Consider the following 56,218-nt stretch of genomic DNA (forward strand, 5'->3'; position numbering starts at 1 on the left):
TGCCATCCACAAGAAGCACGGCAAGGTCGGCCTGGTGCACATCGATGCCCACGCTGATGTGAACGATCACATGTTCGGCGAGAAAATCGCCCACGGCACCACCTTCCGTCGCGCTGTCGAAGAAGGCCTGATCGATCCGGACCGCGTTGTGCAAATCGGTCTGCGTGCCCAGGGCTACACCGCTGACGACTTCAACTGGAGCCGCAACCAGGGCTTCCGCGTTGTGCAGGCCGAAGAGTGCTGGCACAAATCCCTGGAGCCGCTGATGGCCGAGGTTCGCGAGAAAGTCGGCGGCGGTCCGGTTTACCTGAGCTTCGACATCGACGGCATCGACCCGGCATGGGCTCCTGGTACCGGCACCCCGGAAATCGGCGGCCTGACCACCATCCAGGCAATCGAGATCGTTCGCGGCTGCCAAGGCCTCGACCTGATCGGTTGCGATCTGGTAGAAGTCTCGCCCGCTTACGACACCACGGGTAACACCTCGCTGCTGGCCGCCAACCTGCTGTACGAAATGCTCTGCGTACTGCCTGGCGTAGTCCACCGCTGAGGATTGCTCATGACCGAACGCGATCAGGTTCTGAAAGCGGCCGCCGACCTGGTGTCCGCCTTCGCCCGTAATGATCGCGAAGCCTACTTCGGCGCGTTCAGCGCCGATGCGAGCTTCGTGTTCTACACCCTCGAACAACCCCTCCTGTCTCGCGATTCCTATCAGGCGTTGTGGGACAGCTGGCGTTCGCAGGATGGCTTCGAAGTGCTGTCATGCACGTCGAGCAACGCTTTTGTCAGCCTGCAGGGTGACGTGGCGATTTTCATCCATGACGTGGCCACCGAGCTGCGCATGCAAGGGGAGCAACACTTCAGCCAGGAGCGCGAGACGATTGTTTTCAAGAAACAAGCGTCTGGCCAAGAACAACAAGGCCTATGGCTGGCCTGTCATGAACATTTATCCGCAATGCCGGAAGGGCTGCCAACCCCTTAGCCAACACAGGTGACGCCCACGCACGATGGGCGCGCCTTTATGATCGGAGCAGATCATGAATAACAAAAACAACGACCAAAGCCTTACGCAAATTGAAACCCACGGGGTAGAGCAAATCCCGGACAACGAACGCACCGCAGGCCCGACGGACTTGTTCCGGATGATCTTCGGCGGTTCGAACACCTTTGCCACCGCCGTTCTCGGCAGTTTCCCGGTGCTGTTCGGCCTGTCATTCCAGGCCGGGGCCTGGGCGATTGTGCTGGGCGTGTTGCTCGGTTCGCTGATCCTGGCGCCGATGGGCCTGTTCGGCCCGATCAACGGCACCAACAATGCCGTGTCTTCCGGTGCACACTTCGGCGTGCACGGGCGGATCGTCGGCTCGTTCCTGTCGCTGTTGACCGCCATCGCCTTCTTCTCGCTCTCGGTGTGGAGTTCGGGTGATGCGTTGATCGGTGGTGCGAAACGCCTGATCGGCCTGCCGGAAACCGACCTGACCCTGGGCCTGGCCTACGGCCTGTTCGCGATTCTGGTGCTTACTGTATGCATCTATGGCTTCCGTTTCTTGCTGTGGGTGAACAAGATCGCCGTATGGAGCGCCAGCCTGTTGTTCCTGCTGGGGGCTTTCGCTTTCGCAGGTCCCTTCGATGTGAACTACGCCGGCACCGTGAACATGGGCCAGCCGGGTTTCTGGGCTGCGTTTATCGGCGCTGCGCTGGTGGCCATGAGCAACCCGATTTCCTTCGGGGCGTTCCTGGGTGACTGGTCGCGCTACATTCCTCGTGACACCTCCAAGCGCCGGATCATGGCGGCGGTGGTGATTTCGCAGATCGCAACCTTCATCCCGTTCCTGTTCGGCCTGGTCACCGCCACCATCGTAGCGGTCAAGGCACCGGACTACATCGCGGCCAACAACTATGTCGGCGGCCTGCTGGCGGTATCGCCAAGCTGGTTCTTCCTGCCGGTGTGCCTGATTGCAGTGATCGGTGGCATGTCCACCGGTACCACTTCGCTGTATGGCACCGGGCTGGACATGTCCAGCGTGTTCCCGCGTGTGCTGTCGCGTGTAAAGGCCACGTTGCTGATCGGTGTGATGTCGATTGCCTTCATCTTCATCGGTCGCTTCGCGGCGAACCTGGTGCAGAGCGTGTCGACCTTCGCCGTACTGATCATCACCTGCACCACTCCGTGGATGGTGATCATGATCATCGGCCTGCTGGTGCGCCGTGGCTTCTACTGCCCGGATGACCTGCAAGTGTTCACCCGCGGCGAGAAAGGTGGCCGCTACTGGTTCAACCACGGCTGGAACTGGCGTGGCCTGGGTGCCTGGATCCCGAGCGCGGCCGTCGGCCTGTGCTTCGTGAACCTGCCGGGGCAGTTTGTCGGTCCGTTGGGCGAAATGGCCGGCGGTATCGACATCAGCCTGCCCGTCACCCTGGGCCTGGCCTCGGTCGTGTACCTGGTATTGCTGAGCCTGTTCCCGGAACCGGCCGCGGTGTTTGGTCCTAAAGATTCACGCAACACGAGCAAGGATTCGCTCACTAAACCGGCGATGCGACAAGTCGCCTGATAAACGCACAAGGTGGTGAGTGGTACCACTGTGGCGAGGGAGCTCGCTCCCGCTCGGCTGCGCAGCAGTCGCAAAAAAATCTGATGAGTTTCTCCTGAAGAAACCCGACAGCAGGTATTGGGGCCGCTTTGCAGCCCAGCGGGAGCAAGCTCCCTCGCCACAGATGTAATCCCCCAGCCACATTGCTTTTTAGTTCCACATAAAAAAGACAATCGGAGACACGCCATAATGGCTTTGGATTTATTCGTCGTACTCATCTACGCAGCCGCGATGCTGATACTCGGCTACTACGGCATGCGCAAGGCCAAGACCAACGAAGAGTTTCTGGTCGCTGGTCGTAACCTGGGCCCGACGCTCTACATGGGTACCATGGCAGCCACCGTCCTGGGCGGTGCGTCCACCGTGGGCACCGTACGTCTGGGCTACGTGCATGGCATCTCCGGTTTCTGGCTCTGTGCCGCGCTGGGTTGCGGGATCGTGGCGCTGAACCTGTTCCTCGCCAAACCGCTGCTCAAGCTCAAGATCTACACCGTTACCCAAGTGCTGGAAAAGCGCTACAACCCGATGGCCCGCTCCGCGAGCGCAGTCATCATGCTGGCTTATGCCCTGATGATCGGCGTGGTTTCGATCCTGGCGATCGGCACCGTCCTGCAAGTGCTGTTCGGCCTGCCATTCTGGATTTCGGTACTGCTCGGCGGTGGCGTGGTAGTGATCTACTCGGCGATCGGTGGCATGTGGTCCCTGACCCTGACCGACATCGTCCAGTTCGTCATCAAGACTGTGGGCCTGATGTTCATCCTGTTGCCAATCTGCCTGTACCGCGTCGGCGGCTGGGATGAGCTGGTGGCCAAACTGCCGGCGGCGAGCTTCAGCTTCACCACCATCGGCTGGGACACCATCATCACCTACTTCGTGATCTACTTCTTCGGCATCCTGATCGGTCAGGACATCTGGCAACGGGTGTTCACCGTCAAGACCGCAAAAGTCGCTCAATACGCCGGTACCGCTGCCGGTATCTACTGCATCATCTACGGTCTGGCCTGCGCCCTGATCGGCATGGCGGCTCACGTACTGATCCCGGATCTGGACAACGTCAACAACGCTTTCGCCGCTATCGTGAAGCTGTCCCTGCCGGACGGTATCCGTGGCCTGGTAATCGCCGCAGCCCTGGCTGCCATGATGTCCACCGCCAGCGCCGGCCTGTTGGCCGCTGCTACCACCCTGAGCGAAGACCTGCTGCCCAAGCTGCGTGGCGGCAAGCAGTCGAGCCTGGGTCTGAATCGCCTGGTGACCCTGCTGACCGGTCTTGTCGTACTGGGTATCGCCCTGGTCGTGAACGACGTGATCAGCGCCCTGACCCTGGCCTACAACCTGTTGGTCGGCGGCATGCTGGTTCCACTGATCGGTGCGATTTTCTGGAAACGCGCAACTACCGCCGGCGCCATCGCCAGCATGGGCCTGGGCTTCGCCACTGCCCTGCTGTTCATGGTCAAGGACGGTCTGGACGCCAACACCCCGATCTACTACAGCCTGGTAGCCGGTCTGGTGAGCTTCATTGTGGTGAGCCTGATGTCTCGCCGCCCGGTTGCGGTGGCAAGCGCCATCTAAGCTGAATATAACGACTTGATGCTTTCTTCGACGGGTGTGGCGTCGGTTGCCACACCCGTTTTTTTTCGTCTGGAGAAAACCCTTGATGAAGATTGTTTCTCGCGATCAGTGGTTCGAGGTCAAGCAACTGAGCGACGGCATCCGCCTGATCCACGAGCCGTACATCCGCCCCTTTTACCGCTGCAATCTCTGGCACGTACAGGGGCGTGACAAGGATCTGCTGCTGGACAGCGGCTCCGGGCTGGTCAGCCTGCGCGAGCAATTGCCGTGGATCACCGAGCGGCCTCTGGTGGCGGTGGCCAGCCATTGCCACTTCGACCACATCGCCGGCCATCACGAGTTCGCCGAACGCCTGGTGCACCCGGCCGAAGCGCAGATCCTTGCCGCACCGGACGGTGAAAACGATTTGAGTCGGGCCTTCGTCGGTGACGACATGTTCGAAGCACACCCCGATTGCCCGTTGTGCTATGCGGAATATCGGGTCAAGGCCGCACCGGCCACCGGCATGATCGAAGAAGGCGATGTGCTGGATCTTGGCGACCGCGTGCTGCAAGTGCTGCACACGCCTGGGCATTCGCCGGGCGGCATCAGTCTGTATGAAGCGGCGACCGAAACGCTGTTCAGCGGTGACATCATCTACGACGGCCCGCTGATCGAAGATGCCTACCACTCCAACCTCGACGACTACGCCCGCAGCCTGCAACGCTTGCGCGCGTTGCCGATCCGCACGGTGCATGGCGGGCATTTCGGCAGCTTTTCCGGGGAGCATCTGCGCAACATGATTGACGAGTGGCAGCGCTCACACAGCTGAAGCCTGCTGTACTCATCTCCAGGAGCCATTTCAGGAACCCTCGCAGGGACGACAAAACCCTAACGCCCCCGAAGGCCCATCATGAAAAGAGCCGCCGTTCGCGCCGCCGTGCATCGCTTCATCAGCCGTCTCCTGGAGGGGCAGGAAGACTTCGACGACAACGCCAGCCTGATGCAGTTGGGATTGGATAAAACGGACATCGAAGAACTGATCTTCCACCTGGAGGACGAGTTCGGTTTGACGGCGTTTACTGCCGAGGAAGACCGGATGCTCAAGTCAGCCAGGACGGCGAATGACTTGAGTCGGTTCTTGATGGAGATTGGGCGGCACTGAAACTTGATTTCAACTGCGCCCTGATTCGCAAACAGGATGTTGTGATGTACACGCTGTCTGTGGCGAGGGGATCGATCCCCTTGCCACAACAACCCAACGCCTGGCTCTTCGTGCTTACCGGCGGCGCTGCTGGCGTCGGCGTTGTTCGTCGTCGGTGCGAATAGGCACAGGTTGCAGAGGCGGTTCGATCAAACCGAGCGCGACACCCAGGTCATGCAGCCAGTTTTGGATTTTCTCTTTCATGATGCCCCCTTCAGGGTAGTGCCGAGCGACCGGAATTCTGTAGCCGCTTCGAACTGATAATAGTCCGAAGTGCAGCGCAATGCTCGCCGAAAGTGGCAATGATCTGTTACTAAATCGATCACAATCGAGCGCATTAAATCACGCAATCGCCCGGGCCTGGTGCTGTGCCGACGGATAGAGCGCCTGCTGCTCCTCGATCCATGCATTCAGGTTGGCCCCGACCATGCCCTTGCGCCACATCAGCCAGGTCGTGGCGCTGGCAAAGGCTTCAGGCAGCGGATGGACCGCCACGCTTTCCCGGCCCGGCAGACTGGCCAGCATCGACTCCGACATCAGCGCCACGCCCGACCCGGCGATCACGCAGGCCAGCATCCCCGGATAGGACTCGATCTCGATCGCCCGGCCCATGGCCGCCTGGTCGTGGGAAAACCAGGACTCCAGGCGCATCCGATAGGAACAGCCCTGGCGGAAGGTGAACACCGAACGACCCTCCACGTCCCGTGCACTCTGTACCGGTGGATGATCGGCCTCGCTGATCAGCACCATGCGCTCCTCGCACAACAGCACGCCATCGAGCACCGCCAGCCCCGGCGGGCCGTCCACCAGTGCCGCGTCGAGCCGGCCGGTGAGCAGTCCTTCGAACAACTCGCCGCTGGGGCCGGACTGCACCTGCAGATTCACCGCCGGATAGCGTCGGTGATAACGCGCCAACAGCGCGGGCAGATGAATGGCAGCGGTGCTGTACATGGTGCCGAGCACGAAGTCGCCGGCGGGTTGGCCGCCCTGCACTGCGGCGTGGGCTTCATCGTGCAGGGCGAACAGTTTCGCGGTGTAGTCCAGCAGGACTTTTCCCGCAGGCGAAAGCTGCAAACGCTGACGCTCACGGACGAACAGTTCGACACCGAGCTGCTCTTCCAGCTGTTTGAGTCGGGTCGACAGGTTCGACGGCACCCGATGCAGGCGCTCGGCAGCACGGGTAATGGATTCTTCCTGCGCCACGGCCTGGAAGATGCGCAATTGGCTGAACTCCACGCCATTCTCCAAATAAGAACAAGTCACCCACTATTGTTCTTTTACAAAGAATGTCAATCGGTTCAGCCCAGTGGCCATTCAGGACTGCCCCAGCGCCTTGCGCAGACGCCGGCGCAGCCACTGTTCGGCACTGACAAAGGTGATGCCCAGCAGCACCAGCACCGCACCGATGACGAAATTCAGGCTCAGTTTTTCACCCAGCAACACCACGCCAAAGGTGACGCCGAACAGCGGTGTCATGAACGAAAACACCGCCAGGTTCGCGGCCAGGTAACGGCGCAGCAGCCAGAACCACACCAGGTAGCTGAAGAACGACACCACGACCCCTTGAAACAGCACGCTGGTCAGGGTCACGCCGGTCAGGCTGACGTGGGTGATCTGGCCGCTGAACAAGGCAATCACCAAGAGGCCGACGAAGCCGACGATCAGTTGGTAGAACAATGTCAGGGTCACCGGTGCCTCGGACAAACGCGAAGCCCGCACCACCACCGTGGTCGCGCCCCAGGCGGCACCGGCGAGCACGCCCAGCGCATCGCCCATCAACATGCGCGGATCAAGGTTGTCCCAGGACACGCCACCGGCAAACGCAATGGCGATACCGACGAACGCAAGAAGGATCCCCAGCCATTGCAACGGCCGCAAGCGCTCGCTCGGCAACAGCCAGTGCACGCCAAGTGCGGTGAATATCGGCGCGGTGTAAAGGAATACCGACATGTGCGCGGCCGTGGTCAATTGCAGGCCTTCGGAAATGAAGAAGAACTCCAGGCCAAACAGCGCGCCGGCCAACAGGCCACCACGCCAGGTGCCGCCCACCTGGTCCCAACCGCCTTTCCAGCAGATCAACAAGCCCACCAGCAACGCGGATATGCCCGACCGTCCGGCGGCCTGCATGACCGGAGCAATGTCCGTTGCCGCCCACTTGATCAGCACCTGCTGGATACCCCAGACCAGGCACAAACCCAGCATGACCTGCAGGGCAAATCCATCGGCGCTGCGCCGGGTGGCGCTCATTGGGAAACCTCGTTCGAACTATCCATGGCAGAGACTCGACAATAAAAAAGCAAAACCCCGACACGGGGTCGGGGTGAGAAATTGTGCTGTCGATTATCAACCAGTTGTACAAAAATTTCCCCCTGTAGGAGCTGCCGCAGGCTGCGATCTTTTGATTTTGCTTTTTGAAAGATCAAGATCAAAAGATCGCAGCCTGCGGCAGCTCCTACATGGGTCAGGCTTTAACTCAGGTCAGTTCAATGCGGTCGGCATGAATGACAATCTGGCCGTTTTTGTACAACGCACCGATGGCCTTCTTGAAGTTGCCCTTGCTGACGCCAAACATCTCGCTGATCACTGTCGGATCGCTCTTGTCGCTGACCGCCAGGGTGCCGTTGTTCTCGCGCAACTTGGCAAGGATCTTCGAGTTGAGGCTGGTCGCCGCTTCCTGGCCGACCGGTTGCAGGCTCAGGCTGATCTTGCCGTCGGCACGCACTTCCTTGATAAAGCCCTTCTCCTGCTTGCCCGCGCGCATGAACTTGAAGATTTCGTTCTTGTGGATCAAGCCCCAGTGCTTGTTGTTGATGATCGCCTTGAAGCCCATGTCGGTGGCTTCGGCGACCAGCAGGTCGACTTCCTGGCCTTGGCTATAGCTGGCCGGGGTCTTGTCCAGGTAGCGATCCAGGCGTGTCGTCGCGGTGATGCGACGGGTGTGCTTGTCGAGATAAACGTGCACCACGGCATATTCGCCAGCCTTCATCTGACGCTTCTCTTCCGAGAACGGCAGCAACAGATCCTTTGGCAGCCCCCAGTCGAGGAACACGCCAATACTGTTGACTTCAACAACTTTCAAACTTGCAAATTCACCGACCTGAACTTTCGGTTTTTCAGTCGTCGCGATAAGTTTGTCATCGCTGTCCAGATATACAAAAACGTTTAGCCAGTCTTCATCTTCGCTGGGAATATCTTTTGGGATATAGCGATTCGGCAAAAGAATTTCGCCATCCGCGCCACCGTCCAGATATAAACCGAAGTTAGTGTGTTTAACCACTTGCAAACTGTTGTAACGCCCGACTAAAGCCATTTCAAATACCCTCATTACGTGGGCGGCATTCTACCCGGTTTTGCAGGTCGCGTTTGGCGGCCGAAGCGGTGACACGAGAAATTCCTTCGCGAGCCTTGATTTTCCCGGGCTTTGCTCGGGCAACCCGCCGCTCGTCAGGCCGCCTCCACGGTTTTCGTCACTCGCCACCACGCAGAAATTGCAATTTCCATCCGCCATGTTTTTATTTAAAACAGCGACTTAGGCAAGTCTTCAAAATAATAATCCACGTTTTAGCCACCGCACGGCTGAATATCCCGGGGATATTAACCAAGCAAATTGCGGGTTATTGCTGTACGATGGCTGGCTATTTTAGTTTCCTGAAGGTGAATGGTCGTCATGCGCGTAAAAGCATCCAACAGCAAAGTAAAACCAGCCCCAGCCGTGGAAACCAGCGAATCGCTTAACAGCCAGATCGCAGCGTTCCTCAAGTCCGGTGGCGAAATCCAGCAAATTGCCAAGGGCGTCAGCGGCCAGACGTTCGCCCCGTCCAAGCAGATCAGCCTGGGCAAAAAGTAATCACTCGCGCTTCACCTGGTCCACGGGCGCTTTGACTCTCGAAGCGCTTGGACTGGCTCCCTCCCCTGCGGCAAATCCCGCCTCCCCTGTAAAACCCGCTCTGTAACAAGCAACGACAGCTCGCCTGTTGATCGGCTGAACTGCCAGGCTCATTCTGCGTTCACATAAGAATCAGACCCCTAAGCCAGGCTTTCGCAAGGATTCGATCATGTCGCGCTGGTTAACACACACTGCCTTGGTACTGGCCGTCACCCTCGCCCTCGGTGCATGCAGTCGCATGGGCCTGGCCTACCGCAACCTCGACGTCATCATTCCCTGGACCCTCAGCGACTACCTGGACATGAACGGCGAGCAGAAAAGCTGGCTCAACGTACGGCTCAAGGAACACCTGAGCTGGCACTGCACCACGCAAATGCCGGGTTACCTCGATTGGCTGGACCGCTTGCAAACCATGGTGGCGACCAACCAGGTCACCGATGCCGCCCTGCAGGCGCGCACAGAGGAAGCCGAACAGGCCATCGCCGAGACCGCCCGGGAGATCACGCCCTCGGCCGTCGAGCTGCTGCAAGGCCTGGATGACCAGCAGGTCGCGGAAATGAACGCGGCCTTCACCAAGGATCAGCGCAAACGCCAGGCGCAATACCTCAAGCCATCCCTCGACCAGCAGATCAAGGAACGCGGCGAGCGCATGGAGAAACGCCTGGATGACTGGATCGGACCTCTCAACGCTTCGCAGCAACAGCGCGTCGTCGCATGGTCCAACGCCCTGGGCGACCAGAATACGCAGTGGCTGGCCAATCGAGTCCACTGGCAGAAGCAGTTCAGTGCGGCGGTGGCGCAACGACATGGTCCGGAATTTCCACAGCGAATGGAAACCCTGCTGGTCAATCGTGAGCGCTTGTGGACACCGGAATACAAACAGGCCTTCGCCCGGACCGAAGCCCAGGCCCGTTCGCTGTTCGTGGACTTGATGGCGCAGAGCACGCCGGTGCAACGCCAGCGGTTGCTGACGAAAATCGAAGGTGTGAAGAAGGACTTCAGTGATTTGAAATGTCTGAAGGCTGCCAAACAGGGTTGAACCCAACACGAACCCTTGTAGGAGCGAGCCTGCTCGCGATTGCGCAGTGCCAGTCGACATTGATGCTGACTGACACACTGCAATCGCGAGCAGGCTCGCTCCTAAAAGGGGTCATCGAAAGTCAGGCGATCTGCGCCCTCGAAGCCACCTGATCAAACGTCACTTCATTCAGCGCATCTTCCTGCTCATCGAGCACCTGCCGCGGATGGTCGTTGCCCGGAATGCTGCTGTCGATCAGGCTCAACAACCTGGAACCACGCATCGTCAGAATGTAATTGGAGCCCGTACCGCCCTGCTCTTGGGGCCGAGGCTCGATGTAGCCTCGCTCCAGCAGTAGTTTTTCGTACTCCCCGGCCACGGCCTTGAGATGGTCGAGGTTTTCGGGTTCCTCGCCCTCGGCAGCCTTTTGCGCCGCGTACTGCTCGGCATAGGGCCGTGGCGTGAAACTGGCTTCACCGTTCTGCACTTCGTGCAGCAAGCGTTCAATCAAATCCCAGTTATAAGTCGTCATCCTGAATCAACCTCCGGTACCCGTGATTGATGGGGCCTTCATAGGTTGTGACCGGCATGGGCGATAGCCGTTCAGCCGAGGTTTTGGCCACGACCGACCGGCGGTATGTCGATTTACCCACAGGTCAAACGACTAGGCTGTGTAAGTCGCCTCATCAACCCACGCCTCCCTGTCCCATGCAGGAGAAATCGTCATGAACATTCAGAATCATCCCGTCGTGTCCCGGGAAGAATGGCTTGCTGCACGCAAGCAGCACCTGGCTCACGAAAAAGCCTTCACCAAGGAACGGGACAGACTCAGCGCCGAACGCCGCGCCTTGCCCTGGGTGAAGATCGACAAGGACTACCACTTCCAGGGCCCGCGGGGCGAGCTGAAACTCGCCGACCTGTTTGGCGGCCGCAGCCAGTTGATCGTTTACCACTTCATGTTCGCCGAAGGCTGGGAGGAAGGCTGCCCCGGCTGCTCGTTCCTTTCCGACCACATCGATGGCGCCAACCAGCACCTGGCCCATCACGACGTGGCGGTGGTGGCGGTTTCCCACGCCCCGTTCGGCGAATTCCAGGCCTTCAAACGGCGCATGGGCTGGACATTCGATTGGGTGTCCTCCGTCGGTTGCGATTTCAACTATGACTTCGGCGTCACCGCCCGGTCCGAAGACGTGGCTGCAGGCACGGCCACCTACAACTACGAAAAAACCGACGGCTCAGAAGAAGAACTCCCGGGCCTTAGCGTGTTTTATCGCAATGACGCGGGGGAGATTTTCCACACCTATTCCACCTACGCCCGGGGCCTGGACATGCTGGTCGGCGCCTACAACTACCTCGACCTGACGCCCAAGGGGCGCAATGAAGAGGAAATCATGGAATGGGTGAGGCACCACGACAAATATGAGCAGGCGCAGAAATCGAGTTGCTGTCACAGCGGATAAACCGAACACGCCGCAGCACCTTTTTTTGTGGGAGCGAGCCTGCTCGCGATTGCAGGATGTCAGGCAACATCAATGTCGGCTGACATTCCGCTATCGCGAGCAGGCTCGCTCCCACAAGGCTGTCTGAACTTTTCCCACCCTCCAGCCCTCAACCGGTTAACCCGCCCTAACCGGAACCGAGGCCTGAACGATGAAAACCTTGCTCAAGCTCACCCTCGCCGCCACCTTCGCCTGCGCCCTGCCCGCCTGGGCCTGCACGCCGGAGGAAGCCACCGCCAAGCGCGAACAACTGGCCAAGGAAGTCAGCCGCCTGACCGAGCAGAACCCGGCCAAGGCCAAGGAGATCAACGATGAGTTGCAGAAGATGGACCTGGGCACTGCCGCGAAAGATCTGCCGGACAAGTGCCAGCTGATCGATCAGCGTCTGAAAGAGTTGGCAGTGGCCGAGAAGAAAGCCGAAAGCTGACACGCCCCACTTGTGGGAACGAGTCCGCTCGCGATCGCAATGAGGCTTAAACCTTCAGACCCAATTCCGCCGACAACCTGGCCGTCACGCCTTTGATCAGCGGAATCAGCTCGGCCATTTTTTCCAATGGCATGTACGGCACGGTGCTGGCGATGCTGATGCCTGCGACGATGCGTTTGCTGGCATCGCGAACGGGCGCTGCCACACAGCGGATCGACGGCTCGTTGTCTTCCAGGTCGAAGGCATAACCACCGGCCACGTATTCCAGCATGCGTTGCTGGAACTGTTCCCAGGATTGCTCCGGGTGCTGCGGCCAGAATTGATTTTTCCCACCCACCGGAAGGCTGATTTCGTACAGCCGCTGCCACTCTTGCGGCGTGTCATCCAGCATCAGCGCCTTGCCGATCCCGGTGCGCGCCAGCGGCATGCGATGGCCAACCCGCGAACGCATTTCCGGGCCGTTGCGCCCCGGGTTCTTGTGCAAGTACAGCACCTCATCGCCCTCGCGGATCGCCAGGTGAACGGTATCGCCGGTCAAGGCCGACAATTCATCCAGGTACGGACCGGCCAGGGTCACCAGCGGCAACTCTTCCCGCGCCTGAAACCCCAGCTCGATCAGCTTCGGCCCCAACAGGTAGCCGACTTGCGGCACCACGCGCAAATAACGCTCGTCCACCAGGCAGCTGGCCAGACGATGGGTGGTGCTGCGCGTGGTGCCGATCAGCCGGGCGATCTCCTTCAGATCGCGGGCGCCGCTGGCCACCGCCTGGACCACACCCAGACCGCGAAGCAGGGTCTGGGTGCCGGTTGGCGCGGCGTCCTTGGCGATTTTTGGGGCGTCTTCCTGCATATCCAGCCTTAGCGTTGAGCGAGTGAACGGGCGGCATTATGGTCGCCCGCATGCCTGGACTACAACTTGATACGCTCGACCTTGCCCACCAGCAAGATGTAGGAAAGTGCACCGATCAACGCCAGAACCGAGATGTAGGTAATGGCCGGGGCAAAAGAGTCGCCCGTGGCGAGGAAACCGATGACGATTGGCGTGGCGATCGCCGACAGATTGCCGATGAAGTTGAACACCCCACCTGTCAGCCCCAGCAAGCGTGCCGGCGCCAGGGTCGACACCAGCGACCAGGTGATCGACGCCAGCCCGTTGCCGAAGAAGGCCAGCGCGAGGAAGGCAATCACCAGCGGCGTCGACTCGACGAAGTTGGCTCCGATGATCGACGTCGAAATCAGCAGGCCGCTGATGATCGGCAGCTTGCGGGCGAACCCTACCGAGTAACCGCGACGGATCAGGAAGTCGGAGAAGAACCCCGAGCACAGCACGCCGATGAAGGCTGCGAGGAACGGCAGCGACGCCAGCAGGCCGGACTTGATGAAATCCATGCCACGGTATTTGACCAGGTAGGTCGGGAACCACGTCAGGAAAAACCACAGCGTCGAGTTGAGGCAGAACTGGCCGAGGTAGATGCCCCAGAGTTTGCGTTTGGTCAGGACAATGCCCAGGTCGGTCCAGCTGAATTTGGCTTTGACCTTGGCCTGCTCCGACTGAATGTCCACCAGCCCGCCACCTTCGCGGATCAGCTCGATTTCGGCGTCGTTGGCGCCTTTGAAATCCCGCGGTTCGCGATACACCGCGTACCAGATCACCGCCCAGAGAATGCCCACCGCACCGGTGGTGACGAAGACCATGTGCCAGCCGTACTGATGCTGCAGCCAGGCCAGGACCGGCGTAAGGAACGCCAGGCCGACAAACTGCCCGGAGGTGTAGAAACCAATGGCCGTGGCGCGTTCACGCTCGGGAAACCAGGTGGTGACCACGCGGCTGTTGATCGGATACGCCGGCGCTTCCAGGGCACCGACCGCCATGCGCAGCACGAACAGCGCGATGAAGCTGGCGGCAAAACCGAGCATTACCGTGGCAATCGACCACAGCAGCAGTGCAGCGGTGTACAGGATGCGCGGCGGCACCCGGTCCACCAGCCAGCCCCCGGGGATCTGCATGGCCGCATAGGTCCAGCCGAAGGCGGAGAAGATCAGGCCGACGTGAATCGGATCGATGCCCAGGTCGCTGGTCAGCGCCGGAGCGGCAATCGACAGGTTGCTGCGGTCCAGATAGTTGATCACCACGGTGATGAACAGCAGGACCATGATGAAAAAACGCTTGCGACTGGGCGTCACCAACGACGCCTGCCCGGTGAGGGTTTGCGGTTGCATGGGGGTGCCTCTTCTTATGGTTATTGAGGTCGATTTGAAATGTGGCGCCGATCCCTTGTAGGAGCGAGCCTGCTCGCGATAGCGGTGTGTCATTCAGCATGGTGTCGACTGATAGACCATCGCGAGCAGGCTCGCTCCTACAGGGGTTGGGTGGTGGGTCAGGGAGTGATCACCACTCGGCAAAACTGCCATCGGCATGGCGCCAGATCGGGTTGCGCCAGCGGTGGCCGACGGCGGCGCGTTCGATCACGTATTCCTCGTTGATCTCGATGCCCAGGCCCGGACCGTTCGGGATCTTCACGAAGCCCTGGTCGTAGTCGAACACCCGTGGATCCTTGACGTAGTCGAGCAGGTCATTGCTCTCGTTGTAATGGATGCCCAGGCTCTGCTCCTGGATGAACGCGTTGTAGCAGGCCGCGTCCAGTTGCAGGCACGCCGCCAGGGCAATCGGGCCCAGCGGGCAATGCAGGGCCAGCGCCACGTCGTAGGCTTCGGCCATGTTGGCGATCTTGCGGGTTTCGGTGATACCGCCGGCGTGGGAGGCGTCGGGCTGGATGATGTCGACGTAGCCTTCGCTGAGCACACGCTTGAAATCCCAGCGCGAGAACAGGCGCTCACCCAGGGCGATCGGCGTGCTGGTCAGCGGCGCCAGCTCCTTGAGCGCTTCGTAGTTTTCGCTGAGCACCGGCTCTTCGATGAACATCAGTTTGTATGGGTCGAGTTCCTTCATCAGCACCTTGGCCATGGGCTTGTGCACCCGGCCATGGAAGTCGACGCCGATGCCGACGTTCGGCCCCACCGCGTCACGCACGGCGGCGACGTTGGCCAGGGCCAGGTCGACTTTTTCGAAGGTATCGAGGAACTGCAATTCCTCGGTGCCGTTCATCTTCACCGCGGTGAAACCACGGCTGACCGCTTCTTTCGCCGCCCGAGCGGTGTCGGCCGGACGGTCGCCACCGATCCACGAATAGACGCGGATCTTGTCCCGCACCTGGCCGCCCAGCAGATCGCTGACCGACACACCCAGCGCCTTGCCCTTGATGTCCCACAGTGCCTGGTCGATACCCGCCAGGGCGCTCATGTGGATCGCGCCGCCGCGATAGAAACCGCCACGGTAGAGCACGGTCCAGATGTCTTCGATATTGCGTGGGTCCTTGCCGATCAGGTAGTCGGACAATTCCTCGACGGCAGCAGCAACAGTGTGGGCGCGGCCTTCGACCACGGGTTCGCCCCAGCCGGTGACGCCCTCGTCGGTTTCAACTTTGAGGAAGCACCAGCGCGGCGGAACGATGAAGGTGGTCAGCTTGGTGATTTTCATTAGTCGGTCTCTCTTATTGGATGCAGCGCTTGCAGCGCCAAAAAGTCTTAGCGAAGGGCTTTCCAGGCAGCGACGTAGGCCTTGGCATTGGCCGCCACTTGCTCAGGTGTCATGCCCGGTTTGAACAGGCCGGAACCGAGGCCGAAACCCTTGACGCCTGCGTCGATGAACACCTGCATGTTGTCCGGGGTGATCCCACCGACCGGGGCCAGGATCGTCCCCGCCGGCAACACCGCCAGCCAGGCTTTGACGACCGCCGGGCCCATCTGCTCGGCCGGGAACATCTTCAGGATGTCCGCGCCTTCGGCCAGTGCCGCGAAAGCCTCGGTGGGCGTAGCGACACCTGGCGACAGCGAAAGACCCGCCGCCTTTGCCGCGCGCAGTACCTTGGGATCGCTGTGGGGCATGACGATCACTTGGCCGCCTGCCGCCTTCACCAGCTCGACCTGCTCCGGCGTCAGCACCGTGCCCGCGCCGATCAGGCAATCGGCGGGCAAGGTATCGCGCAGGATGCGGATGCTGTCGTAGGGCTCGGGGGAATTGAGCGGCACTTCGATGACGCGAAATCCGGCGGCGTACAGGACTTCGCCGATGGCGGCGGCCTCTTGCGGGCGCAGGCCGCGCAGGATGGCGATCAGGCCGTTTTGCGCCAGTGCTTGCTTGAGCATCTCAGGACTCCAGTCAGGGTTAACGGGAAGAGGTGGAGGCGACCAGCCCGGCGGCGAGTGCCAGCTGCCACAGGCCGCGTTCGGTGGCCTGTTCGGCCAGGGTCACCCGGGCAAAACCGCAGGCATCGAGCGCCCGGCTGTAGCGCCCGCATAGCTGGGCGTTGCCGATCAGGATGATCGATGGCAGGTGCACGCTGTTGCGCCGCTGGCGCTGGACGTTGGCCAGGGCTGACAGTTCGTGACCGATCAGCAGGCCGGAGAGGTAATCGGTTTGCGCGGCGCCACTGAGTTCACCGGTCAGCCCCAGGCTGCGGGCACTGAACAGGGTCGACAGCACGCCGATGTCGCCCTCTGCCGAGAGCGCCACTTGCACGCCGCGATCAAAGGCCTGGCCGTCGAACGCGCCGCCGCGCTGCTGGGTGCGCCCCAGAATGCTGTGTTCACTGAGAACGGCGAAGACTTCGCCGGTCATGAAGGTATCGAAGTGCACGATGCAACCATCGACCACTTCCACCCACTTCGAATGGCTGCCCGGCAGACCGATCAACAGATCGGCGCCCGCCTCCTGCGACAGGCTTTGCAGCACGCCGAGCACCTGGGTTTCTTCGCCGCGCATGACGTTGGGCAGACGCGAGCGTTGAATCACCCCGGGCACGATGTGCACGTCGACACCGCGCAGGCTGCGCACGGTTTGCAGGGAGGTTCCGAGACTGGCGACGTTCGCCGGGGTATCGCGGTAGGCCGCTTCGCGCCAGCCCTGGGCGCTGCCGACCATGCCGCAGGCGATCACCGGCAAGTCCGGCTGGGCGTCGAGCCAGTCACCGCAGGCCTCATCGAAAGCCAGTTCAAAACCATCGGCGCATTCCAGGCCCTTGATGATTCGCGGCGCCTTGGGCAACTGCATGATCCCCGACGACAGCGAACGCTGTTCGAGCACCTGGCCGCCTTCGGCGAGTTTGTAAGCACGTAATGAGGTTGTCCCCCAATCGAGCGCGATCAATTGCGCCTGCATCGCTTCACCTGTTCTGGTTTTTGGCAGTGAGTGAGCGGGACTATAAACCCTGGCGCAGAAAAATCTCAATATATAAATATCAATCCCATATATTGAGACAAAGACAAAAAAGATCGCAGCCTTCGGCAGCTCCTACAATTGGAACGCGTTCCCCTGTAGGAGCTGCCGAAGGCTGCGATCTTTTAAGGCCGATCAGTTTCCTTCGGCGAACTCGCGCAACACCTTGCCGTCCATGCGATAGCGCACCCACTCCTCCTGCGGCTGCGCACCCAGGGACTTGTAGAAGTCGATGGCCGGGGTATTCCACTCCAGCACGCTCCACTCGAAGCGCCCGCAGTCGTTGGCACAGGCGATTTTCGCCAGGTGCCGCAGCAGGGTCTTGCCCGCCCCGCCGCCGCGCTGTTCGGGGGTGATGTAGAGGTCTTCGAGGTACAGGCAGTTGCTGCCCAGCCAGGTGGAGTAGCTGAAGAAGAACACGGCGAAACCGATGGCCACGCCGTCACGCAGGCAGATCAGGCCATGGGCGGTGGCGCCTTCGCTGAAGAGGCTGCGCTCGATGTCGGCGACACTGGCGATGACTTCATGGCGGGCACGTTCATAGTCGGCCAGTTCAGTGATGAACGCGAGAATTTGCGGAGCATCGCTGGGAGTCGCCGGGCGGATTTCGATCGTCATGGACGTGCCTTGTCTGAAAATGGAAAACGCCATACTAAGTCGGCGATGTGTCGGTGGCGAGTGGCTTTGCCCCTGTGGGAGCGAGCCTGCTCGCGAAGAACCCGGAGCCACTGCGTTCATTCTGGTTGCCCGCGTTATCGTTGACGACCATCGCGAGCAAGCTCGCTCCCACAGGGTCGATTCGGCTTTACTCCGGCCTGCACTAACCCTGAAATCGTGAACCTCGGACCTAACATAAGTGCGTTGCGTGATAGATAGATGACCTGCGTATTTATCAGGTCAAGGAACCGCTTCATGCCTACCGCAACACCACCCGTTTCCGGCAAGTTATTCGGCCTGTTTTGCCTGGCCAGTTACCTGCTGTCGCTGTCCTACGGATCGACCTTTCTGCTTTCACTGCTGATCGGCTCGCGCGGCGGCAATGAGCACGATGCCGGCAGCGTGATTTCCGCGGCGATGCTCAGCACCTTTGTGGCGGTGATTGTCTCCGGCCACCTGTGCGACCTGTTGGGCGCGGCGCGTTCGGTGGCGTTGTTCGGCGTGCTGCTGGTGGCGGCCAGCCTGGGCTTTGCCCTGACGCCCGGTTTCGGCAACCTGTTGCTATTCTTCGGCCTGTTGCTGGGGCTGGGTTGGGGGGTGTTCTACACCCTCGGGCCGATCATCGTCGCGAGCCTGGTCACACCTGCGCAGCGCGCCAAATACTTCGCCCTGCTCTCAGGCAGCATGATGACCGGGATCGGCAGCGGTCCGTTGCTTGGGCGCGCGGCGAGCGCCCTGGGCTATCCGGTGACTGCGGCGTTCTACCTCGCCGCCATTGCCAGCCTGATCGGCGTGCTGCTGTTCTGGCGGCTGGATCGCCAGCTGAAAAACGCCTCGGTGCAATCGACCACAATCTCGCGGATTTCCTGGCAGGCGACGGCTCAGGTGCTGAGCTCCAGGGCCGTGCTGCCGATCATCATGGTCGGCCTCGGCGGTTGCGTGTTCGGCGGCCTGTCGAGTTTCCAGACCAGCTACGCGGCAGCACGCTCGCTGGACTATTCGCTGTTCTTCCTCGGTTTCATGAGCGCCGCGATCAGCAGCCGCATGTTGATCGCCGGCTTCGTGGTCAAGCGCGATCCACTGCGTGCGTCGTGCCTGCTGTCGGGGCTGATGATGGGCTCGATCCTGATGTTCGGCTTCGTGGTCGATGACGGCTTCAGCTACGTGCTCGCGGCGGTGATGCTCGGGGTCGGTTACGGGCTGACGTACTCGGTGATCAACGGCCTGGCCGCCAACGAAGCACCGAGCGGCACCACCGCGCAATCCTTGCTGCTGTTCAGCCTGTCGTACTTCATCGGCGTCTTCGGCTTTCCGCTGCTGGCCGGGAAAATCATCGTCGAACACGGCATGGCAACGCTGTTGCTCACGGTGCTGGCAGTGGCTGCGTTCAACTGGCTGATCACCGTGGGGCGCCTGATCTGGCGCCGACTGGCCACGGATCGGGCATTGCAACAGGCCTGAACCGTTCGTCGTTCATCCGGCACCATTTCCAGGCGGGGGCGGACCAACGTCAGGTAAGGACTCTAAATCAATGGAGATTCCACCATGATCACGTCCCGACTGAGCGCCCTCGCCTTCGCTGCCCTGCTGTCGCCGCTCGCCCTTGCGGCGACCACCGCTTCCGGCACCGGCCCGACCGACCCGATCAAAAGCCCCAGGGCCCCCGCCATCCAGAGCGCCCCCGGCATCAACACCGACGGCACCGGAATCGAGAACAGCCTGCCGCCGTCCACCGGCACCGATCCACGGACTCAGGGCAACGATACCGGTCGCCAGGGCGGGCTCAACCTGCCGGACGCTCGCACCCCCGATAACGCCGGCCCCGGCATGGGCTCGAAGAGCACCACCGGTGGCTCGGGCTCTGAAGGGGGCGTGAGCCAGTGACGACCTTTGCCGCAAGACCTGCCCATCGCCATGAAGAGGTAACCATGAACGTCGATAAAAACCTGGAGAAAGAAGTCCTGACCCGCCTGCTGCACGCCCACCCCAACGGCCTGGGCAAGGAGGTCCTGGACAATTACCGGGGGGAGAAAGTCGTGGCCAGCACCCTCGCCACCCTGCAGGACCGCGGACTGATCCAGCACGGCCATGTGCGGTGCAACGAGGCTGGGGAGCACTCGCTTAACTTGCCGATCAAGCTCAGCGCCGCCGGCGTCGAGGCGGCACGCAAGCTGGATGTTTGATCCATGTGTTGAATTTGAGGGCCCTATCGCGAGCAGCCTCGCTCCTACACTGGATTTGTGAACAACACATCCCCCTGTAGGAGCGAGCCTGCTCGCGATAGCAATGGATCAGTCGCTGAAGGACTTGCTGATGAACGCATCGACTTCAGCAGTCCCCGGCGAAGTCGCCGGCCCCCACCGAGTCACCGCCAAAGCCGCCGCCGCATTGGCCCGCCGCGCCGCATCAAACGCCGGCAACCCTTTCGCCAGCCCCGCGACAAACACCCCGGCATGGGCATCGCCGGCGCCATTGCTGTCCACCGCTTCGACCTTGAAACCCGGCACATGCCGACGCTCGCTGCCCTGATTGATCCAGCAGCCCTGTGGCCCGTCCCGCACCACCATCAGGACCCTGGCCGGCAGATGCCCGGCCAGTTGATCCAGTGCCTGGGCGATATTCGCTGCCCCGGTAAACCGCAGCGCCTCGACGCTGTTGCTGGTCCAAATATCGATGCGCGCCAGCAAGGCCTGCATCAGCGGCGCATCCGGCGAATCCACCAGGGGCCCCGGATCGAACACCACCTTGACCTCGACTGGCAAGGCTCGCACCCAATCCACCAGGGCCTGGCCCTTGCCTGCCAGCAGCAAGCTGTAGCCGCTGACATACACGAAATCACCCGCCTCAACGGTCACACCGGCCAAGTCCTCGGCCGTGAGATCGCCTTCGGCGCCGATGTAGGAAACGAAACTGCGCTCGGCTGAAGCGTCGGTGATCGCCACACACAAACCGGTATCCCGTTCGGCGCGATCCGCAAGGCCGATGCGGATGCCTTCGGCCGCCATCGCCTCACGGGCCAGGTCGCCGAAACGCCCGGTGCCGTGGCGCCCCAGGTAGACCACCGGCAAGCCATTGCGCGCCGCCGCGGCCATCACGTTGAAACCGCCGCCGGCTTCGAAACTGGCGGACTGCGCCAACACATCGCCGCCCGCTTGCGGCAATTGATCCACGGCCATGACCAGGTCGATGATGACCTGGCCGGTGTGCAGCATCTTGGTGTCCGGTCTCACAAATACGTTCCTCTTTTGGCGAGTGGTTGTTGTCGTCAGGCAAGGCGCCGCGACGAGTCATAGCTCGCTATGGCGAGGAGCGGCAACGCAGCCTGGCGGCAACAAACGCCGCCAAAAAGGAACAGTATTTGCGAGACCGGACACTATGCATGAGCGTTCTCGTTGAGTGCGGCACGACGATCCCTTGCCCCGCCCAATACAAAATAAACCCCGCCGGCCACCACGAAAGTCACGATCCAGCCCAGGCCGTTATGCCCCAGCCACGAATCGGACAAAAAGCCCTTGAACCAGACGTTCTCTGCCGTGGTGCCGATGGTGGTGAAGCTGAAACCCAGCACGATCGCCAGCGCCCAGGCACCGAACGCACGCCATTCAATACCGCCCTGATACCAGTAGGCGCTGCTCGGGCTGACGTCCAGCAGATCCTTGGGGCTGTAGTAGTGACGGTGAATCAGGTCGACCACGAAGATCCCGACCCACGCGGTGATCGGCACCGCCAGCAGGGAAATGAAGGTGATGAACGGGCCGTAGAAGCTGTCGGCGATCAGCATGAAGTAAATCGAACCGGCGAAGATCGCGACGATGTCCACCACCACGGCATAGACGCGCTTGACCTTCAGGCCCAGGGTCAGCGTGGTCAGGCCCGCGGAGTACACCGACAGGTTGTTCGACAGCAGCAGGCCGCCGAACGCGGTGATCAGGTACGGCACGGCCATCCAGGTCGGCAGCATGTCGCGGATGGCGATGATCGGATCGGTGGCCTGGGCCAGATCGTCGTTACCCACCGACAGCAGGCCGCCAAGGGTGATCAACAGCACCAGCGGAATGCCCGCGCCGAATGCGGCCGAGGCCACCAGGCGCGCGGCCTTGACGCTGCGGTGCTGATAGCGCGACATGTCCGCGCCGGCGTTGGCCCAACCAATCCCGGTGCCGGCGGCCATGGTGCCGATGCCGATGATCATCGCGCTCATCGGCGCCGGCGTGGCGTTGAATACGGCGCTCCAGTCGATGGTGGCGCAGAGGAAGCCACCCACCAGGATGTTCAATGCACCGAAGACGTAGGTCGCCCACTTCTGGATCACCAGCAGCGTGGCGTGGCCGAGGCCGGACACCGACAGGGTCAGCAAGACGAAAATGGCGATGAAGGTCAGGGTCAGCAGCGGCGCGCTTTTCGCTTCCACCGGCGAGCCGAACAGAATCGAGCACAGCGACAGCAACACGAACGCGGCCGTGGTGGTGTTGACGGTTTCCCAGCCCAGGCGCGACATCAGCGACACCAGGGTCGGGCCGATATTGCCGCGCACGCCGAAGATGGCCCGCGACAGGGTCAGGCTCGGTGCGCGACCACGGCGACCGGCGATGGAAATGATCCCGACCACCGCGAAGGAACCGGCGGCACCGAGAATGGCAACGATGATCGCCTGCCAGATCGCCAACCCGCGAAAGGCCACGAGAGTGGCGCCCAGCGGCAGGCCGAGGATGGAAATGTTGGCGGCGAACCAGACCCAGAACAGCTGCAACGGATGACCATTGCACTCGGCCTCCGGCACCGGTTCGATGCCGCGGGTTTCCAGCTGCCCGGCGTTCTGCCCGGCGTTCGATGAACTCATGAAAATGCTCCTGTTGCCATTTTTGTGGTTGTGGGCAAATCAGATTTTTACAGTCGGCGACGCCCCTCTGTAGGAGCGAGCATGCTCGCGATGGACCTGAGAACGACGCGGGGTATCAGGAACCCCTGCGTTATCGTTAACGTCCATCGCGAGTGAACTCGCTCCTACAGGGGAAGGCGTCAGTCCAGTCAGCGCAGGGCGAGGAGTCCTTTCACCAACGGCTCAAGCTGCAGATCATTGACGGCCTTGACCTTCTCGATCATCGCCACCGGCCAGATCTCCAGCCCCATGCAGGCCCCCAGCATCGCCCCCAGAATCGCCGCGATGGTATCGGTGTCGCCGCCCAGGCTCGCCGCCATGCACAGCGCCTCGAAGGCGGTCATTTCGCCAATGGCCACTTGCTGGGCCAGGGCAAACGACACCACCACCGACTCCTGCGAGGCCACCGAAGTGCCGATCACGTCGTACAGCAGATCGGCGAGCGCCGCCCTGTCGCTCTCGACGCTGATGGTCCGCGCCCAACTGATGCGCGAAGCGATGCGTCCACCGGCAACCCAGTGGCCATGGCTTTGCGCTTGCTGGGCAATTTGCTGGCCGAGGCTCAGCGCCTCGCCCAGCTCCATGCCGTTGATCCCGGCCGAAATCACCGCGGCCACCGCCGCTGCGCTGGAGATGCCCAGCGTGGTGTTGTGGGTGACCTGGCAGGCTTGTATCACCGCGTCGATGAAACGCTCGGGGTCGGCCACGTTCGCGGCAATCCCCACCGGGGTAATACGCATCGCCGCGCCATTGGTGGTGCCGTAGCGACCCGCCTCCTCCGGCGAATGACCGGCGAGGATCATCTCGATGGCGCGCTTGGTCGAAGGCCCGAGCAGGTCCTGCGAGCCCTTGGCCTGCATCTGCGCTTCCCATTCGATCAAGCGTTGGGCGAGCTTCGAGGGTTCGATCCGGCCTTTGCCATCGACCAGCAACTGACCGACCAGGATCGCCTGTTCGGTGTCGTCAGTGATCGAGCCCTTGGGCATGTTGGCGGCAATCGGCTGATGGGGACCGGCATCCTGCAGGTCGACGATTTCACCGAACCGCGCCTTGATATCGTCGCGGCTAAGCGATTGGGTCGGCATGCCCAGCGCATCGCCCAGCGCCAGGCCATAAAACGCGCCCAGGGCACGATCGAGCGCAGTCATTTCGAGTTTCCAAATTGCAGGTGCATACGGAAATGCACGGGGTCAAGCAGGCTTTCCACCTGTTCCATGAAGCGGTTTTGCCGGTCGTAGGTGGTACGCAAGGCCTTGAGGAAGACCGTGCCCGCCGGGCGTCCCAGCAACTGCGCGTCTTCGGCGCTAAGCGGTTCGGCACCGATCCATTGATCGCCGCGTTCGCCGATATAGCCGTAGGCAGCCAGGGTGATGGTCAGGGAGTTATCGATCAAACCCACTCGCGGCAGGCTTTCCAGGCCTCCGGTGGCGGGCATCAATGAGCGTTCGAGGGAAACCAGCGTGCCGTCGTTGGAGCGGCGGCGACGGTCGAGGGTGATGAATTGGTCGGTGCCGAAACGCGACAGCAGGTCCGGACGCGTCACCGCCTCCAGCCGCAGCACTTCGGTATTGACCAGCGCGCCGCTGTCGGCCAGGGCCTGGGCCCAGCCATTGCGCTGGTCGAGTACCACACCGTCGAACGTGACGATGGACCCCACCCCGCTTTGCGTCGCGATGTAGTTGCGCCGTTTCAATTCGGCCAGGGCTTCACGCAAAGTACCTCGGCTGACTTTGAATTCCTGAGCCAACTGATGCTCGCCGGGCAGGTGAAAGCCGTCCTCCATGAGACCGCTTTCAATGCGCCGGATGAGCTCATCGACCACCCGTTGTTTCTTGTCGAATCGAACCTGTCTAATCATGTACAAATTGAACCTGAAACCCTTTGTTACGATCAAGGGATATTTAAGGGAGATGACGGAAGGCGGGAGGAATGACACATGACCTGTGGGAGCGGGCTTGCTCGCGATAAGGCCGTTTCATCCAACACTGATGTTGTCTGACACACCGCCATCGCGAGCAGGCTCGCTCCCACAGGGGCTCTACGGCGTACAGATGATTCTGTGTACACCTCGGATCACTGTGGGAGCGAGCCTGCTCGCGATGGCGTCAGTCAGATCAGCACAGGTTTCAGCGTTGCTTCAGACGGTCAATCACCACCGCCAGCAGCAAAATCGAACCCCGAATCACGTACTGATAAAACGTATCGATGTTCTTCAGGTTCATCGCGTTTTCGATGATCGCCAGGATCAGCACCCCGGCAATCACGTGCCGGATCATGCCGATGCCGCCACTGAGGGAAACACCACCCAGCACGCAGGCCGAGATCACCGTCAGCTCGAAACCCTGGCCAATCATCGGCTGGCCCGAGGTCATGCGCGAAGCCAGGATCACCCCGGCCAGCGCGCCGATCACACCGTGCACGGCGAAGATGATGATCTTGGTCCGGTCGACGTTGACCCCGGCCAGCAGCGCCGCTTCCTGGTTGCCGCCGATAGCCATGGTGTTGCGTCCATAGGTGGTGTAGTTCAGCAGCCAGCCGAAGAACAGGAAGCAGACGATGGTGATCAGGATCGGCACCGGCACGCCGAACAACTGGCCATTGCCATACACGAAGAACGACTCCTGGGACACACCCACCGCCTTGCCGTTGGCGAAGATGTAGGCCAGGCCGCGGACGATCTGCATGGTCGCCAGGGTGGTGATCAACGCGTTGACCCGCAGCTTGGCGATCACGATGCCGTTGACCAGGCCGACGATCAGCCCCATGACCAGCGCCGCGCTGATGCCGAGGAACACGCTGTTGGTGTCTCGCATCACCACCGCCGCCACGACCCCGGCGCAGGCAATCACCGAGCCGACCGACAAGTCGAAATGCCCGGACGCCAGGCAATACAACATGGTGCAGGCTGCGATGCCGGTGGTGGAAATCGCCAGGCCCAGGCCGCGCATGTTCAGCGGCGAGAGGAAGTTATCGATCAGCAGTGTGCAGAGCACGAAGATCCCCACCGCTGCCGCCAGCATTGCCCAGTCATCGAGAAAGCGCCGCAGGTCCAGAGGCTTGCGCATCGTCGGCAGGGTTTCGTTTTTGGTTGTCATCATCAATACCTCTCAGTTCGCCACGCCGTCAGCGCGCTGGCGCGGCAACGCCAGTTGCAGCAGGTTGGATTCATTGGCTTGTTCACGGCTCAGCTCGCCGCGCATCGCCCCTTCGCACATCACCAGGATGCGGTCGGAAATGCCCATCACTTCCATCAGGTCGCTGGACACCACGATCACCGCGATACCGCTGGCGGCCAGGTTGTGAATGATCTGGTAGATCTCGGCCTTGGCGCCGATATCGATGCCACGGGTAGGCTCGTCGAGCAGCAGGACCTTCATCGGCATCGACAGCCAGCGACCGAGAATCGCCTTCTGCTGATTGCCGCCGGACAGGAACTTGATGGGTTGCCCGGCATGGGGTGTCTTCACCCGCAGCGCCTTGATCTGTTTGTCAGCGTTGGTCTTTTCCCACAGCCCGCGGATCAGGCAGCCGAAACCGGAATGGGCACTGCGCGCGCTGATGTTGATGTTCTCGGCGACGCTGGCCAGCGGGATGATGCCCTCCTTCTTGCGGTCTTCCGGGCACAGCAGAATGCCGGCGGCGATGGCATCCCGGGGGGAGTTGAGCTTGAGCTCATGACCGCGCAACTCCAGGCGCCCGGCGGTGTTGCGCTCCAGCCCGCTGAGCAGGCGAAACAGCTCGGTGCGACCGGCACCGACCAGGCCGAACAAGCCGAGAATCTCGCCCTTGTGCGCCTCGAAACTCATGGGCTCGCGCAGGCCCGGGCCGAGCAGGCCATCGACCTTCAAGGCCACCGCGCCGCGCGGGCGCGAGCGGTAGTCGTAGATGTCCTGGATGTCGCGGCCGACCATGCAGGTGACGAGTTGATCGTGGGTCAGCTCGCTCATGTCCTCGAAGGTACGCACGTAGCGACCGTCCTTGAACACCGTCACCGCATTGCAGATGCGGAACACTTCTTCCATGCGGTGGGAGACGTACAGCACCACTTTGCCTTCGTCACGCAGGCGCCCGATGATTGCCATCAGACGCTCGATTTCCCGCGCCGACAGGCTGCTGGTGGGCTCGTCGAACGCGATCACATGCGCCCCTCGGGACAAGGCCTTGGCAATCTCCACCAGTTGCCGTTGACCCAGCGACAGGCGCCCGACTTTTTCCTGCGGATCGATCTCGTCGGCCAGGCCCTTGAGACAGGCCAGCGCCTGTTGGCGCAATTGACGGCGATTGATCAGGCCGAAACTGGCCGGCAGATGTCCCAGGAAAAGGTTTTCCGCGACGGTCATTTCCGGCACCAGGTGCAGCTCCTGGTGAATCACCGCCACGCCGCTGCCAATGCTGTCGGCGGTGGATCTGAAAACGTGGGTCTGCTCGCCGATCTGCAGGTCGCCGCTGCTCGGGACATAGGCGCCGCCGAGGATTTTCAGCAAGGTCGACTTGCCCGCGCCGTTCTCGCCCATCAAGGCATGGACTTGCCCCGGATGCGCCACGAAGTTGATGTTGTCCAGCGCCTTCACGCCGGGAAAGGTCTTGCCGATCCCGTTGAAACGCAAGCTGCCGCCCGACGGGAAACCGGTCTGTTGTTGTAATTGTGTTTGCGCCATAACCACCTCGTCACACAGATCAGGCGGCCCCGTTGCCGGCGCCGCCGATGAAATCAACCGGCCTTCAGTTCCACAGGCCGATTTTTTCCAGTTCCTGCTTGAAGTTGTCGCGGGTGATCAGTGTCACGTCATCCATGGCGGTGTATTTCGCCGGTTCTTTGCCGGTGGTGACCCACTCGTACATCATGCTGGCGGTGTTGTAGCCCTCGATGTGCGGGCTGGGCAGCATCGAGCCGTGGAAGCCGCTGTCGGCCTTCTTCAGTTCGCCAATGGCGTCGGTGCCGTTGATGCCGATACCGATCACGTTCGCCGCTGCGAATCCGGCGCTCTCGGTGGCCCGCACGCCACCGAGCACGGTGTTGTCGTTCATGCCGCCGATGATCAGGTTCTTCGCCGCTCCCGGCAGCTTGACCAGTGCCGAGTTGGTGGCGTCCATGCTGCCCGGGACGTCGAGGGTCTTGAGGGCCGAGAACAGGATGTGATCCTTCGGCATGCCCGCATCTTCCAGCGCCTTGACCGAGCCGTCGGTGCGCTTCTTGCCGGTATCGAGTTCGTTGTAGGTGTTGATCACGGCATAGGTGTCTTTCCAGTCCCAACCGCGTTTTTTCGCCTCGGCCGCCATGGCATTGCCCTGCTTCTGGCCGACTTCGAACGCGGCCATGCCCAGGTACGGAACCTCTTCCATGAACTTGCCGCTGGCGTCGACGAAGCGGTCGTCGACGGCAATCACTTTCAAACCGTTGAGCTTGGCCTTGGCCATGATCGCAGGGCCGAGGGAGACGTCCGGCGGGCAGATCACGAAGCCCTTGGCACCGTTGGCCGCCAGGCTATCGATGGCCGAAAGGGTTTTCTCGCCGTCAGGCACGGCGATTTTGATCAGGGTAAAACCCTTTTCCTTGCCGGCCTTTTCGGCGAAGGCCCATTCGGTCTGGAACCACGGCTCTTCGGCCTGCTTGACCAGGAAGCCGATTTTCACTTCCTCGGCTGCAAACAGCGTGCTGCTGAGGCTGAGCGCGCTAACCGCCAGGGCGGCGCCGCACAGGGAACGGATGGCATGACGACGATTCATAAGCTGACTCCTTGTTATTTTTTTGAGCATTCTTTGAAAGCGTTCTTGTTGAATCAAAAGGCGTTTAAACCGTACTACTAATAGTCATATCGTATGATGATTGGATTTCAGGCGTGGAAATACGCTTGAAACCCCGGTCGTTCAGTCGTGGTACATCACTGAGCGGCCACCATCGATGGTGATGCATGAGGCGTTGATGAACGGCGCTTCATCGCTGGCCAGGAACACCGCGGTCATCGCCACTTCGATCGGCTGGCCGATACGTTTGGGTGGATGCAGGTCGTACGCGCGCTGGCGTTCGGCGTGCGGATCGGCAAAGCCGTTCCAGTAGTCGACGTTCAACTGGGTTTCGATGTATCCGGGTGCGATGGCATTCACGCGAATGCCCCTGGACGCATATTCGATGCCCAGGGCGCGGGTCAGGCCGAGCAAACCGTGCTTGGCCACCGGATACGGGAAGCAGCCGGGAATGATGTGGCTGGAATGGGTGGAGGCAATGTTGATGATGCTGCCGATGCCCTGCTCGATCATCTGCGGCAAGACCGCCTTGCAGCCGTACCAGGCGCCGTCGAGGTCGATGGCGAAGCAACGATGCCAGTCGTCCTCGGTCATTTGCAGCGGATCGCGGAACACATTGACCCCGGCGCAATTGACCAGCACGTCGATGCGGCCGTGACGCTCGACCGCCAGCCTGGCCATGGCATCCAGATCCTGCTGACGGGAAACGTCGGCCTTGATTGCTACCACATCGGCACCTTGCTCACGCCAGCGCGCCGCAACGCTTTCGACCTTCTCGCCTTGGATGTCACTGATGACCAGCCTGGCTTGTTGCGCGGCAAAGGTCGCGACAATGGCTTCGCCAATGCCTTGGGCGGCGCCGGTCAGCAGCACGACTTTGTCTTTGAGGCGTTCGCCCTTGGGCGGTTCTGGCACCGGTGGCAGTGAAAGCGCTTCAGCCATGGATCGGAACTCCTGTTCGCGAGCGCGCCGAAACCCGAACAGCTGTCAATGTCCGGTTTGAAAGCTCTGGGGGGAAAACAGATAGACGCGCAAACGTTTCAGCACAGGGAGGGTCTGAAACACTGACTCCACCTTGGAGTTCGCGGGGATATCGCTGCATCACTTCACCTGTTTTGTTTTTTTAAGTGTGAGTGCATCGTGAAACGATGGTGCCGACTATAAACCCGGCACCCGAACAATCTCAATATATAATTTTGCATCCCATATTTTGGGATTTACCCGGCAAATCGCGTACAGAGCTTGCCGGGCACATCGACCCGGATCGACAACACCGCCCCATCCAGCGGATGCCCAAGCGGGCTGGCGGCGCTGGTGATGTACAGGGTTTGCAGATCGGCATCGCCGAACACACAACTGGTCGGGCGGCTGACCGGCAGCTCGATCACCCGATCAACCTGACCGCCCGGCGTCAGCCTGAGCAGGCAACTGCCGTCCCACCGGGCATTCCAGATAAAGCCTTCGGCATCCATCGCCGAACCGTCCGGACCGCCGCGATCATGAGGGCCGAACCAGGTCTGCGCCGGTTCCAGATTGCCGTCGGTGCGGATGAAATGCCGATACAGCGTGCCGTCGAGGCTGTCGCCGAAATACACGGTGGTGGCGTCATCGCTCCACAGCAGGGTATTGGGGATGCCCAGGCCGCGCAGCAGCGGGGTCACTCGCGCATCGCGATCGATGCGGAAAAGGCCACCGGAACGCCGCTTGATGGGCAGGTCCTCGCCCTGCTCGCCGATGTTGTTCTGCATGGTGCCAAGCCAGAGTCGGCCCTGGGCATCGCAACGGGCTTCATTGCCACGGTTGCCCGGTTGCGGGTCGGCTACGCAGAACAGGGTCAGGCGCGGTTCCAGGCCGGGTGAATCGAGGTCCAGGCGGTAGACGCCGCTGCTCAAGGTCACCAGCGCATCGCCGCTCGCGCAGGGGATGAAGGCCGAGACGTGCTCCGGCATCTGCCAGATTTGCACGTTGGCGCCGATCAACCGCAGCGCTTGCTTGCCGGCGATGTCCACCCAATAGAGTGCCTGGGTCGGTGCATCCCAGAACGGGCCTTCGCCAAGCCGGGCCCGATGTTCGGTGACTGCGGTCCACGTCATGAAACCTCCTGCGTTGTTCTTGTTTTTATGCTGTAGGAGCGAGCTTGCTCGCGATTGCGGTGGGTCAGACACATGAGTGTTGGATGTACCACCGCTATCGCGAGCAGGCTCGCTCCCACAGGGATTTCGAATGCTAGCCGGTTTTTTTGTCCGCCATGACCTGCGGGTAGTAGCGCTTGATCGCAAGGTCGGCGTTATCGATCAGGGTCATGCAGGCCCAGACACCCCGCGCGGCGTCCCGGGCGGCGATGGCTTCGGCCATGTCCTTGTGAATCGGCAAGGTGCGGCGCAGTTCGTCCGGGTCGGCGGCGGACACTTCGAAACACACCGCCAACAGCGCGCCGAGGGCCGGGACCATTTGTTCGATGAATTGATTGTGGCTGGCGGCGAGGATGCACTCATGGAAGAGCTGGTCGGCGCGGTTATAATCGATGCCGCTGTCCACCGCCCGCTCCAGGGCGTTGCAGGCCAACAGAATGTCTTGAACCTGTTCTGCGGTGGCGCGCTCGCAGGCCCAACGCACGGCCATCGGTTCGATGGTGCGGCGCAGGTCGAGCAAATCGTCGACGAAGTTTTCCGGCAAGCCGCCCCGTGACAGCCAGCCAACGACTTGTGGATCGAAGAGGTTCCAGCGCTTGACCGGCAACACCCGCGTGCCGACCTTCGGCCCGACTTCGAGCATGCCTTTGGCAACCAGGGTCTTGATGGCTTCGCGAATGACGGTGCGGCTGACCCCGAGCTGTTCACCGAGATCGGCTTCGACCTTCAGCGATTCGCCCGGCTTGACCTGCCCGGTGGCGATCCAGCAGCCGAGCCAGTCGACGGTCGAGGCGTGAAAACTGCTGGACATGGACACCTCGGAAGCGTGTGCGATGGAGGCACACGCTAATCATCATACGATTGGGTGTCAAATTGATTTTTCAGGAAGGTTCAGAACGACTGTGGGAGCGAGCCTGCTCGCGATGTTGCCACCACATACAACATCGATGTCGCCTGATCGACTGCCATCGCGAGCAGGCTCGCTCCCACAGGGGGCGGTGTCAGGGTTCGAGACCGATTCGGAAGAATTCGCCGCCACTCCAGACACCCAGCCAACGCTGCCCGTCGATCTCACGACTCACCGCCAGCTCCACCAACTGATAGAACACGTTGCGATGAATCAAGGCTTCCAGGTTGCTGCGCACATGCACATAGGGCGCGGGCTCCTGGGTGTCGGGGTCAATCATCACGCGAATCGGATGCTCGGCGCCGGCCTCGGTGGTTTCGTCGACATGGGTGGTGAAGCGCAGGATTTGCGACTCGCCCTCTCCTTCCACTTCCACGGCAATCGCCACGAAGGGTGCGTCGTCGACCTTGATGCCGACTTTTTCGACCGGGGTGATGAGGAAGTAATCATCGCCGTCGCGGCGAATGATGGTGGAGAACAGCTTGACCATCGGCATGCGCCCGATCGGCGTGCCCATGTAGTACCAGGTGCCGTCGCGGGCGATGCGCATGTCGATGTCGCCGCAGAAGTCCGGGTTCCACAGGTGGACCGGCGGCAAGCCCTTGGTCTTGGGGATTTGCCCCAACAGGTCGTTGGCTTTTTGCGGGCCACTCATGGCGATCTCCTTCGATTACTGGTCGCTGAGCCCCAACAGGCTGCGAGCATATTGCTCAAGCGGCGGGCCCATCAGGTCTTCTGGCTTTTCGTCGTGGAACGTCAGTAAACCGCCACGACTCTTGATACGTGCAGTATCAATCAAATACTGGGTGCTGGTCTCGATCAACATGATCTGAATCACGCCGGTGTCGATGCCGAGGCGATCCAGTGCCTCCTGGTCCAGCCATTCATCCGAGTTGCCGATGCGGTCATCGGCCTTGGCGAAGCGGGTATAGAGCAGGTAATGGGCACCGGCGGAACGGGCTTCATTCATGGCCTGGTCCAGGCCTTCCGGGGTACGCGCGCGACGGACCATCGGGAAATATTCGATAAAACCGTCAAAGGCGACTTCGGCGATCACATTGGGACGCGGGTAAGCGGTGCCGCCCGGCGGCATAAAGGCGCCCTGGGCGATGTAGACGAACGAGTCCGGCTGAATGCGCAGGTTGTTCACACGGCGACTGTCGCTGTGATCCAGAAAGCCGGCGTCGCTCATATGGTAGCGAGCCCCTTCGGCCATATCGCTGACATTCATGCAGCCGCCAAGTGCCAAAACGGCCAGCAGCAAAACCAGGCTACGCATCCTATCCTCCAGAGGCCGGTGTCGGAAAACCGGCGAATGGCCGTTGGATGCAGATTTTGCGCCAGCTCACGAACATCGTTGCCTGAACTGACGCCTTCGCGGGCAAGCCCGCTCCCACAGGGTTTTGTGCAAGTCCTTGTGGGAGCGAGCTTGCCCGCGATGAGGCCGCTTCAGCCGCCGATGATTTTCATGACGGTGGCACCACCAGAAAACGCCACTTCCTGCTTGTCACCCAAGGCTTTCACCAGGAGGCGCTGCAAGGCCGGCAACGCCTGATGACGCGGCTTGTCCAGCAGATCGCCGACATAGTGGCGATTGCTCGACGACAGACAGCCATGCAGCCAGCCCGTGGAAGACAGGCGCAGGCGCGAACAGGTACGGCAGAACGGCACGCTTTCGTTGGCAATCACGCCGAAATACCCCTGCCCCGGAATCTCGTAACGCACGGCGGTCGCATCCACCGGTGCGTCGGCTTGCAGATACTCGTGGTGCTCGCCAATCAGGCTCAGCAGCTGTTGAAGGCTGACGAACTGTTGCAGGAAGGCATTGGAGTCGCTGGCCAGGTGGCCCATGCGCATCAGCTCGATAAAACGCAGCTCGTAACCGCGTTCCAGGCAGTAATCCAGCAGCGGCATCACCTGATCGAGATTCTGCCCCCGTAACGGAACCATGTTGACCTTGATCTTCATGCCGGCCGCGCGGGCCTGTTCCATACCGCCGAGCACGGTCGCCAGATCTCCGCCGCGGGCAATGCTGCGGAAGGCGCTGGCGTCCAGGGTATCGAGGGAAACGTTGATGCGCCGAATGCCGGCATTGACCAGCAAGGGCAATTTTTTCGCCAGCAACTGACCGTTGGTGGTCAGGCTGATGTCTTCGAGGCCCATCTGCCCGACCGCGGTCATGAAGGTTTCGAGTTTCGGGCTCACCAGCGGCTCGCCGCCGGTAATGCGCAAACGCTCGATGCCCGCGGCCTCGATCAGATAGGCGACACCGCGTGCCATGGCCTCGGCCGACAACTCGTCCTGCGCAGCCACCAGCCGCTTGCCATTGGGCACGCAGTAGGTACACGCGTAGTTGCAGGCTGAGGTCAGGCTGACCCGCAAATTGCGAAAACGCCTGCCTTGACGGTCAACGATCATGGTCACTCCGGCGAAAGAAGATTCGAACCGCAGAAACTTGACTCAGAATTCAAGTTTTAGCAAGTCCTACGCCTGAGTATATTCCCGCTGTATCGCACCAAATAGCAAAATCATGGCGCAATCAGGCAACTGAATGTCTTAGCTGCTCGGAGTGTCGGTGTCACGCTTGCGCTTGTTGCCCATGCGCACACCAATGTCCATCAGGAACTGGAAGAAACCTTCCTGATCTTCCAGCACATTGCTCCAGAACGGCGAGTGATACAGCGCCACGGCACCGTGCACCAGCGCCCAGGATGCGCAGTAGTGGAAGTAAGGTGGTACATCTTCAAGCTTGCCTTCGCTGATCCGGCCCTTGATCAACAGGGTCAGGCGTTCGAAGTTCGAAGCGCGGATCTTGTGCAGCTCCTCGATCATCTCCGGCACCTGGTTGCCCTTGACGACCTTTTCTTCCAGGCGATCGAACAAGCGATAACGTTGCGGGTCCCGCATGCGGAATTCGAAATAGGCGCGGGACAGGGCTTCCTTGTCCTTGTCGACGTCGGCGGAGTGCAGCAGCTCGTTCAAATCGCGCTCGTAGTCGAGCATCAGGCGCAGGTAGATCTCGGCCTTGGACTTGAAGTGCTTGTAGATTGTGCCTTTGCCGATACCGACGGCATCAGCAATCATCTCGACGGTGACACTGTCTTCACCTTGTTCGAGGAACAGCTTGAGCGCGGTATCGAGAATTTCTTGCTCGCGGCGACGAAACTCACGGACCTTACGAGGTTCTTTATGCATAAGAAAAGGTCTGTAGGGGTCAAAATTCGAAGCCGCGTATTATGCCTAAATTGCGCAAAAATGCACGGATCATCCGACCATAACTGTGTTTCTCGAGTATTTCCCACAAGACCCCAAGCTGATGAGAACTCTTCTGAAGCGCCTGTATTCCAAATTTGTTTAAAAACCGCGACCGACAAACTGGACTGGGTGAAATACTGATCAATACTTGAACTGTCGGCGGAACATCTCCCCCAAGTGTCACGCCGATATTGGTACCAACGGACCGCGTACCATTGTTTTACTCCTAATGGTCTTAACCCGGATTCACCCCCCAGAACCCGGGTTTTTTTTGCCTGCGATTTAACCTTTCACATGGGCCAGCGGGAACAGGCGCTTGAAGTTTTCCGTCGTCTGCTCGGCAAATCGCTCGAAAAGCTCACCACGCAACATTGCCAAAAATTCCGCAACCTCACGCACGTATTGCGGCAGGTTCGGTTTGCCACGATAGGGGATGGGCGCCAGGTACGGCGAGTCGGTTTCCACCAGCAAACGATCGGCCGGCACCTTGCTCGCGACATCACGCAACGCATCGGCATTGCGGAATGTGACAATGCCGGACAGGGAAATGTAATAACCCATGTCCAGCGCAGCCTTGGCCATGTCCCAGTCTTCGGTGAAGCAATGCAACACGCCCGCCTGGGGCAACGCCGCCTCACGCAGCAGGTTCAGGGTATCTGCACGGGCCCCACGGGTGTGGATGATCACCGGCTTGCCGGTCTGCTGCGCGGCTTGCAGGTGCAACCTGAAGGATTCCTGCTGCAGCTCCGCCGCTTCCGGCTCGTAGTGATAGTCCAGACCGGTTTCACCGATCGCGACCACGCGCGGGTGATTGAGCTCATGCAGCAGCCAGTCCAGCGCAGGCGCTGCCCCTGGCTGCACGTCGAGCGGATGCACGCCGACCGAGCAATCGACGTCGTCGTAGCGCTCGGCCAGGGCTTTGACGTCAGCGGCATTGTCAGCACTGACACCAATACACAGGAAGTGCCCCACGCCCCGCTGACGGGCCGCATCGAGGGCTGCATCAAGGGAGCCGTCGTGGGCGGCGAGGTCAAGGCGATCGAGGTGGCAATGGGAATCTACGAGCATAAAAAGGACTGCAACTTACATCGTATGAGTGGGACGGTCGGACTTCAGGGCTCCGGCCAGATGGGTTTCGATTCGACTACGCGCGGTGTTGTCGCCTTCGTTGAACTGTACGCCGACCCCGGCAGCGCGGTTGCCCTGGGCGCCTTTGGGGGTGATCCAGCTGACCTTGCCGGCCACGGGGATCTTTTCCGGTTCGTCGAACAGGTGCAGCAGCATGAATACCTCATCGCCCAACTTGTAGCTCTTGTTGGTCGGGATAAACAGGCCGCCATTCTTGATGAACGGCATGTAGGCCGCGTAAAGCACAGACTTGTCCTTGATACTCAGGGACAAAATGCCGTTGCGCGGGCCCGGGCTTACTGAATCATTCATGCTGACCTCCATTGCTGAGCTCCTTTGCCGACAATCAGTCTAGGCGCAGATACTCACCTCTGGGTAGGCAACGACGCCCATTGCACCAGCAGCGCCTCCAGCAACAACACCCGATTGAGGTTGGCCTTGCTCAACACTTTCTGACGCTGGGCAAGGATCCAGTCCTGAATATTCAGGACCTTGTCCTGGGCGGTTTTCTGCGCCAGGTATTGAACAACCTTGCGCATATCCGTCAGCCCCAACCCTTCTTCGTCCTGGGTCAGTTGATAGCGCAGGATAAGGCTCGACCAATCGCAGAACCAGTCGAACAGCAACAACAACGGGATCGCATTCCAACCTTCGGCCAATTGCGTCGGCGACTGTTGCTGCTTGAGCAGCTTCTTCACGCCGTCGACCACTTGCGCCCGTTGTTCACGCACACCCTGGGCGTGGAGATTGGCGGCAGCCAAAGGCGAACCGGCGGCCAGGGTGAGCAATTCGCTGCGTTCTTCTTCCGGGCAATCCGGCAAGGCGTTTGCCAGCCAGGCCAAACTCATCGCCTCGCTCGGCAGCGGACAAGCCTGCTGCACGCAGCGGCTCTTGATGGTCGGCAACAGACGGCTGGGCTGATGACTGACCAGCAACAAGACCGTGTCGCCGGAAGGCTCTTCCAGGCTTTTGAGCAAGGCGTTGGAGGCGTTGATGTTCATCGACTCCACCGGCTCGATCAGCACCACCTTGCGCCCGCCCAGTTGCGCCGTTTGCACCACGAAGCTGACCAGATCCCGGACCTGATCGACCTTGATCGCCTTGTCGGCTTCTTCCGGTTCCAGAATGTAGTTATCGGGGTGACTGCCGGCCTTGAGCAACAGACAGGACTTGCACTCGCCACAGGCACCCTGCGCGGTCGGGCGCTGGCACAGCAGGCTCGCCATCAGGCGCTCGGCCAGCGCGCGCTTGCCGATCCCGGCCGGACCGTGCAGCAGATAGGCATGGGCGTGCTGCGTACGGCCAGCGAACTGCTGCCAGAGGCTGTCCTGCCACGGGTAGGCTTCAGCCACGGGCCAACTCCAGCAGACGCGGCAACAAGGCATCCAGCGACTGCTGCACCTGGGCCAGCGGTTGCGCCGCGTCGATCAACACATAACGCGCCGGCTCGGCTTCAGCTCGCTTGAGGAAGGCACTGCGCACCGCATCGAAAAAGGCCCGACCTTCAAGCTCGAATCGATCCAGGCGTCCGCGGGCGCTGGCACGCGCCATGCCCACCTCCACCGGCAAGTCGAAAATCAATGTCAGGCCAGGACGCAGATCACCCTGGACAAAGGCTTCCAGAGAGGCGATGCGCTCCAGTGACAGGCCGCGGCCGCCACCCTGGTAGGCATAGGTCGAATCGGTGAAGCGATCGCACAACACCACAGCACCTCGGGCCAGTGCCGGGCGAATCACCTCGGCCAGGTGCTGGGCGCGAGCGGCGAACACCAGGAGCAGCTCCGTGTCCGGATTCATGACCTCATCGACCGGAGCCAACAGCACTTCACGGATGCGCTCGGCCAGTGGCGTACCACCGGGCTCGCGAGTCAGCACGACCTCGATACCCGCGGCGCGCAGGCGCTCGGCCAGGTATTCGCGATTGGTGCTCTTGCCGGCGCCTTCCGGGCCTTCCAGCGTAATAAACAAGCCAGTCACAGGCAGTCCTTAGTCAGAGTCATTACGAGCCTTGCGGTGCGTTTGTTTCCGGCTCGGAGGCAGGTGCGGGCGCAGGGTCTTGTGGCTGAACCTGCGGCAGAGCCTCGGGCGCGGGATTGGGCGAAGCGGCCGGGATCGGTGCCTGATCCTGCCCGGCGCTGGATTCAGGCGCCGGAGATTCAGGGGCCCGAGATTCCATGGCCTGGGTCTGCCCGGCCGAGACTTGCGAAGCCTCGGTACCGTTGCTTGGTGCCGGGCTGGAACGGTAGTCCGCGCGACGCTTGAGCTGGAACTCGCGCACAGCGTTGTTATGCGAATCCAGGTCGTCGGAGAACACGTGGCTACCATCCCCGCGCGCCACGAAATAGAGGCTGTTGCCCGCTACCGGATTGAGTGCCGCATGGATCGCTTCGCGACCGACCATCGCAATCGGCGTCGGCGGCAGCCCGGCAATCACGTAGGTGTTGTAAGGCGTCGGTTCCTTGAGATGGGCGCGAGTCAGCTTGCCGCTGTAACGATCACCCAGGCCATAGATCACCGTCGGGTCGGTCTGCAGCAGCATGCCGATCGCCATGCGCCGCACGAAGACGCCGGCAATTTGCCCGCGCTCTTGTGGCACACCGGTTTCCTTCTCCACCAGCGAGGCCATGATCAGGGCTTGATAGGGTTCGGTGTACGGCGCATCCGCAGCGCGCTGGCTCCACTCTTTGGCCAGCACTTCGTCGAGGCGGTCATAGGCTGTTTTCAGCAGCTCGACATCGGTCATGCCCCGCACAAAGCGATAGGTGTCCGGGAAGAATCGACCTTCAGGGAAAATCCCGGCATGCCCGAGCTTGTCCATGACCTGACTGTCGCTCAAGGTGTCCAGGGTATGTTCCAGCTTCTCTTCCTTGGCCAGCGCCGCACGGACCTGGCGGAAGTTCCAGCCCTCGACCAGGGTCACGCTGTACTGGACCATTTCCCCACGCTTCCACAGGTCAATCAGGCCTTCCACCGTCATGCCCGGAACCATGCGGTATTCACCGCTATGCAGAGGTTGCTTGGGCAGGTTGAAGCGCCAGTACACTCGCAGCCAGAAAGCGTCCTTGATGAGGCCGTCGGCTTCGAGTCGCAGGAAGGTACGATTGGGCGTGGTGCCTTTGGGCACATCCAGCAGCTCTTCCTGAGTGATATTCAGAGGCTGCACCAGCGCCGAGTGAATTTTCCAGGCAGAGGCACCCAACATCAGCCCCGCCAGAACCAGTCCGGTTTCCAGCAGCAGCAGGAATTTACGTCTCACGTATCAAGCATCCAGTAGCGCACGGGCAATGGTTTGGAGTTTACGGGTGAGCGGCCCAACCGGCCAGCTCAGAGCGGCATAGGCATGCACCGGCCAAACGCCATATACGCTGTTGCAGACAAAGACTTCGTCAGCGCCTTGCAGCTGCTCGAGCGAGATATCGGTGATTTGTATGGGGATGCCCAAGGATTCGGCCTGAGACAATAACTCGGCACGCATCACACCTTCCACTCCACAGCAGCTCAAATCCGCTGTGATCAACACGCCGTCACGCACCAGGAACAGGTTGCTGAACACGCCCTCGATCACGCGACCGGCCTGGTCGAGCATCAAGCCTTCGGCATGTTCGGTGTCCCGCCATTCGGCGCGCGCCATTACCTGCTCAAGACGGTTCAAGTGCTTGAGCCCGGCGAGAAGGGGCTGAAAGGAAAGTCGTGTGGTGCACGGAAACAGGCGAATGCCCTGCTCCGCATGGGCGGCCGGGTAAACCGCAGGGGGATTGCCCGACAGGATACGACGGGCCTGGGCCGAAGGATCGAAAGCGTAACCCCGCTGGCCGTCGCCACGGGTAACGATCAGCTTGAGCACACCTTCTTTCAGTTGCTCGGCATAAGTCAGCAATTCCGCGACCACGGCAGCGTGATCCAGATTGATTGCCAGGCGCCGGCAGCCTTTGGTCAACCGCACCAGATGGCGATCCAGCAGGACTGGAAAGCCATCATGCACGGCGATGGTCTCGAACAGACCATCGCCGTACGCCAGGCCGCGATCTTTCAGCGACAGTGCGTCAGCCGGCTGACCATCGACCCAGGTGTCCATCAACCTGCGAACCGGCGGAACACCAGCGAGCCGTTGGTACCGCCAAAACCGAAGGAGTTGGACAGGACCACGTCGATATACATGTTGCGTGCGGTGTGCGGCACGAAATCGAGGTCGCAGCCTTCGTCCGGCTCATCGAGGTTGATGGTCGGTGGCGCTACCTGGCTGTTGATCGCCAGCACGCTGAAGATTGCCTCGACCGCGCCCGCCGCACCCAGCAGGTGACCGGTCATGGACTTGGTGGAGCTGACGGCCAGCTTGTAGGCGTGATCGCCGAACACGGTCTTGATTGCCTGGGCTTCAGCCAGGTCACCGGCCGGCGTCGAGGTACCGTGGGCGTTGATGTAATTCACCTGGTCGCCGTTGATCTTCGCATCGCGCAAGGCGTTGGTGATGCAACGGGCAGCGCCTGCGCCATCGGCTGGCGGCGAAGTCATGTGATAAGCATCGCCACTGGTGCCGAAGCCAATCAGCTCGGCATAGATGGTCGCGCCACGGGCCTTGGCATGTTCCAGCTCCTCCAGAACCAGGGCGCCTGCGCCATCGGACAACACGAAACCGTCACGGCCCTTGTCCCACGGACGGCTGGCGCGGGTCGGCTCGTCGTTGCGGGTCGACAGTGCGCGAGAGGCACCGAAGCCGCCCATGCCCAGGCCGCAAGCCGCCATCTCGGCGCCACCGGCAATCATCACATCGGCTTCGTCGTACATGATGTTGCGTGCCGCCATGCCAATGCAGTGCGTACCCGTGGTACATGCCGTGGCGATGGCGTAGTTAGGTCCCTGTGCACCCAAGTGGATCGACAGGAAGCCGGAAATCATATTGATGATCGAGCCAGGTACGAAAAACGGGGAAATCCGTCGTGGACCGGTCTCGTGCAGCGTGCGGCTGGTTTCTTCGATATTGGTCAACCCGCCAATACCCGACCCCATGGCGACGCCGATGCGTTCACGGTTGGCGTCGGTGACTTCCAGACCGGCGTTACGTACTGCCTGGAAGCCTGCGGCCAGACCGTACTGAATGAACAGGTCGAGTTTGCGAGCTTCCTTGACCGACAGGTAGTCCTCGACATTGAAGCCCTTTACCGAGCCGCCAAAACGGGTGGAATAGGCAGAAAGGTCGGTGTGTTCGATCAGACCAATGCCACTGCGGCCAGCCAGAATGCCCTGCCAGCTGCTTGGCACATCCGCACCCAGTGGCGACAACATACCCATACCGGTGACTACGACGCGTCTACGCGACACAGCACTCTCCTTTTTTGAAATGACGACTTTGCATCAGGCCTAAAGAAAAAACCGCACGCCGTGATAGCAGTGCGGTTTTTCCATGACAGCAAGCAACGATTACAAACTATTAACCCTGGTGGGAGTTAACGTAGTCGATTGCAGCTTGTACGGTAGTGATCTTTTCAGCTTCTTCGTCAGGGATTTCGGTCTCGAATTCCTCTTCCAGAGCCATCACCAGCTCAACGGTGTCAAGGGAGTCGGCACCCAGGTCTTCAACGAAGGAAGCAGTGTTGACCACTTCTTCTTCTTTAACGCCCAGTTGCTCGGCAACGATTTTCTTGACGCGCTCTTCGATGGTGCTCATACCTTGTTTTCACTCCTAATGGACAAATTCAGGCAGCTGGCCAGTGGGTAAGTGTATAGAAAGACTTTTCAGCTTTTCAACCGAAAGCTTCGCTCCTCAAACCCGGGGACCCTCTGCCTATAAATAGATTGCAGCTTTATAACGGATTTTAGACAGCTCGTATGACATTTTTTTGAAGCAATCCGTCACATTTAACCTACATGTACATCCCGCCGTTCACCGGGATTGTAGCCCCAGTCACGTAAGCCGCACCGTCGGATGCAAGAAAAGCGACCACAGACGCGATCTCTTGAGCTTGCCCCAGACGACCCAGCGGAATTTGCGTCTGCAAGGCTTCACGCTGTGCCTCTGGCAGCTCACGGGTCATATCGGTGTCGATGAACCCTGGGGTCACCGAGTTTACCGTAATCGAACGCGAACCGACTTCACGTGCCAGAGCACGACTGAAACCTTCCAGGCCGGCCTTGGCGGCGGCATAGTTTACTTGGCCTGCGTTGCCCATGGCACCCACAACCGAGCCAATACTGATAATTCGACCCCAACGAGCCTTGGTCATGCCGCGCAAAACGCCCTTCGACAGGCGATATAGACTGTTCAGGTTGGTATCGACAACGTCATACCACTCGTCGTCTTTCATGCGCATCATCAGGTTATCGCGGGTGATACCAGCGTTATTGACCAGAATCGCCGGTGCGCCGAACTGCTCCTGGATGCTCGCCAGCACCGCCGCAACGGACTCGTCGCTGGTGACGTTGAGCTCCAGGCCGGTGCCCTGAATGCCGTTTTCCTTCAGGGTCGCAGCGATGCGCTCGGCACCCGATGCGGAGGTCGCGGTGCCGACCACGATGGCACCCTGACGACCCAGTTCCAGGGCGATAGCCTGACCAATGCCGCGGCTCGCACCGGTAACCAGTGCAACTTTACCTTGCAGACTCATGCAAGCTTCTCCTGATTCAGGCCAACGCTGCACGGGCGGCAGCGAAAGCGTCTGGGGTATTGAGGTTGGAAGTTGATACGCCATCGGCGCAGCGTTTGTTCAGACCAGCCAGTACTTTGCCCGGACCACACTCGACCAGATTGGTCGCACCCTTGGCTGCCAGCGCCTGGACCGACTCGACCCAGCGCACAGGCTTGTAAAGCTGCTCAAGCAGGTCGCGCTTGAGGGTTTCCAGATCGGCCGGCACATCCGCGCTGACGTTCTGTACTACAGGAATCTGCGGCGCCTGCCAGTTGATCGCGGCGATGGATTCGGCAAAACGCTCGGCCGCCGGACGCATCAGATCGCAATGAGATGGCACGCTGACCGGCAGCGGCATGGCACGCTTGGCACCGCGAGCCTTGCAGCCCTCGATGGCGCGCTCGACCGCCGCCTTGGCACCGGCGATAACCACTTGACCCGGGGAGTTGAAGTTGACGGCACTGACCACTTCACCTTGCGCCGCTTCGGCACAGGCGGACAGCACGTCGACATCGTCCAGACCCAGAATGGCGGCCATGGCGCCCTGCCCGGCCGGAACGGCCTCTTGCATCAGCTTGCCGCGGGTTTCGACCAGCTTCACTGCCTCGCCCAGGCTCAGACTGCCTGCCGCGACCAGCGCACTGTATTCACCCAGGCTGTGACCGGCGACATAGGCCGGACGCGCACCACCTTCGGCCAGCCACAGGCGCCACAGGGCGATCGAGGCAGTCAGGATGGCTGGTTGGGTTTTATCGGTTTGATTGAGTTGCTCTTCCGGCCCCTGCTGGGTCAGCGCCCACAGGTCATAACCCAGAGCATCGGAAGCTTCTTTGAATGTTTCGAGGACAATTGGATGTTCCGCGCCCAACTCGGCCAGCATGCCGAGAGACTGCGAACCCTGTCCCGGAAAGACGAATGCGAGAGAAGCAGACATGTAACAAGCCCCTAATGATCTTATCGCCGGAGAATTGATGTCCCGCTTTTTGGGGACGCAAGAAACTGACAGTTGGATGGCCCGTTGAACCGAGCGGTCACATTTAAGCATTGTCCGACGAAAACGCCTAAAGCAACAAATCCTCCAGACGGCCGTGAATGCGCTCGGGGAGGTTTTCCTGGATCTCGATCAAGGCGCGGGAAATCGCACTCTGAAAGCCCTGAACCCCGGCAGAACCGTGACTTTTCACGACAATACCCTGCAAACCGAGGAAGCTGGCGCCGTTATGCCGCGCAGGCGCCAGATCCGCCTTCAAACGCTTCATCAACGGCAAGGCCAACGCCCCCACCATGCGTGACGGCAGGCTTTGCTTGAACAATGCTTCGATGCGCCCGGCAATCATGGTTGCCAGGCCTTCGCTGGACTTGAGCAAAATGTTGCCGACAAAACCGTCACACACCACCACATCCGCCTCGCCACGGTACAAGCCGTCACCTTCGACAAAACCGATGTAATTGATGCCACGCGCGCTCTGCAGCAGGGTGGCAGCCAGCTTGACCTGCTGGTTACCCTTGATGTCTTCGGTGCCGATGTTCAGCAGAGCGACACGCGGCCGCACGACACCCAGGGTTTCCGCAGCGACCGAGCCCATGACCGCAAACTGCAGCAGGTGCTCGGCACTGCAATCGACATTGGCGCCCAGATCGAGCAACTGGCAATAACCGCTCTGTGTCGGGATCGCCGCGACCATGGCCGGCCGATCGATGCCCGGCAACGTCTTGAGCACGAATCGCGACAACGCCATCAGCGCTCCGGTATTGCCAGCACTGACACAGGCCTGGACCTTGCCATCGCGCAACAACTCGAGCGCCACTCGCATCGACGAATCAGGCTTGCCGCGCAGGGCCTGGGCAGGCTTTTCGCTCATGGTGATGACTTCGGATGCCGGAGTAATCGTCAGGCGCGCGCGATCCGCAGCCGATTGGCCAGCGATCAATTCTTCAAGAAGGGAGGGTTGACCAACGAGGGTCAGGTGCAGCGAGGGGGTAGCAGACAGGCAAGCGAAGCTGGCCTGGACAATGCTGCGGGGACCGAAGTCCCCGCCCATTGCGTCAATCGCGATGACTTGAGCAGACAAGTGATTACTCGTCAGCGCCCTTGTCGATCACTTTACGGCCACGGTATACGCCTTCTGGCGATACGTGGTGACGCAGGTGAACTTCACCGGTGGTTTTTTCTACAGACAGAGTGCTAGCCTCGAGAGCGTCGTGCGAACGGCGCATGTCACGGGCAGAGCGGGATTTTTTGTTCTGCTGAACAGCCATAATTGATTAACTCCTAAACGTTTGGGTCACGCTTTAACTGCGCCAATACACTGAACGGGTTGGACCGCGTTACCTCGTCCTCGCTCGGTTCGGGCTCATCTGCTCCCGCCGGCTGCTGGCATTCTTCCGGATGATGAGCAGGCACAATGGGCAAGGCGAGCAGAAGCTCTTCCTCGATCAGTGACTGCAGATCCAATGGATCCTCGCCCAGTTCCAGCACGTCATAACCTTTCGGTAACGACTGGGTATTCGCACCCTCCTTCACCACAGCGTAACTGCATTCGCTATGGATCGGCAGGGTGACCAGCTCAAGACAACGCTGGCAAACCATTTTGACTTCGGTGTCGATAAAGCTGTGGATGACCACAGATTTACGTTCATCTCGTTCAAAAACGAATTTAGCCTGCACCGTACCGACATTGTCGGAAAGCGGGTCGCAGAGTCTCTCCAAATCGGCCAGCAGCATTTCACCCTGGAGGGTGGTGCCACGATCAGCCAATTTGCGCGGGTCAACGTGAGGTGGAATCGGGTCATTCAACATAGGCGCAGCATTATAGGGATGCCCCCGCCCATGTCAAAGGAAATTCAGCCCTGTCCGTCACTTGCAAGGCTCCGCTAGAATCCACAGCTGCCTTCAGGAGATACGCATGCTGCCTTTATTACTCGCTTCCAGCTCGGCCTATCGCCGGGAATTGCTGGCCCGCCTGCGGTTGCCGTTCACCTGCAGCTCGCCGGATATCGATGAAAGCCACCGTCCGGGCGAGCTTGCCGTTGATCTGGTCAAACGGCTCGCCGAGGAAAAGGCCCGCGCATTAGCCGGTAGCCATGACAGCCATTTGATCATCGGCTCCGACCAGGTTGCAGTGCTCGGCGGGCGGATTATCGGCAAACCCCATACCTTCGAAAAAGCCCGGGAACAACTGCTGGCCTCCAGCGGCGCCAGCGTGACCTTTCTGACCGGCCTGGCCCTGCTCAACACCCGGACCGGCCATTGCCAGGTCGACTGCGTACCTTTCACGGTGCATATGCGCGAGCTCGATGACGCACGCATCGAACGCTACCTGCACGCGGAACAACCCTACGACTGCGCTGGCAGCTTCAAGGCCGAAGGACTGGGAGTGACGCTATTTCGAAGCACCGAAGGCCCTGACGCCACCAGCCTGATCGGCCTGCCGTTGATCCGGCTCGTGGACATGCTGCTGGCAGAAGGCGTGCAAATCCCCTGAACGGCAAAAAATCGCAGCCTTCGGCAACCCCTACGGGACTGCTGCCGAATGCTGCGATCCTTTGAACCAGAAACAAACTCAGCGAATCGATGGACCGTTGAACCCCATCCACATCGCCAGATGCTCAGCCACGCTGGCGCCGAGCTTCTTCGAGAATCGATCGAACGGCGACTCCTGAACGGTGAAGTCCACCAGCTCTTTTTCACCAATCACATCACGAGCAACCGAGCTGGCATTACCCAGACCGTCGATCAACCCCAACGGCAGCGCCTGCTCGCCAGACCAGACCAGCCCGGAGAACAGCTCCGGATGCTCCTTGTCCTTCAGGCGATCGCCACGCCCCTGCTTGACACTGTTGATGAACTGCTTGTGCGTGGTATCGAGCACACCTTGCCAGAACGCAGTTTCTTCAGGCTTCTGCGGCTGGAAAGGGTCGAGAAAGGATTTGTGCTCGCCGGAGGTGTACGTGCGGCGCTCAACACCCAGTTTCTCCATGGTGCCGACAAAACCATATCCGGCAGCCGTGACACCGATGGAACCCACCAGGCTCGCCTTGTCAGCGTAAATCTGGTCGGCGGCGCTGGCGATGTAATAGGCACCGGATGCGCCCAGATCCGATATGACCGCATACAACTTGGTATCGGGGTGCAGACCGCGCAGGCGACGAATTTCGTCATAGACGTAACCCGACTGAACCGGACTGCCACCGGGGCTGTTGATACGCAGGATGACGCCCTTGACCTTGTCGTCCTCGAAGGCGGCACGCAGACTGCCGACAATGTTGTCAGCGCTGGCGGGCTCCTTGTCGGCAATCATGCCGGTCACGTCGATCAGCGCCGTGTAGTGACCGCTGCGGGTGGCGGCCTTTTCCATGTCCATCAATGGCGAGAACAGGGCCAACGCAATAAACAGGTACACAAAGGTCAGCAGCTTGAAGAAAATCCCCCAACGACGGGACCGGCGCTGCTCCTGCACACCTGCCAGCAGCGTCTTCTCCAGCAACTTCCAGCTTTTTTCGTCACCGCTCTCTGCGCTCGACTTCGCGGGCGCCTTCCATTCGTCGGCCATGCCATCTACCCCAGCAAAAACGTATTAAGCCTGCTGATTCAGCCAGGCATGCAATTCTGAAAAGCGATCGATAGCCAACCGTGGCTCGAATAATTTCAGTGCCTCAATGGACTGCGCACCATAGCTGACCGCCACCGACCCCATGCCGGCGTTGCGCGCCATCTGCAAATCGAAGGACGAATCGCCGACCATCAATGCCTGCTCGGGCTGAACTTCGCAGTGAGCAAGGATCTGTTCGAGCATCAGCGGATGCGGCTTGCTGGCGGTTTCGTCGGCGGCGCGGGTGATATCGAAATAATCTTCCCAGCCATGGGACTTCAGCACCCGATCCAGCCCGCGACGCGCCTTGCCGGTCGCGACCGCCAGATGATAACCCTCGGTCCGAAAGGCCTCCATCGACTCGACCACACCTTCGAACAACGGCGAAGGCACCGCTTCGGAAGCAATGTAGTGATCCGCGTAGTGCTGACGAAACGCCACCAGCTCGGCATCACCGATATCGGGATACAGCGTGCGAATCGCCTCTGGCAAGCCCAGACCGATAATGCCCTTGACGGCATGGTCATCACGCAACTGAAACCCCGATCGCTCGGAGGCAACGTGCATCGCCTCGACAATCCGACCGATGGAATCGGCCAGCGTGCCATCCCAATCGAAAATCAACAGCTTGTAATCAGATCGGCGCACTCAGACGCTCCACTGTTTGAGCCCACATTTCATCCACTGGCGCCTGAAGCTTCAGCTCGCCGCCATCGGGCAACGGCACGGTCAGCATGTAGGCGTGCAGGAACAGGCGCTTGCCGCCAAGATCGCGAATTTCCTTGGTGAAGTCGTCATCGCCGTACTTGCTGTCGCCGGCGATACAGTGACCTGCATGCAGGGTGTGCACGCGAATCTGGTGGGTCCGACCGGTAACAGGCTTGGCCTCGACCATGGTGGCGAAATCACCGAAACGGCGCAGCACCTTGAACACGGTCAGCGCTTCCTTGCCCTCTTCGTTGACCTCGACCATGCGCTCGCCCGAACGCAGGTTGCTCTTGAGCAACGGCGCGCGGACCTGCTTGATCGAGGTCGCCCAGTTGCCGCGAACCAGCGCCATGTAGCGCTTGTCGACACCGTCACCGCGTAGCGCTTCGTGCAAATGGCGCAACATGCTGCGTTTCTTGGCGATCATCAGCAGACCCGAGGTGTCCCGGTCCAGGCGATGAACCAGTTCCAGCTCCTTGGCGTCGGGGCGCAACTGACGGAAAGCTTCGATCACGCCAAAGTTCAGGCCGCTGCCGCCGTGGACCGCGATCCCGGCAGGCTTGTTGATCACGATGAGTGCCTTGTCTTCGTAGACAATCGAGGCTTCGAGGCGCTGCAGCAAACCCTGGGCCACCGGCACCGGCTCGTCACGTTCAGGCACGCGAACCGGCGGCACGCGCACGATGTCGCCTGCCTGCAGCTTGTATTCGGGCTTGATCCGTCCCTTGTTCACCCGCACTTCGCCTTTGCGCAAAATGCGATAAATCAAGGTCTTGGGCACGCCTTTGAGCCGAGCGAGAAGGAAGTTATCAATACGTTGGCCGGCATATTCCGGCGAGACCTCAAGCATTTGTACGCCTGGAGTCGGGGGGGCAGTAGTCGTCATGCCGCGGATGATATCAATTTTTTATGGAATTGAAGCACTTAATCATTGCTGCTATAGTCGCGAACGCCGCCAAAAGCGGCCTGGACAGCGGACCTACGGTCAAAAACCGGCCCTGACCAACGCAATTCACCAGGACGCGAGGCCGTCCTACGGGGCTTTCGCTACGTAACGGTGGAGTTTGCAGGTGTAACGAGCGCAGGTGACATGAGGCCTGAATCACGCCGCGAAGCAGAGTTCCCACTCGCCACGCGAGCCAATATTCACGGCCAGTTCACAAAGTGCAGTCAGCTGCGAATGACCCCGAGCGACCGCTTCGGAAACTACGCCTAATTAGCCATGATGCGTGACTTCCCCTTTCGGAGCTCACGGTAAATGCCAACCCGCTGCGGATTCTGCGCGCGGCAGCACCCGAATTATCAGGGATACGTGTAGGGTGGAGATGCACAACCGCTGGACTGTGTAGCAATAGGCTTTATCAAGACGCTTCATCTCGTCCACAGCCGCCGGTTGATTCCTCCTCCTGACTGAGTGCTTAAGTAGCCACAGCAAGCAGGACGCGTACGTCGCGATGCAGGCCCGCATTGGCCGGACATCGCTGGACACGGGAATGGCCAACCACTCCCGACGCACCTGACACCGACCGTGAGAAGTCGTGTGTGCCGAACGCCGTTTCCGGCAGCCCGGAAACCGACGGTACTACATGAAAAGAATGCTGATTAACGCAACTCAACCCGAAGAGTTGCGTGTTGCACTGGTAGATGGCCAGCGCCTCTACGACCTGGACATCGAATCCGGTGCACGCGAGCAGAAGAAAGCCAACATCTATAAAGGCCGGATCACTCGCATCGAACCAAGCCTCGAAGCTGCCTTTGTCGATTTCGGCTCTGAGCGCCACGGCTTCCTGCCCCTCAAAGAAATCTCCCGCGAATACTTCAAGAAAGCCCCCGAAGGCCGCGTCAATATCAAGGACGTCCTGAGCGAAGGCCAGGAAGTCATCGTTCAGGTCGAGAAAGAAGAACGTGGCAACAAGGGCGCAGCCCTGACCACCTTCATCAGCCTGGCCGGTCGTTACCTGGTGCTGATGCCGAACAACCCGCGTGCCGGTGGCATCTCCCGTCGCATCGAAGGCGAAGAGCGCAACGAACTGCGTGAAGCCCTGAACGGCCTGGTTGCCCCGGCCGACATGGGTCTGATCGTGCGCACTGCCGGCCTGGGCCGCAGCAGCGAAGAAATGCAGTGGGACCTCGACTACCTGCTGCAACTCTGGACCGCCATCAAAGAAGCGTCGCTGGATCGTTCCGCGCCATTCCTGATCTACCAGGAAAGCAACGTGATCATCCGCGCCATCCGCGACTACCTGCGCCAGGACATCGGCGAAGTGCTGATCGACAGCGTTGAAGCCCAGGACGAAGCCCTGACCTTCATCCGCCAGGTGATGCCGCAGTACGCCAGCAAGATCAAGCTGTACGAAGACAGCGTTCCACTGTTCAACCGCTTCCAGATCGAAAGCCAGATCGAAACCGCCTTCCAGCGCGTCGTCGAACTGCCTTCCGGCGGCTCCATCGTTATCGACCCGACCGAGGCCCTGGTGTCCATCGACATCAACTCGGCGCGCGCCACCAAAGGCAGCGATATCGAAGAAACCGCCCTGCAGACCAACCTTGAAGCCGCCGAAGAAATCGCCCGTCAGTTGCGCCTGCGCGACATCGGCGGCCTGATCGTCATCGACTTCATCGACATGACCCCTGCCAAGAACCAGCGCGCCGTGGAAGAAAAAGTCCGCGAATGCCTGGAAGCCGACCGCGCTCGCGTGCAAGTTGGCCGCATCTCGCGCTTCGGCCTGCTGGAAATGTCCCGTCAGCGCCTGCGTCCATCCCTGGGTGAAAGCAGCGGCATCGTTTGCCCGCGTTGCAGCGGCACCGGCATCATCCGCGATGTTGAATCGCTGTCGCTGGCGATCCTGCGCCTGATCGAAGAAGAAGCCCTGAAGGACCGCACCGCCGAAGTTCGCGCCCAGGTGCCGATCCCGGTGGCCGCGTTCCTGCTCAACGAAAAACGCAACTCGATCACCAAGATCGAACTGCGCACCCGCGCGCGCATCGTCATTCTGCCGAACGATCACCTCGAAACCCCGCATTTCGAAGTTCAGCGCCTGCGCGATGACAACCCGGAAGCCGCCACCAACCAGTCCAGCTACGAAATCGCTGCTGCCGCTGCCGAAGTGGAAGAAGTCCAGCCATCCGCAGCGACCCGCACCCTGGTTCGCCAGGAAGCCGCGGTCAAGACCGCTCCAGCCCGTGCCAACGCTCCGGTTCCGGCCGAAGTCGTGGCTCCGGTTGCCGCGCCTGTCGCCGCACCAGAGCCAAGCCTGTTCAAAGGCCTGGTGAAGTCGCTGGTCAGCCTGTTCGCCACCAAGGAAGAGCCTGCCGCACCGGTAGTGGTCGAAAAACCGGTTGTCGAGCGTCCAGCCCGCAACGAAGAGCGTCGCAACGGTCGCCAGCAAAGCCGCAACCGTAACGGTCGCCGCGATGAAGAGCGCAAGCCTCGTGAAGAACGTGCACCGCGTGAAGAGCGCGCACCACGTGAACCGCGCGAAGAGCGCCAGCCACGAGAATCCCGCGAGGAAACCCCAGCGGTAGCTCGCGAAGAACGCGCACCACGCGCACCTCGTGAAGAACGTGCACCGCGCGCTCCACGCGAAGACCGCAAGCCGCGTGGCGAACGTGAAGAACGCGTACGCGAACTGCGTGAGCCTCTGGATGCCGCCCCGGCAGCCGCCGCTACCACGGAAGAACGCCCAGCCCGTCCGCCTCGCGAAGAGCGCGCTCCACGTCCACCGCGTGAAGAGCGTCAACCGCGTGCCGAGCAGGCCGCTGCTGCCGCAGCCGAAGAAGAGCTGCCAACCAACGAAGAGCAATTGCAGGAAGAAGGTCAGGAAGGCGCCGAAGGCGATCGTCCACGCCGTCGCTCCCGCGGTCAGCGTCGTCGCAGCAACCGTCGCGAACGTCAGCGTGATGCCAACGGCAACGTGATCGAAGGTTCGGAAGAGTCCGAATCCGCCGAAGCTGGCGAGACCACTGCCAACGGCGAAGCGCCAAGCGCTGCCGATCTGGCCGCCGGCCTGGCAGTGACTGCTGCCGTTGCCAGCACCGTGATCAGTGCTCCAGCCGAAGCACAAGCCAACGAGCAAGCGGAACGCGCCACTGCCGCCACCCTGGAAACTGCTCCGGTAGAAGCGCCAGTCGTTGAAGCCACCACCCTGGTCGAAGTGACTGCCTCGCCGGAAGTCGAACTGGCACCAGCACCTGAAGCCCAACCAGTGGTTGAAGCAGCTGCCGAGCCTGCCGTCGTTGCCGAGGCACCAGCCGTGGCCGCCGAGCCGGTAGTCGAGACCGTGACTGAAGCTGTTCGTGAAGTTCGCGAAGAGCAAACCGCGTTCAACTGGGTCGCCGAGCCAGCCGTTGTCGAAGCTCCGGCCCCGGCCGAAGTGGCTGAAGCAATCGTCTCCGAGCCAGTGGTTGCCGCAGCCGAGCCAGCACCAGTGGTTGAAGCACCGGTGGTTGCCGAAGTGCCTGCTCCAGTGGCACCAGCCGCTCCTGTCAGCGCCCTGACGCCAAGTGGCCGCGCACCGAACGATCCGCGTGAAGTGCGTCGTCGCAAGCGTGAAGAAGAGCGCCTGCAGAAGGAAGCCGAACTGGCTGCCGCTGCCGCTCAGGCTGAAGTGGTTGTCGCTGAGCCAGCACCGGTTGCTGCCGATGTGGTCGAGGCAGCACCTGCCCCGGCTGCCGAAGTTGCTGCCGAGCCGGCTGAGTCGGTGATCCACGAAGCACCGCGCTCCGTTCAGGAAGCCGCAGAGCAAAACGAACAGGCCCAGGAAAAAGAACACGAGACCAAACCTCTCGTCTGATTCCAAAAGCCTATAAAAAGCCCCGCCTGGTGATGCCAGGCGGGGCTTTTTCATTTCTACTGACTAAATCCCCCTGTGGGAGCGAGCTTGCTCGCGAAAGCGGTTTCACATTCAACAAATAGACTGACTGATCTGACGCTTTCGCGAGCAGGCTCGCTCCCACAAGTGATCTACGACTCGAAGATCAACTTTTCAGGCACATCCACATCCCACAAAACCCCGGCATCATCCACCGCAACCTCGACCACTCTGGCCGACGCAAACAACGGCTTGGCCCCACGATCCCCCGACAACCCCATCAATCCCGGCCCAAACGCACGCCCAAACCCTACTGGATGGCCATACTCGCCATTGATCACCGGAACACTGATCCCGTCATCGGCAATCCCCGCCACCACTTGTTCGACTGTCGATGGCAGGATGAACGGCATGTCCCCCAACACGATCAACCATCCGTCAAGCTGCGCACAGGCCGCGACCCCGGCGGCGATGCTATCGCCCATGCCGGTCGACTCAATCAGCACGATCTCGAACCCATATGCCTGGGCCATGCGGATCACTTGCGGGCGATCCTCGGTGGTTACCAGAACGCGCCTTCCCAGATCAGCCGGCAAACTCACCAGCACCTGCTCGATCACCGAACGAACGGCACCATCGCGCCCGGTACAGTTCGCCAACAGCTTGTCCCTGTCGGCACCCGCCTCCTGCCTGAAGCGGCTGCCCTGCCCTGCCGCCAATACGACGACGCCCACTGACGCACTCATACACTCTCCCGCAACGGCTTTTTCTGCTTCAGTTCGACGCCATTCTTGATCGCCACGATTTCGGCCATCAGCGACAAGGCGATTTCCGCCGGGTTATGGCTGCCGATGTGCAGGCCGATCGGGCCGTGCAGCCGCGCGATAGCCTGCGGCGACAAGCCCAGCTGGCCCAGATTGTCCCGACGCTTCTGGCTGTTGACCCGCGAGCCCAGCGCACCGACATAGAAGGCCCTGGAATCGAGGGCGGTGAGCAAAGCCATGTCATCCAGGCGTGGATCGTGGGTCAGGGCGACGATCGCCGTGCGCTCGTCGGTCTGGATGTTGAGCACCGCCTCGTCCGGCATACCCGAGACAAACCGGCCGTGCTGTTCTTCCCAGCCATAGACGAACTCGGTGCGGGGATCGCAGATCAGCACTTCGAAATCCAGCAACCGGGCCATTTCGGCGACATAGCGGGACAATTGCCCCGCGCCAATCAGCAACAATCGCCAACGCGGGCCGTAAATGGCGCGCAAGGTCTTGTCATCGAATGTCAGCACGTCGGTCTTGTTGGCCGGCTGCAGCACCACCTCACCCGTTGCGATATCCAGCGAGCGCGCGACGATCTGATGATCCTCGCAACGTGCCAGCAAATCGGCGACCCATGCCGGATCACCGACGCGCTCCTCGGTCAGGCGCAAGGTGCCGCCACAAGGCAACCCGAAGCGGGCCGCCTCCTCACGGGTTACACCATAGGTGATCAACTGCACCGGCGGCCCGTCAGCCGGGATACGACCGTCATGCAACCGCGCAATCAGGTCGTCCTCGACACAACCGCCGGACACCGACCCGATCACTACACCGTCCTCGCGCAACGCCAGCATGGCGCCAGGGGCCCGGGGCGCGGTGCCCCAGGTCTGGACCACGCTGTACAGCATCACCCGCTGTCCTGCGCGGCGCCACTCCAGCACGCTGCGCAGGACATTCAGATCGGCGCTGTCCATCAGGCGCTGGCCTTGTTCCAGCCCTGGAGCTGGTAACGAACCGGCAGGTCGCGGATGCGTTTTCCGGTGGCGGCGAAGATCGCGTTACACAGCGCCGGAGCAATCGGCGGTACGCCCGGTTCTCCGACGCCACCCAACGGCACATTGCCCGGTGGCGTGACCAGATGCACGGCAACTTCCTTCGGCGCCAGGTTCATGCGCGCCACTTCGTACATGTGGAAGTTGTCCTGCTGGACCTTGCCGTCCTTGAAGCTGATCTCGCCCAGTACCGCGTTGCCCAGGCCCATGACGCAGGCGCCTTCGAATTGCGCGCGAATCCGCTCGGGATTGATCTGCGGACCGCAATCCACGGCAATGTCAGCCTTGTGCACGATCAAGGTGCCATCGTCCTTGACCTCGACCTCGATCACCGCCGCGACATAGGTCACGAAGCTGTAATGCACCGCCAGACCCAGGCCTCGCCCCTTCGGCAACTGGCGCCCCCAACCGGCGGCCTTGGCGGCGGTTTCCAGCACAGTGCGCAAGCGCCCGGTGTCGATTGGATAACGTTCGGGAGATTCGCCGTAGTTCCACTCATCGCTCAAGGTGTTCGGATCGATCTGCCGATCCGGGCCGAGCAACTTGATCTGATACTTGAGCGGGTCTTCCTTGGCTTTGTGTGCCAACTCGTCAATGAAGCTCTGAATCGCAAAACCGTGAGGAATGTTCGACACCGAGCGATACCAGCCCACGCGGGTATGGACCGCCGCTTCAGGGTTTTCCAGGCGAATATTGGGGATCGCGTAAGCCATGTTGGTAAAGCCCATGCCCAACTCGAAAGCCGCCTCGTGATTCATGTTCGGTGCGAACAGCGCGGTAATGCTCGGCGCCACCGTTCGGTGCAACCAGCCGGATGGCAGGCCATCCTTGTTCAGGCTGGCTTCGAGGTGCTCGACCGATACCGTGTGGAAATACGAGCAATGGATGTCGTCTTCACGGGTCCACTGCACCCGCACCGCCTTGCCGGGAAACTCCTTGGCCAGGATCGCCGCCTCGATGATGAAGTCCGGCTTGGATTTTCGCCCGAAACCACCGCCCAGCAAGGTGACATTGAAGGTCACATTATCGAACGGCAAACCCAGGCGCTCGCCAATCCGCTCGCGGGTCACCTGCGGCGCCTGGCTCGGCCCCCAGGCCTCGCACACACCGTCCTTGAAGCGGGCGATGCCGACCATCGGCTCCATCGGCGATTGCGACAGGTGCGGCAGGTAATAGGACGCCGTCAGCGTGCTGTCGGCGCTTTTCATGGCTTCTTCGATGTTGCCGGTATTGCGCACGACTTTGCCGGGTTTCAGCGAAGAAGCTTCCAGTTCCTTGCGATAGGCGATCGAGTCGTAACTGGCGTTGGGACCGTCATCCCATTCGACTTTCAGCGCCTCGCGCCCCTTGATCGCAGCCCAGGTATTGTTCGCCACGACGGCGATACCGCCCAGCGGCTGAAACTCCGAAGGCAGCGGACGGCTCTCGATCTGCAGTACCTTGACCACGCCGGGGACCTTCATCGCCGCCGAGCCGTCGAAGCTTTTCACCTTGCCGCCATACACCGCCGGCCGGGCAATGGCGGCAAACAA

At 60.8% G+C, this 56,218-nt stretch carries 59 protein-coding genes (2 of these 59 only partly in view); 15 read left to right on the forward strand and 44 right to left on the reverse strand.

Annotated elements, in window-relative coordinates:
* The 6 genes from speB to ABTV29_RS23445 all read left to right on the forward strand — a co-directional run.
* Positions 1 to 550: the 3' portion of an agmatinase gene (gene speB, locus ABTV29_RS23420; protein WP_096512883.1), read on the forward strand. It extends 401 nt beyond the left edge of the window; only the last 550 of its 951 coding nucleotides appear in the window; its start codon lies beyond the left edge, outside the window; the stop codon is at positions 548 to 550.
* A 9-nt stretch (positions 551 to 559) separates the two neighbouring features.
* The gene (locus ABTV29_RS23425; RefSeq protein ID WP_433767014.1) at positions 560 to 982 is read left to right on the forward strand and encodes a YybH family protein; all 423 of its coding nucleotides are present in this window, start codon (positions 560 to 562) and stop codon (positions 980 to 982) included.
* A 55-nt stretch (positions 983 to 1,037) separates the two neighbouring features.
* The gene (locus tag ABTV29_RS23430) at positions 1,038 to 2,549 is read left to right on the forward strand and encodes a purine-cytosine permease family protein (protein ID WP_433767015.1); all 1,512 of its coding nucleotides are present in this window, start codon (positions 1,038 to 1,040) and stop codon (positions 2,547 to 2,549) included.
* Between the two features lie 228 nt (positions 2,550 to 2,777).
* The gene (locus ABTV29_RS23435) at positions 2,778 to 4,157 is read left to right on the forward strand and encodes a sodium:solute symporter (RefSeq protein ID WP_433767016.1); all 1,380 of its coding nucleotides are present in this window, start codon (positions 2,778 to 2,780) and stop codon (positions 4,155 to 4,157) included.
* Positions 4,158 to 4,242: 85 nt separating this feature from the next.
* The gene (locus ABTV29_RS23440) at positions 4,243 to 4,968 is read left to right on the forward strand and encodes an MBL fold metallo-hydrolase (RefSeq protein ID WP_433767017.1); all 726 of its coding nucleotides are present in this window, start codon (positions 4,243 to 4,245) and stop codon (positions 4,966 to 4,968) included.
* Between the two features lie 81 nt (positions 4,969 to 5,049).
* Positions 5,050 to 5,301, forward strand: a complete 252-nt coding sequence (locus ABTV29_RS23445; RefSeq protein ID WP_433767018.1) for an acyl carrier protein — start codon at positions 5,050 to 5,052, stop codon at positions 5,299 to 5,301.
* 114 nt (positions 5,302 to 5,415) lie between these two features.
* On the opposite strand, the gene ABTV29_RS23450 is transcribed toward ABTV29_RS23445, so the two are convergent.
* The 4 genes from ABTV29_RS23450 to ABTV29_RS23465 form a co-directional block, all read right to left on the reverse strand.
* Complete coding sequence (locus ABTV29_RS23450; protein ID WP_007914492.1) at positions 5,416 to 5,544, reverse strand: PA1414 family protein; 129 nt, start codon at positions 5,542 to 5,544, stop codon at positions 5,416 to 5,418.
* 138 nt (positions 5,545 to 5,682) lie between these two features.
* Positions 5,683 to 6,576, reverse strand: a complete 894-nt coding sequence (gene ptrR / locus ABTV29_RS23455; RefSeq protein WP_433767019.1) for a putrescine utilization regulator PtrR — start codon at positions 6,574 to 6,576, stop codon at positions 5,683 to 5,685.
* Between the two features lie 78 nt (positions 6,577 to 6,654).
* The gene (locus ABTV29_RS23460; protein ID WP_433767020.1) at positions 6,655 to 7,587 is read right to left on the reverse strand and encodes a DMT family transporter; all 933 of its coding nucleotides are present in this window, start codon (positions 7,585 to 7,587) and stop codon (positions 6,655 to 6,657) included.
* A 226-nt stretch (positions 7,588 to 7,813) separates the two neighbouring features.
* Complete coding sequence (locus ABTV29_RS23465; RefSeq protein ID WP_433767021.1) at positions 7,814 to 8,650, reverse strand: CvfB family protein; 837 nt, start codon at positions 8,648 to 8,650, stop codon at positions 7,814 to 7,816.
* 348 nt (positions 8,651 to 8,998) lie between these two features.
* Here ABTV29_RS23465 and ABTV29_RS23470 point away from each other — a divergent pair, with 348 nt between their 5' ends.
* On the forward strand, positions 8,999 to 9,187 hold the full coding sequence (locus ABTV29_RS23470) for a hypothetical protein (RefSeq protein WP_204354261.1): 189 nt from the start codon (positions 8,999 to 9,001) through the stop codon (positions 9,185 to 9,187).
* Positions 9,188 to 9,395: 208 nt separating this feature from the next.
* Positions 9,396 to 10,265: a DUF6279 family lipoprotein gene (locus tag ABTV29_RS23475; protein ID WP_433767022.1), complete on the forward strand. Its 870-nt coding sequence runs from the start codon at positions 9,396 to 9,398 to the stop codon at positions 10,263 to 10,265.
* Positions 10,266 to 10,386: 121 nt separating this feature from the next.
* Here ABTV29_RS23475 and ABTV29_RS23480 read toward each other — a convergent pair whose 3' ends face one another.
* On the reverse strand, positions 10,387 to 10,776 hold the full coding sequence (locus ABTV29_RS23480; RefSeq protein ID WP_433767023.1) for a transcriptional regulator: 390 nt from the start codon (positions 10,774 to 10,776) through the stop codon (positions 10,387 to 10,389).
* A gap of 193 nt (positions 10,777 to 10,969) precedes the next feature.
* Here ABTV29_RS23480 and ABTV29_RS23485 point away from each other — a divergent pair, with 193 nt between their 5' ends.
* Both ABTV29_RS23485 and ABTV29_RS23490 read left to right on the forward strand, forming a co-directional pair.
* Complete coding sequence (locus ABTV29_RS23485) at positions 10,970 to 11,704, forward strand: DUF899 domain-containing protein (RefSeq protein WP_433767024.1); 735 nt, start codon at positions 10,970 to 10,972, stop codon at positions 11,702 to 11,704.
* A gap of 190 nt (positions 11,705 to 11,894) precedes the next feature.
* Positions 11,895 to 12,170: a hypothetical protein gene (locus tag ABTV29_RS23490; RefSeq protein ID WP_433767025.1), complete on the forward strand. Its 276-nt coding sequence runs from the start codon at positions 11,895 to 11,897 to the stop codon at positions 12,168 to 12,170.
* A gap of 46 nt (positions 12,171 to 12,216) precedes the next feature.
* On the opposite strand, the gene ABTV29_RS23495 is transcribed toward ABTV29_RS23490, so the two are convergent.
* The 6 genes from ABTV29_RS23495 to ABTV29_RS23520 all read right to left on the reverse strand — a co-directional run bounded on the left by ABTV29_RS23495 (position 12,217) and on the right by ABTV29_RS23520 (position 18,063).
* Positions 12,217 to 13,020, reverse strand: coding sequence for an IclR family transcriptional regulator (locus ABTV29_RS23495; RefSeq protein WP_433767026.1), 804 nt, complete (start codon positions 13,018 to 13,020; stop codon positions 12,217 to 12,219).
* Between the two features lie 59 nt (positions 13,021 to 13,079).
* Positions 13,080 to 14,390 carry an MFS transporter gene (locus ABTV29_RS23500; RefSeq protein WP_433767027.1) on the reverse strand — a complete coding sequence of 437 codons (1,311 nt, stop codon included), beginning with the start codon at positions 14,388 to 14,390 and terminating at the stop codon, positions 13,080 to 13,082.
* Between the two features lie 169 nt (positions 14,391 to 14,559).
* A complete protein-coding gene (gene dgoD, locus ABTV29_RS23505) occupies positions 14,560 to 15,708 on the reverse strand; it encodes a galactonate dehydratase (protein WP_016770960.1) in 1,149 nt (382 codons plus the stop codon).
* Positions 15,709 to 15,755: 47 nt separating this feature from the next.
* Positions 15,756 to 16,376 (reverse strand): 2-dehydro-3-deoxy-6-phosphogalactonate aldolase, encoded by a 621-nt coding sequence (locus ABTV29_RS23510; RefSeq protein WP_433767028.1) that lies wholly within the window; start codon positions 16,374 to 16,376, stop codon positions 15,756 to 15,758.
* Between the two features lie 19 nt (positions 16,377 to 16,395).
* The gene (locus tag ABTV29_RS23515) at positions 16,396 to 17,388 is read right to left on the reverse strand and encodes a 2-dehydro-3-deoxygalactonokinase (RefSeq protein ID WP_433767029.1); all 993 of its coding nucleotides are present in this window, start codon (positions 17,386 to 17,388) and stop codon (positions 16,396 to 16,398) included.
* A 192-nt stretch (positions 17,389 to 17,580) separates the two neighbouring features.
* Positions 17,581 to 18,063 carry a GNAT family N-acetyltransferase gene (locus ABTV29_RS23520; protein ID WP_224536139.1) on the reverse strand — a complete coding sequence of 161 codons (483 nt, stop codon included), beginning with the start codon at positions 18,061 to 18,063 and terminating at the stop codon, positions 17,581 to 17,583.
* A 294-nt stretch (positions 18,064 to 18,357) separates the two neighbouring features.
* Between ABTV29_RS23520 and ABTV29_RS23525 the strand changes: the two genes are divergently transcribed.
* The 3 genes from ABTV29_RS23525 (at position 18,358) to ABTV29_RS23535 (ending at position 20,285) form a co-directional block, all read left to right on the forward strand.
* A complete protein-coding gene (locus ABTV29_RS23525) occupies positions 18,358 to 19,563 on the forward strand; it encodes an MFS transporter (RefSeq protein ID WP_433767030.1) in 1,206 nt (401 codons plus the stop codon).
* A gap of 84 nt (positions 19,564 to 19,647) precedes the next feature.
* Entirely contained in the window at positions 19,648 to 19,986 is a 339-nt protein-coding gene (locus ABTV29_RS23530) for a hypothetical protein (RefSeq protein WP_433767031.1), read from the forward strand.
* Between the two features lie 44 nt (positions 19,987 to 20,030).
* A complete protein-coding gene (locus tag ABTV29_RS23535; protein ID WP_433767032.1) occupies positions 20,031 to 20,285 on the forward strand; it encodes a hypothetical protein in 255 nt (84 codons plus the stop codon).
* Positions 20,286 to 20,393: 108 nt separating this feature from the next.
* On the opposite strand, the gene ABTV29_RS23540 is transcribed toward ABTV29_RS23535, so the two are convergent.
* From ABTV29_RS23540 to ABTV29_RS23670, 27 genes are all read right to left on the reverse strand, one after another.
* Positions 20,394 to 21,314 (reverse strand): PfkB family carbohydrate kinase, encoded by a 921-nt coding sequence (locus tag ABTV29_RS23540; RefSeq protein ID WP_433771987.1) that lies wholly within the window; start codon positions 21,312 to 21,314, stop codon positions 20,394 to 20,396.
* Positions 21,315 to 21,475: 161 nt separating this feature from the next.
* A complete protein-coding gene (locus tag ABTV29_RS23545) occupies positions 21,476 to 22,942 on the reverse strand; it encodes a purine-cytosine permease family protein (protein ID WP_433767033.1) in 1,467 nt (488 codons plus the stop codon).
* 188 nt (positions 22,943 to 23,130) lie between these two features.
* Positions 23,131 to 24,129, reverse strand: coding sequence for an ADP-ribosylglycohydrolase family protein (locus ABTV29_RS23550; protein ID WP_433767034.1), 999 nt, complete (start codon positions 24,127 to 24,129; stop codon positions 23,131 to 23,133).
* Complete coding sequence (locus ABTV29_RS23555; protein WP_433767035.1) at positions 24,126 to 24,839, reverse strand: GntR family transcriptional regulator; 714 nt, start codon at positions 24,837 to 24,839, stop codon at positions 24,126 to 24,128. The genes ABTV29_RS23550 and ABTV29_RS23555 overlap by 4 nt, the downstream gene beginning before the upstream one ends.
* Positions 24,840 to 25,107: 268 nt before the next feature.
* Positions 25,108 to 26,076, reverse strand: a complete 969-nt coding sequence (araH, locus tag ABTV29_RS23560; RefSeq protein ID WP_433771989.1) for an L-arabinose ABC transporter permease AraH — start codon at positions 26,074 to 26,076, stop codon at positions 25,108 to 25,110.
* Between the two features lie 12 nt (positions 26,077 to 26,088).
* The gene (gene araG / locus ABTV29_RS23565; RefSeq protein ID WP_433767036.1) at positions 26,089 to 27,639 is read right to left on the reverse strand and encodes an L-arabinose ABC transporter ATP-binding protein AraG; all 1,551 of its coding nucleotides are present in this window, start codon (positions 27,637 to 27,639) and stop codon (positions 26,089 to 26,091) included.
* Positions 27,640 to 27,703: 64 nt separating this feature from the next.
* Entirely contained in the window at positions 27,704 to 28,708 is a 1,005-nt protein-coding gene (locus ABTV29_RS23570) for a substrate-binding domain-containing protein (RefSeq protein ID WP_433767037.1), read from the reverse strand.
* 141 nt (positions 28,709 to 28,849) lie between these two features.
* Complete coding sequence (locus ABTV29_RS23575; protein ID WP_433767038.1) at positions 28,850 to 29,668, reverse strand: SDR family oxidoreductase; 819 nt, start codon at positions 29,666 to 29,668, stop codon at positions 28,850 to 28,852.
* 275 nt (positions 29,669 to 29,943) lie between these two features.
* Positions 29,944 to 30,819: an SMP-30/gluconolactonase/LRE family protein gene (locus ABTV29_RS23580; protein WP_433767039.1), complete on the reverse strand. Its 876-nt coding sequence runs from the start codon at positions 30,817 to 30,819 to the stop codon at positions 29,944 to 29,946.
* A gap of 133 nt (positions 30,820 to 30,952) precedes the next feature.
* Positions 30,953 to 31,669, reverse strand: coding sequence for a FadR/GntR family transcriptional regulator (locus ABTV29_RS23585; RefSeq protein ID WP_433767040.1), 717 nt, complete (start codon positions 31,667 to 31,669; stop codon positions 30,953 to 30,955).
* 190 nt (positions 31,670 to 31,859) lie between these two features.
* Positions 31,860 to 32,420 (reverse strand): DUF1285 domain-containing protein, encoded by a 561-nt coding sequence (locus ABTV29_RS23590; RefSeq protein ID WP_433767041.1) that lies wholly within the window; start codon positions 32,418 to 32,420, stop codon positions 31,860 to 31,862.
* Positions 32,421 to 32,435: 15 nt separating this feature from the next.
* Positions 32,436 to 33,044: a DUF4823 domain-containing protein gene (locus tag ABTV29_RS23595; RefSeq protein ID WP_433767042.1), complete on the reverse strand. Its 609-nt coding sequence runs from the start codon at positions 33,042 to 33,044 to the stop codon at positions 32,436 to 32,438.
* Between the two features lie 170 nt (positions 33,045 to 33,214).
* Positions 33,215 to 34,183 (reverse strand): GTP 3',8-cyclase MoaA, encoded by a 969-nt coding sequence (locus tag ABTV29_RS23600; RefSeq protein WP_433767043.1) that lies wholly within the window; start codon positions 34,181 to 34,183, stop codon positions 33,215 to 33,217.
* A gap of 138 nt (positions 34,184 to 34,321) precedes the next feature.
* Positions 34,322 to 34,960, reverse strand: a complete 639-nt coding sequence (locus tag ABTV29_RS23605) for a TetR/AcrR family transcriptional regulator (RefSeq protein ID WP_034149949.1) — start codon at positions 34,958 to 34,960, stop codon at positions 34,322 to 34,324.
* 342 nt (positions 34,961 to 35,302) lie between these two features.
* Positions 35,303 to 36,088 carry a TatD family hydrolase gene (locus tag ABTV29_RS23610; RefSeq protein WP_433767044.1) on the reverse strand — a complete coding sequence of 262 codons (786 nt, stop codon included), beginning with the start codon at positions 36,086 to 36,088 and terminating at the stop codon, positions 35,303 to 35,305.
* A 15-nt stretch (positions 36,089 to 36,103) separates the two neighbouring features.
* Entirely contained in the window at positions 36,104 to 36,460 is a 357-nt protein-coding gene (locus ABTV29_RS23615; RefSeq protein WP_433767045.1) for a PilZ domain-containing protein, read from the reverse strand.
* A gap of 53 nt (positions 36,461 to 36,513) precedes the next feature.
* A complete protein-coding gene (locus ABTV29_RS23620) occupies positions 36,514 to 37,500 on the reverse strand; it encodes a DNA polymerase III subunit delta' (protein WP_433767046.1) in 987 nt (328 codons plus the stop codon).
* A complete protein-coding gene (gene tmk / locus ABTV29_RS23625) occupies positions 37,493 to 38,125 on the reverse strand; it encodes a dTMP kinase (protein WP_433767047.1) in 633 nt (210 codons plus the stop codon). Before tmk ends, ABTV29_RS23620 begins: the two co-directional genes overlap by 8 nt.
* A 22-nt stretch (positions 38,126 to 38,147) precedes the next feature.
* Positions 38,148 to 39,404, reverse strand: a complete 1,257-nt coding sequence (gene mltG / locus ABTV29_RS23630) for an endolytic transglycosylase MltG (protein WP_433767048.1) — start codon at positions 39,402 to 39,404, stop codon at positions 38,148 to 38,150.
* 3 nt (positions 39,405 to 39,407) lie between these two features.
* Positions 39,408 to 40,223, reverse strand: coding sequence for an aminodeoxychorismate lyase (pabC, locus tag ABTV29_RS23635; RefSeq protein WP_433767049.1), 816 nt, complete (start codon positions 40,221 to 40,223; stop codon positions 39,408 to 39,410).
* Positions 40,223 to 41,467 carry a beta-ketoacyl-ACP synthase II gene (gene fabF, locus ABTV29_RS23640; RefSeq protein ID WP_433767051.1) on the reverse strand — a complete coding sequence of 415 codons (1,245 nt, stop codon included), beginning with the start codon at positions 41,465 to 41,467 and terminating at the stop codon, positions 40,223 to 40,225. Before fabF ends, pabC begins: the two co-directional genes overlap by 1 nt.
* Before the next feature lie 109 nt (positions 41,468 to 41,576).
* Positions 41,577 to 41,813 (reverse strand): acyl carrier protein, encoded by a 237-nt coding sequence (acpP, locus tag ABTV29_RS23645; protein WP_025261008.1) that lies wholly within the window; start codon positions 41,811 to 41,813, stop codon positions 41,577 to 41,579.
* 196 nt (positions 41,814 to 42,009) lie between these two features.
* A complete protein-coding gene (fabG, locus tag ABTV29_RS23650; protein ID WP_433767052.1) occupies positions 42,010 to 42,750 on the reverse strand; it encodes a 3-oxoacyl-ACP reductase FabG in 741 nt (246 codons plus the stop codon).
* A gap of 16 nt (positions 42,751 to 42,766) precedes the next feature.
* Positions 42,767 to 43,705, reverse strand: a complete 939-nt coding sequence (gene fabD, locus ABTV29_RS23655; RefSeq protein WP_433767053.1) for an ACP S-malonyltransferase — start codon at positions 43,703 to 43,705, stop codon at positions 42,767 to 42,769.
* A gap of 127 nt (positions 43,706 to 43,832) precedes the next feature.
* A complete protein-coding gene (gene plsX / locus ABTV29_RS23660; RefSeq protein ID WP_433767054.1) occupies positions 43,833 to 44,843 on the reverse strand; it encodes a phosphate acyltransferase PlsX in 1,011 nt (336 codons plus the stop codon).
* 4 nt (positions 44,844 to 44,847) lie between these two features.
* Entirely contained in the window at positions 44,848 to 45,030 is a 183-nt protein-coding gene (gene rpmF, locus ABTV29_RS23665) for a 50S ribosomal protein L32 (RefSeq protein WP_003179396.1), read from the reverse strand.
* Between the two features lie 13 nt (positions 45,031 to 45,043).
* Complete coding sequence (locus ABTV29_RS23670; protein WP_007942001.1) at positions 45,044 to 45,571, reverse strand: YceD family protein; 528 nt, start codon at positions 45,569 to 45,571, stop codon at positions 45,044 to 45,046.
* A gap of 106 nt (positions 45,572 to 45,677) precedes the next feature.
* On the opposite strand from ABTV29_RS23670, the gene ABTV29_RS23675 reads away from it, so the two are divergent.
* Positions 45,678 to 46,256 (forward strand): Maf family protein, encoded by a 579-nt coding sequence (locus tag ABTV29_RS23675; RefSeq protein ID WP_433767055.1) that lies wholly within the window; start codon positions 45,678 to 45,680, stop codon positions 46,254 to 46,256.
* Positions 46,257 to 46,334: 78 nt separating this feature from the next.
* Here ABTV29_RS23675 and ABTV29_RS23680 read toward each other — a convergent pair whose 3' ends face one another.
* From ABTV29_RS23680 to rluC, 3 genes are read right to left on the reverse strand one after another with little or no spacing between them, the layout of a single operon-like run.
* Positions 46,335 to 47,324 (reverse strand): S49 family peptidase, encoded by a 990-nt coding sequence (locus ABTV29_RS23680; protein WP_433767056.1) that lies wholly within the window; start codon positions 47,322 to 47,324, stop codon positions 46,335 to 46,337.
* Positions 47,325 to 47,348: 24 nt separating this feature from the next.
* Positions 47,349 to 48,011 (reverse strand): HAD-IA family hydrolase, encoded by a 663-nt coding sequence (locus ABTV29_RS23685; protein WP_433767057.1) that lies wholly within the window; start codon positions 48,009 to 48,011, stop codon positions 47,349 to 47,351.
* Positions 47,998 to 48,957, reverse strand: coding sequence for a 23S rRNA pseudouridine(955/2504/2580) synthase RluC (rluC, locus tag ABTV29_RS23690; RefSeq protein WP_433767058.1), 960 nt, complete (start codon positions 48,955 to 48,957; stop codon positions 47,998 to 48,000). Before rluC ends, ABTV29_RS23685 begins: the two co-directional genes overlap by 14 nt.
* 700 nt (positions 48,958 to 49,657) lie before the next feature.
* Here rluC and rne point away from each other — a divergent pair.
* Positions 49,658 to 52,864 (forward strand): ribonuclease E, encoded by a 3,207-nt coding sequence (gene rne / locus ABTV29_RS23695; RefSeq protein WP_433767059.1) that lies wholly within the window; start codon positions 49,658 to 49,660, stop codon positions 52,862 to 52,864.
* Between the two features lie 170 nt (positions 52,865 to 53,034).
* Here the strand turns inward: rne and ABTV29_RS23700 are convergent, their stop codons facing one another.
* The 3 genes in view from ABTV29_RS23700 to ABTV29_RS23710 are tightly spaced (each overlapping or abutting the next) and all read right to left on the reverse strand, a layout consistent with a single transcriptional unit that may run on beyond the window.
* Positions 53,035 to 53,628 carry a nucleotidyltransferase family protein gene (locus ABTV29_RS23700; RefSeq protein ID WP_433767060.1) on the reverse strand — a complete coding sequence of 198 codons (594 nt, stop codon included), beginning with the start codon at positions 53,626 to 53,628 and terminating at the stop codon, positions 53,035 to 53,037.
* A complete protein-coding gene (locus tag ABTV29_RS23705; RefSeq protein ID WP_433767061.1) occupies positions 53,625 to 54,608 on the reverse strand; it encodes an XdhC family protein in 984 nt (327 codons plus the stop codon). Before ABTV29_RS23705 ends, ABTV29_RS23700 begins: the two co-directional genes overlap by 4 nt.
* Positions 54,608 to 56,218, reverse strand: the 3' portion of a protein-coding gene (locus tag ABTV29_RS23710) for a molybdopterin cofactor-binding domain-containing protein (RefSeq protein WP_433767062.1). It continues 711 nt past the right edge of the window; 1,611 of the gene's 2,322 nt are visible here — the last part of the coding sequence; its start codon lies beyond the right edge, outside the window; its stop codon occupies positions 54,608 to 54,610. Before ABTV29_RS23710 ends, ABTV29_RS23705 begins: the two co-directional genes overlap by 1 nt.

Source organism: Pseudomonas putida (genome assembly GCF_050989985.1).
Classification (GTDB): domain Bacteria; phylum Pseudomonadota; class Gammaproteobacteria; order Pseudomonadales; family Pseudomonadaceae; genus Aquipseudomonas; species Aquipseudomonas putida_AI.

Coding starts and splice junctions, on each gene's coding strand:
- ABTV29_RS23520 (WP_224536139.1), bottom strand. CDS start 18,063: ATGACGATCGAAATCCGCCCGGCGACTCCCAGCGATGCTCCGCAAATT.
- ABTV29_RS23530 (WP_433767031.1), top strand. CDS start 19,648: ATGATCACGTCCCGACTGAGCGCCCTCGCCTTCGCTGCCCTGCTGTCG.
- ABTV29_RS23675 (WP_433767055.1), top strand. CDS start 45,678: ATGCTGCCTTTATTACTCGCTTCCAGCTCGGCCTATCGCCGGGAATTG.
- fabG (WP_433767052.1), bottom strand. CDS start 42,750: ATGAGTCTGCAAGGTAAAGTTGCACTGGTTACCGGTGCGAGCCGCGGC.
- fabD (WP_433767053.1), bottom strand. CDS start 43,705: ATGTCTGCTTCTCTCGCATTCGTCTTTCCGGGACAGGGTTCGCAGTCT.
- ABTV29_RS23555 (WP_433767035.1), bottom strand. CDS start 24,839: ATGATTAGACAGGTTCGATTCGACAAGAAACAACGGGTGGTCGATGAG.
- ABTV29_RS23460 (WP_433767020.1), bottom strand. CDS start 7,587: ATGAGCGCCACCCGGCGCAGCGCCGATGGATTTGCCCTGCAGGTCATG.
- ABTV29_RS23700 (WP_433767060.1), bottom strand. CDS start 53,628: ATGAGTGCGTCAGTGGGCGTCGTCGTATTGGCGGCAGGGCAGGGCAGC.
- acpP (WP_025261008.1), bottom strand. CDS start 41,813: ATGAGCACCATCGAAGAGCGCGTCAAGAAAATCGTTGCCGAGCAACTG.
- ABTV29_RS23680 (WP_433767056.1), bottom strand. CDS start 47,324: ATGGCCGACGAATGGAAGGCGCCCGCGAAGTCGAGCGCAGAGAGCGGT.
- pabC (WP_433767049.1), bottom strand. CDS start 40,223: ATGGACACCTGGGTCGATGGTCAGCCGGCTGACGCACTGTCGCTGAAA.
- ABTV29_RS23670 (WP_007942001.1), bottom strand. CDS start 45,571: ATGTTGAATGACCCGATTCCACCTCACGTTGACCCGCGCAAATTGGCT.
- ABTV29_RS23450 (WP_007914492.1), bottom strand. CDS start 5,544: ATGAAAGAGAAAATCCAAAACTGGCTGCATGACCTGGGTGTCGCGCTC.
- ABTV29_RS23525 (WP_433767030.1), top strand. CDS start 18,358: ATGCCTACCGCAACACCACCCGTTTCCGGCAAGTTATTCGGCCTGTTT.
- rne (WP_433767059.1), top strand. CDS start 49,658: ATGAAAAGAATGCTGATTAACGCAACTCAACCCGAAGAGTTGCGTGTT.
- ABTV29_RS23485 (WP_433767024.1), top strand. CDS start 10,970: ATGAACATTCAGAATCATCCCGTCGTGTCCCGGGAAGAATGGCTTGCT.
- ABTV29_RS23465 (WP_433767021.1), bottom strand. CDS start 8,650: ATGGCTTTAGTCGGGCGTTACAACAGTTTGCAAGTGGTTAAACACACT.
- ABTV29_RS23595 (WP_433767042.1), bottom strand. CDS start 33,044: ATGCGTAGCCTGGTTTTGCTGCTGGCCGTTTTGGCACTTGGCGGCTGC.
- ABTV29_RS23580 (WP_433767039.1), bottom strand. CDS start 30,819: ATGACGTGGACCGCAGTCACCGAACATCGGGCCCGGCTTGGCGAAGGC.
- ABTV29_RS23475 (WP_433767022.1), top strand. CDS start 9,396: ATGTCGCGCTGGTTAACACACACTGCCTTGGTACTGGCCGTCACCCTC.
- ABTV29_RS23510 (WP_433767028.1), bottom strand. CDS start 16,376: ATGCTCAAGCAAGCACTGGCGCAAAACGGCCTGATCGCCATCCTGCGC.
- ABTV29_RS23585 (WP_433767040.1), bottom strand. CDS start 31,669: ATGTCCAGCAGTTTTCACGCCTCGACCGTCGACTGGCTCGGCTGCTGG.
- ABTV29_RS23440 (WP_433767017.1), top strand. CDS start 4,243: ATGAAGATTGTTTCTCGCGATCAGTGGTTCGAGGTCAAGCAACTGAGC.
- ABTV29_RS23540 (WP_433771987.1), bottom strand. CDS start 21,314: ATGCTGCACACCGGCCAGGTCATCATCGACCTGGTCATGGCCGTGGAT.
- ABTV29_RS23545 (WP_433767033.1), bottom strand. CDS start 22,942: ATGAGTTCATCGAACGCCGGGCAGAACGCCGGGCAGCTGGAAACCCGC.
- dgoD (WP_016770960.1), bottom strand. CDS start 15,708: ATGAAAATCACCAAGCTGACCACCTTCATCGTTCCGCCGCGCTGGTGC.
- ABTV29_RS23435 (WP_433767016.1), top strand. CDS start 2,778: ATGGCTTTGGATTTATTCGTCGTACTCATCTACGCAGCCGCGATGCTG.
- ABTV29_RS23515 (WP_433767029.1), bottom strand. CDS start 17,388: ATGCAGGCGCAATTGATCGCGCTCGATTGGGGGACAACCTCATTACGT.
- ABTV29_RS23705 (WP_433767061.1), bottom strand. CDS start 54,608: ATGGACAGCGCCGATCTGAATGTCCTGCGCAGCGTGCTGGAGTGGCGC.
- ABTV29_RS23575 (WP_433767038.1), bottom strand. CDS start 29,668: ATGGCTGAAGCGCTTTCACTGCCACCGGTGCCAGAACCGCCCAAGGGC.
- ABTV29_RS23425 (WP_433767014.1), top strand. CDS start 560: ATGACCGAACGCGATCAGGTTCTGAAAGCGGCCGCCGACCTGGTGTCC.
- ABTV29_RS23550 (WP_433767034.1), bottom strand. CDS start 24,129: ATGACTGCGCTCGATCGTGCCCTGGGCGCGTTTTATGGCCTGGCGCTG.
- ABTV29_RS23535 (WP_433767032.1), top strand. CDS start 20,031: ATGAACGTCGATAAAAACCTGGAGAAAGAAGTCCTGACCCGCCTGCTG.
- ABTV29_RS23430 (WP_433767015.1), top strand. CDS start 1,038: ATGAATAACAAAAACAACGACCAAAGCCTTACGCAAATTGAAACCCAC.
- ABTV29_RS23480 (WP_433767023.1), bottom strand. CDS start 10,776: ATGACGACTTATAACTGGGATTTGATTGAACGCTTGCTGCACGAAGTG.
- ABTV29_RS23445 (WP_433767018.1), top strand. CDS start 5,050: ATGAAAAGAGCCGCCGTTCGCGCCGCCGTGCATCGCTTCATCAGCCGT.
- rluC (WP_433767058.1), bottom strand. CDS start 48,957: ATGACGACTACTGCCCCCCCGACTCCAGGCGTACAAATGCTTGAGGTC.
- ABTV29_RS23590 (WP_433767041.1), bottom strand. CDS start 32,420: ATGAGTGGCCCGCAAAAAGCCAACGACCTGTTGGGGCAAATCCCCAAG.
- ABTV29_RS23490 (WP_433767025.1), top strand. CDS start 11,895: ATGAAAACCTTGCTCAAGCTCACCCTCGCCGCCACCTTCGCCTGCGCC.
- ABTV29_RS23610 (WP_433767044.1), bottom strand. CDS start 36,088: ATGCTCGTAGATTCCCATTGCCACCTCGATCGCCTTGACCTCGCCGCC.
- ABTV29_RS23605 (WP_034149949.1), bottom strand. CDS start 34,960: ATGCATAAAGAACCTCGTAAGGTCCGTGAGTTTCGTCGCCGCGAGCAA.
- araG (WP_433767036.1), bottom strand. CDS start 27,639: ATGGCGCAAACACAATTACAACAACAGACCGGTTTCCCGTCGGGCGGC.
- ABTV29_RS23500 (WP_433767027.1), bottom strand. CDS start 14,390: ATGCAACCGCAAACCCTCACCGGGCAGGCGTCGTTGGTGACGCCCAGT.
- araH (WP_433771989.1), bottom strand. CDS start 26,076: ATGACAACCAAAAACGAAACCCTGCCGACGATGCGCAAGCCTCTGGAC.
- ABTV29_RS23570 (WP_433767037.1), bottom strand. CDS start 28,708: ATGAATCGTCGTCATGCCATCCGTTCCCTGTGCGGCGCCGCCCTGGCG.
- ABTV29_RS23495 (WP_433767026.1), bottom strand. CDS start 13,020: ATGCAGGAAGACGCCCCAAAAATCGCCAAGGACGCCGCGCCAACCGGC.
- ABTV29_RS23615 (WP_433767045.1), bottom strand. CDS start 36,460: ATGAATGATTCAGTAAGCCCGGGCCCGCGCAACGGCATTTTGTCCCTG.
- ABTV29_RS23600 (WP_433767043.1), bottom strand. CDS start 34,183: ATGATCGTTGACCGTCAAGGCAGGCGTTTTCGCAATTTGCGGGTCAGC.
- ABTV29_RS23470 (WP_204354261.1), top strand. CDS start 8,999: ATGGTCGTCATGCGCGTAAAAGCATCCAACAGCAAAGTAAAACCAGCC.
- rpmF (WP_003179396.1), bottom strand. CDS start 45,030: ATGGCTGTTCAGCAGAACAAAAAATCCCGCTCTGCCCGTGACATGCGC.